55 protein-coding genes and 1 pseudogene (2 of these 56 cut by a window edge) are annotated in these 57,671 nt (G+C 50.6%); 27 read left to right on the top strand and 29 right to left on the bottom strand.

The genetic code is table 11. The features are described 5' to 3' along the window. On the top strand, window positions 1-2,692 hold the 3' portion of the coding sequence (uvrA, locus tag EYB30_RS07845; RefSeq protein ID WP_166838364.1) for an excinuclease ABC subunit UvrA. It extends 134 nt beyond the left edge of the window; the window shows 2,692 of its 2,826 coding nt (coding positions 135-2,826); the start codon falls outside the window, past its left edge; the stop codon is at window positions 2,690-2,692. Window positions 2,693-2,709: 17 nt separating this feature from the next. On the opposite strand, the gene EYB30_RS07840 is transcribed toward uvrA, so the two are convergent. Both EYB30_RS07840 and EYB30_RS07835 read right to left on the bottom strand, forming a co-directional pair. Beyond that, a complete protein-coding gene (locus EYB30_RS07840; protein WP_166838363.1) occupies window positions 2,710-3,171 on the bottom strand; it encodes a methyltransferase family protein in 462 nt (153 codons plus the stop codon). Between the two features lie 13 nt (window positions 3,172-3,184). After that, window positions 3,185-4,513: an ATP-binding protein gene (locus EYB30_RS07835; protein ID WP_166838362.1), complete on the bottom strand. Its 1,329-nt coding sequence runs from the start codon at window positions 4,511-4,513 to the stop codon at window positions 3,185-3,187. A gap of 398 nt (window positions 4,514-4,911) precedes the next feature. Here EYB30_RS07835 and EYB30_RS07830 point away from each other — a divergent pair, with 398 nt between their 5' ends. Then, entirely contained in the window at window positions 4,912-5,916 is a 1,005-nt protein-coding gene (locus tag EYB30_RS07830) for a hypothetical protein (protein WP_166838361.1), read from the top strand. Here EYB30_RS07830 and EYB30_RS07825 read toward each other — a convergent pair. The 12 genes from EYB30_RS07825 to ccoG all read right to left on the bottom strand — a co-directional run bounded on the left by EYB30_RS07825 (window position 5,903) and on the right by ccoG (window position 15,811). Then, window positions 5,903-7,135 carry a type II restriction endonuclease gene (locus EYB30_RS07825; protein ID WP_166838360.1) on the bottom strand — a complete coding sequence of 411 codons (1,233 nt, stop codon included), beginning with the start codon at window positions 7,133-7,135 and terminating at the stop codon, window positions 5,903-5,905. The two genes, EYB30_RS07830 and EYB30_RS07825, sit on opposite strands and share 14 nt — an antisense overlap. Further along, complete coding sequence (locus EYB30_RS07820; RefSeq protein WP_166838359.1) at window positions 7,074-7,595, bottom strand: very short patch repair endonuclease; 522 nt, start codon at window positions 7,593-7,595, stop codon at window positions 7,074-7,076. The genes EYB30_RS07825 and EYB30_RS07820 overlap by 62 nt, the downstream gene beginning before the upstream one ends. A 5-nt stretch (window positions 7,596-7,600) precedes the next feature. Next, window positions 7,601-8,983 (bottom strand): DNA (cytosine-5-)-methyltransferase, encoded by a 1,383-nt coding sequence (gene dcm / locus EYB30_RS07815; RefSeq protein WP_166838358.1) that lies wholly within the window; start codon window positions 8,981-8,983, stop codon window positions 7,601-7,603. A 143-nt stretch (window positions 8,984-9,126) separates the two neighbouring features. Beyond that, window positions 9,127-9,330 carry a hypothetical protein gene (locus EYB30_RS07810; RefSeq protein WP_166838357.1) on the bottom strand — a complete coding sequence of 68 codons (204 nt, stop codon included), beginning with the start codon at window positions 9,328-9,330 and terminating at the stop codon, window positions 9,127-9,129. 86 nt (window positions 9,331-9,416) lie between these two features. Beyond that, window positions 9,417-10,163, bottom strand: coding sequence for an RES family NAD+ phosphorylase (locus EYB30_RS07805; protein ID WP_166838356.1), 747 nt, complete (start codon window positions 10,161-10,163; stop codon window positions 9,417-9,419). Next, a complete protein-coding gene (locus tag EYB30_RS07800; RefSeq protein WP_166838355.1) occupies window positions 10,160-10,531 on the bottom strand; it encodes an MbcA/ParS/Xre antitoxin family protein in 372 nt (123 codons plus the stop codon). Before EYB30_RS07800 ends, EYB30_RS07805 begins: the two co-directional genes overlap by 4 nt. Window positions 10,532-10,661: 130 nt before the next feature. Next, window positions 10,662-11,456: a putative porin gene (locus tag EYB30_RS07795; RefSeq protein WP_166838354.1), complete on the bottom strand. Its 795-nt coding sequence runs from the start codon at window positions 11,454-11,456 to the stop codon at window positions 10,662-10,664. A 146-nt stretch (window positions 11,457-11,602) separates the two neighbouring features. Further along, the gene (locus tag EYB30_RS07790) at window positions 11,603-12,076 is read right to left on the bottom strand and encodes a hypothetical protein (protein ID WP_166838353.1); all 474 of its coding nucleotides are present in this window, start codon (window positions 12,074-12,076) and stop codon (window positions 11,603-11,605) included. Beyond that, entirely contained in the window at window positions 12,069-12,608 is a 540-nt protein-coding gene (locus EYB30_RS07785; RefSeq protein WP_166838352.1) for a DUF6942 family protein, read from the bottom strand. The genes EYB30_RS07790 and EYB30_RS07785 overlap by 8 nt, the downstream gene beginning before the upstream one ends. Before the next feature lie 61 nt (window positions 12,609-12,669). Beyond that, entirely contained in the window at window positions 12,670-13,317 is a 648-nt protein-coding gene (locus tag EYB30_RS07780; RefSeq protein ID WP_166838351.1) for a thiol:disulfide interchange protein DsbA/DsbL, read from the bottom strand. A gap of 50 nt (window positions 13,318-13,367) precedes the next feature. After that, entirely contained in the window at window positions 13,368-14,363 is a 996-nt protein-coding gene (locus EYB30_RS07775) for a serine/threonine protein kinase (RefSeq protein ID WP_166838350.1), read from the bottom strand. Window positions 14,364-14,386: 23 nt separating this feature from the next. Beyond that, window positions 14,387-15,811 (bottom strand): cytochrome c oxidase accessory protein CcoG, encoded by a 1,425-nt coding sequence (gene ccoG, locus EYB30_RS07770; RefSeq protein WP_166838349.1) that lies wholly within the window; start codon window positions 15,809-15,811, stop codon window positions 14,387-14,389. 266 nt (window positions 15,812-16,077) lie between these two features. Here ccoG and EYB30_RS07765 point away from each other — a divergent pair, with 266 nt between their 5' ends. Next, window positions 16,078-16,440, top strand: a complete 363-nt coding sequence (locus tag EYB30_RS07765) for a hypothetical protein (RefSeq protein ID WP_166838348.1) — start codon at window positions 16,078-16,080, stop codon at window positions 16,438-16,440. A 14-nt stretch (window positions 16,441-16,454) separates the two neighbouring features. After that, window positions 16,455-16,877: a DUF3010 family protein gene (locus tag EYB30_RS07760; protein ID WP_166838347.1), complete on the top strand. Its 423-nt coding sequence runs from the start codon at window positions 16,455-16,457 to the stop codon at window positions 16,875-16,877. A gap of 29 nt (window positions 16,878-16,906) precedes the next feature. Here EYB30_RS07760 and EYB30_RS07755 read toward each other — a convergent pair whose 3' ends face one another. From EYB30_RS07755 to EYB30_RS07740, 4 genes are all read right to left on the bottom strand, one after another. Beyond that, window positions 16,907-17,227: a ribbon-helix-helix protein, CopG family gene (locus EYB30_RS07755; protein ID WP_166838346.1), complete on the bottom strand. Its 321-nt coding sequence runs from the start codon at window positions 17,225-17,227 to the stop codon at window positions 16,907-16,909. Next, window positions 17,184-17,882, bottom strand: a complete 699-nt coding sequence (locus tag EYB30_RS07750; RefSeq protein WP_166838345.1) for a nucleotide-binding protein — start codon at window positions 17,880-17,882, stop codon at window positions 17,184-17,186. The genes EYB30_RS07755 and EYB30_RS07750 overlap by 44 nt, the downstream gene beginning before the upstream one ends. A 175-nt stretch (window positions 17,883-18,057) precedes the next feature. Continuing rightward, window positions 18,058-18,846: a peptidylprolyl isomerase gene (locus EYB30_RS07745; RefSeq protein ID WP_166838344.1), complete on the bottom strand. Its 789-nt coding sequence runs from the start codon at window positions 18,844-18,846 to the stop codon at window positions 18,058-18,060. A 70-nt stretch (window positions 18,847-18,916) separates the two neighbouring features. Beyond that, window positions 18,917-20,908, bottom strand: a complete 1,992-nt coding sequence (locus tag EYB30_RS07740; protein WP_166838343.1) for a DNA topoisomerase III — start codon at window positions 20,906-20,908, stop codon at window positions 18,917-18,919. A 164-nt stretch (window positions 20,909-21,072) separates the two neighbouring features. Here EYB30_RS07740 and EYB30_RS07735 point away from each other — a divergent pair, with 164 nt between their 5' ends. Both EYB30_RS07735 and EYB30_RS07730 read left to right on the top strand, forming a co-directional pair. Continuing rightward, a complete protein-coding gene (locus EYB30_RS07735; protein WP_166838342.1) occupies window positions 21,073-22,848 on the top strand; it encodes a coiled-coil domain-containing protein in 1,776 nt (591 codons plus the stop codon). Beyond that, the gene (locus EYB30_RS07730; RefSeq protein ID WP_241697997.1) at window positions 22,841-23,950 is read left to right on the top strand and encodes an MBL fold metallo-hydrolase; all 1,110 of its coding nucleotides are present in this window, start codon (window positions 22,841-22,843) and stop codon (window positions 23,948-23,950) included. The genes EYB30_RS07735 and EYB30_RS07730 overlap by 8 nt, the downstream gene beginning before the upstream one ends. A 14-nt stretch (window positions 23,951-23,964) precedes the next feature. On the opposite strand, the gene EYB30_RS07725 is transcribed toward EYB30_RS07730, so the two are convergent. Continuing rightward, window positions 23,965-24,243, bottom strand: a complete 279-nt coding sequence (locus EYB30_RS07725; RefSeq protein ID WP_166838341.1) for a superinfection immunity protein — start codon at window positions 24,241-24,243, stop codon at window positions 23,965-23,967. Between the two features lie 3 nt (window positions 24,244-24,246). Then, window positions 24,247-24,402 carry a hypothetical protein gene (locus EYB30_RS07720; RefSeq protein ID WP_166838340.1) on the bottom strand — a complete coding sequence of 52 codons (156 nt, stop codon included), beginning with the start codon at window positions 24,400-24,402 and terminating at the stop codon, window positions 24,247-24,249. A gap of 180 nt (window positions 24,403-24,582) precedes the next feature. Here EYB30_RS07720 and EYB30_RS07715 point away from each other — a divergent pair, with 180 nt between their 5' ends. Both EYB30_RS07715 and EYB30_RS07710 read left to right on the top strand, forming a co-directional pair. Next, window positions 24,583-25,107, top strand: a complete 525-nt coding sequence (locus EYB30_RS07715) for an RNA polymerase sigma factor (protein WP_166838339.1) — start codon at window positions 24,583-24,585, stop codon at window positions 25,105-25,107. Continuing rightward, a complete protein-coding gene (locus EYB30_RS07710) occupies window positions 25,097-25,690 on the top strand; it encodes a hypothetical protein (protein WP_166838338.1) in 594 nt (197 codons plus the stop codon). The genes EYB30_RS07715 and EYB30_RS07710 overlap by 11 nt, the downstream gene beginning before the upstream one ends. 117 nt (window positions 25,691-25,807) lie before the next feature. Here the strand turns inward: EYB30_RS07710 and EYB30_RS07705 are convergent, their stop codons facing one another. The 3 genes from EYB30_RS07705 to EYB30_RS07695 form a co-directional block, all read right to left on the bottom strand. Then, window positions 25,808-26,596 carry a putative porin gene (locus EYB30_RS07705; protein WP_166838337.1) on the bottom strand — a complete coding sequence of 263 codons (789 nt, stop codon included), beginning with the start codon at window positions 26,594-26,596 and terminating at the stop codon, window positions 25,808-25,810. A gap of 161 nt (window positions 26,597-26,757) precedes the next feature. Beyond that, window positions 26,758-27,876, bottom strand: a complete 1,119-nt coding sequence (locus EYB30_RS07700; protein ID WP_241697996.1) for an SLC13 family permease — start codon at window positions 27,874-27,876, stop codon at window positions 26,758-26,760. Window positions 27,877-27,898: 22 nt separating this feature from the next. Continuing rightward, window positions 27,899-28,693, bottom strand: a complete 795-nt coding sequence (locus EYB30_RS07695) for a kinase (protein ID WP_206674593.1) — start codon at window positions 28,691-28,693, stop codon at window positions 27,899-27,901. A 39-nt stretch (window positions 28,694-28,732) separates the two neighbouring features. On the opposite strand from EYB30_RS07695, the gene EYB30_RS07690 reads away from it, so the two are divergent. From EYB30_RS07690 to EYB30_RS07680, 3 genes are all read left to right on the top strand, one after another. Beyond that, window positions 28,733-30,040, top strand: coding sequence for a short-chain fatty acid transporter (locus tag EYB30_RS07690; RefSeq protein ID WP_166838336.1), 1,308 nt, complete (start codon window positions 28,733-28,735; stop codon window positions 30,038-30,040). A 160-nt stretch (window positions 30,041-30,200) separates the two neighbouring features. After that, window positions 30,201-32,333 (top strand): TonB-dependent siderophore receptor, encoded by a 2,133-nt coding sequence (locus EYB30_RS07685; RefSeq protein ID WP_166838335.1) that lies wholly within the window; start codon window positions 30,201-30,203, stop codon window positions 32,331-32,333. A 255-nt stretch (window positions 32,334-32,588) separates the two neighbouring features. Then, window positions 32,589-33,437: a pepsin/retropepsin-like aspartic protease family protein gene (locus EYB30_RS07680; protein ID WP_206674592.1), complete on the top strand. Its 849-nt coding sequence runs from the start codon at window positions 32,589-32,591 to the stop codon at window positions 33,435-33,437. A gap of 58 nt (window positions 33,438-33,495) precedes the next feature. Here EYB30_RS07680 and EYB30_RS07675 read toward each other — a convergent pair whose 3' ends face one another. Next, window positions 33,496-35,634, bottom strand: a complete 2,139-nt coding sequence (locus EYB30_RS07675) for a TonB-dependent siderophore receptor (protein WP_166838333.1) — start codon at window positions 35,632-35,634, stop codon at window positions 33,496-33,498. Between the two features lie 135 nt (window positions 35,635-35,769). Here EYB30_RS07675 and EYB30_RS07670 point away from each other — a divergent pair, with 135 nt between their 5' ends. From EYB30_RS07670 to EYB30_RS07630, 9 genes are all read left to right on the top strand, one after another. Next, window positions 35,770-36,921, top strand: a complete 1,152-nt coding sequence (locus EYB30_RS07670; RefSeq protein WP_166838332.1) for a PepSY-associated TM helix domain-containing protein — start codon at window positions 35,770-35,772, stop codon at window positions 36,919-36,921. Further along, a complete protein-coding gene (locus tag EYB30_RS07665) occupies window positions 36,908-37,378 on the top strand; it encodes a hypothetical protein (protein WP_166838331.1) in 471 nt (156 codons plus the stop codon). Before EYB30_RS07670 ends, EYB30_RS07665 begins: the two co-directional genes overlap by 14 nt. 69 nt (window positions 37,379-37,447) lie before the next feature. Beyond that, window positions 37,448-38,425: an NAD(P)/FAD-dependent oxidoreductase gene (locus tag EYB30_RS07660; RefSeq protein WP_166838330.1), complete on the top strand. Its 978-nt coding sequence runs from the start codon at window positions 37,448-37,450 to the stop codon at window positions 38,423-38,425. Further along, window positions 38,422-39,129, top strand: a complete 708-nt coding sequence (locus EYB30_RS07655; RefSeq protein ID WP_166838329.1) for an SDR family NAD(P)-dependent oxidoreductase — start codon at window positions 38,422-38,424, stop codon at window positions 39,127-39,129. Before EYB30_RS07660 ends, EYB30_RS07655 begins: the two co-directional genes overlap by 4 nt. Window positions 39,130-39,332: 203 nt before the next feature. Next, a complete protein-coding gene (locus EYB30_RS07650; protein WP_166838328.1) occupies window positions 39,333-41,717 on the top strand; it encodes a TonB-dependent receptor in 2,385 nt (794 codons plus the stop codon). A 45-nt stretch (window positions 41,718-41,762) separates the two neighbouring features. Next, on the top strand, window positions 41,763-42,467 hold the full coding sequence (locus EYB30_RS07645) for a response regulator transcription factor (RefSeq protein ID WP_166838327.1): 705 nt from the start codon (window positions 41,763-41,765) through the stop codon (window positions 42,465-42,467). A 3-nt stretch (window positions 42,468-42,470) separates the two neighbouring features. Continuing rightward, window positions 42,471-43,697, top strand: a complete 1,227-nt coding sequence (locus EYB30_RS07640) for a sensor histidine kinase (RefSeq protein WP_166838326.1) — start codon at window positions 42,471-42,473, stop codon at window positions 43,695-43,697. Between the two features lie 220 nt (window positions 43,698-43,917). Further along, window positions 43,918-44,385, top strand: coding sequence for a Tse2 family ADP-ribosyltransferase toxin (locus tag EYB30_RS07635; protein WP_166838325.1), 468 nt, complete (start codon window positions 43,918-43,920; stop codon window positions 44,383-44,385). Next, window positions 44,385-44,603, top strand: a complete 219-nt coding sequence (locus EYB30_RS07630) for a hypothetical protein (RefSeq protein WP_166838324.1) — start codon at window positions 44,385-44,387, stop codon at window positions 44,601-44,603. The genes EYB30_RS07635 and EYB30_RS07630 overlap by 1 nt, the downstream gene beginning before the upstream one ends. A gap of 306 nt (window positions 44,604-44,909) precedes the next feature. On the opposite strand, the gene EYB30_RS07625 is transcribed toward EYB30_RS07630, so the two are convergent. Further along, complete coding sequence (locus EYB30_RS07625) at window positions 44,910-46,574, bottom strand: isovaleryl-CoA dehydrogenase (protein WP_166838323.1); 1,665 nt, start codon at window positions 46,572-46,574, stop codon at window positions 44,910-44,912. Window positions 46,575-46,774: 200 nt separating this feature from the next. Here EYB30_RS07625 and EYB30_RS07620 point away from each other — a divergent pair, with 200 nt between their 5' ends. Then, window positions 46,775-48,031 (top strand): DUF2235 domain-containing protein, encoded by a 1,257-nt coding sequence (locus tag EYB30_RS07620; protein WP_166838322.1) that lies wholly within the window; start codon window positions 46,775-46,777, stop codon window positions 48,029-48,031. Between the two features lie 27 nt (window positions 48,032-48,058). Here EYB30_RS07620 and EYB30_RS07615 read toward each other — a convergent pair whose 3' ends face one another. Genes EYB30_RS07615 through EYB30_RS07605 form a run of 3 tightly spaced genes read right to left on the bottom strand, consistent with a single transcriptional unit; the run spans window position 48,059 to window position 50,642 of the window. Then, the gene (locus EYB30_RS07615; protein WP_166838321.1) at window positions 48,059-48,802 is read right to left on the bottom strand and encodes an ABC transporter permease; all 744 of its coding nucleotides are present in this window, start codon (window positions 48,800-48,802) and stop codon (window positions 48,059-48,061) included. Continuing rightward, a complete protein-coding gene (locus tag EYB30_RS07610) occupies window positions 48,799-49,719 on the bottom strand; it encodes an ABC transporter ATP-binding protein (protein WP_166838320.1) in 921 nt (306 codons plus the stop codon). Before EYB30_RS07610 ends, EYB30_RS07615 begins: the two co-directional genes overlap by 4 nt. Further along, complete coding sequence (locus EYB30_RS07605) at window positions 49,716-50,642, bottom strand: alpha/beta fold hydrolase (protein ID WP_166838319.1); 927 nt, start codon at window positions 50,640-50,642, stop codon at window positions 49,716-49,718. Before EYB30_RS07605 ends, EYB30_RS07610 begins: the two co-directional genes overlap by 4 nt. 188 nt (window positions 50,643-50,830) lie before the next feature. Between EYB30_RS07605 and EYB30_RS07600 the strand changes: the two genes are divergently transcribed. Together EYB30_RS07600 and EYB30_RS07595 are read left to right on the top strand one after the other, a co-directional pair. After that, a complete protein-coding gene (locus EYB30_RS07600; RefSeq protein WP_166838318.1) occupies window positions 50,831-51,907 on the top strand; it encodes a sensor histidine kinase in 1,077 nt (358 codons plus the stop codon). After that, on the top strand, window positions 51,904-52,500 hold the full coding sequence (locus tag EYB30_RS07595; RefSeq protein ID WP_166838317.1) for a response regulator transcription factor: 597 nt from the start codon (window positions 51,904-51,906) through the stop codon (window positions 52,498-52,500). The genes EYB30_RS07600 and EYB30_RS07595 overlap by 4 nt, the downstream gene beginning before the upstream one ends. 16 nt (window positions 52,501-52,516) lie before the next feature. On the opposite strand, the gene EYB30_RS07590 is transcribed toward EYB30_RS07595, so the two are convergent. Next, window positions 52,517-53,362 carry a CE1 family esterase gene (locus EYB30_RS07590; protein ID WP_166838316.1) on the bottom strand — a complete coding sequence of 282 codons (846 nt, stop codon included), beginning with the start codon at window positions 53,360-53,362 and terminating at the stop codon, window positions 52,517-52,519. A gap of 106 nt (window positions 53,363-53,468) precedes the next feature. Between EYB30_RS07590 and EYB30_RS18795 the strand changes: the two are divergent. From EYB30_RS18795 to dgt, 4 genes and pseudogenes are all read left to right on the top strand, one after another. Continuing rightward, window positions 53,469-53,789, top strand: a pseudogene (locus tag EYB30_RS18795) (winged helix-turn-helix domain-containing protein); the annotation flags it as partial. A 135-nt stretch (window positions 53,790-53,924) separates the two neighbouring features. Further along, window positions 53,925-55,526, top strand: coding sequence for a TolB-like translocation protein (locus tag EYB30_RS07585; protein ID WP_241697995.1), 1,602 nt, complete (start codon window positions 53,925-53,927; stop codon window positions 55,524-55,526). Window positions 55,527-55,618: 92 nt separating this feature from the next. Continuing rightward, entirely contained in the window at window positions 55,619-56,278 is a 660-nt protein-coding gene (gene hxpB / locus EYB30_RS07580) for a hexitol phosphatase HxpB (protein ID WP_166838314.1), read from the top strand. A gap of 2 nt (window positions 56,279-56,280) precedes the next feature. Continuing rightward, window positions 56,281-57,671: the 5' portion of a dGTPase gene (gene dgt, locus EYB30_RS07575; RefSeq protein WP_166838313.1), read on the top strand. It continues 67 nt past the right edge of the window; 1,391 of the gene's 1,458 nt are visible here — the first part of the coding sequence; its start codon is at window positions 56,281-56,283; its stop codon lies beyond the right edge, outside the window.

Here is a 57,671-nt window from a genome sequence, read left to right as displayed (position 1 = left end):
GTACGCCGAAGGCCAGCGCCGCTATGTCGAGTCGTTATCGGCCTATGCCCGGCAGTTTTTAAGTTTGATGGAAAAGCCCGATGTCGATCATATTGAAGGCTTGTCACCGGCGATTTCAATCGAACAAAAATCCACTTCGCATAACCCGCGCTCTACCGTCGGTACCATTACTGAAATTTATGACTACCTGCGTTTGTTATTTGCCCGCGTTGGTGAACCGCGCTGCCCAACGCATGATTTACCGCTGACGGCGCAAACCATCAGCGAAATGGTCGATAAGGTTACTGCCTTCCCCGAAGGCACCAAGTTAATGGTGTTAGCGCCGGTGGTGCAGGAGCGCAAAGGCGAACACGTTAAAACGCTGGAAACCTTAGCCGCGCAGGGCTATATCCGCGCCCGTATCGATGGCGAAGTCTGTGATTTATCCGACCCGCCAACGCTGGACTTACATAAAAAACATACCATTGAAGTGGTGATCGACCGCATTAAAGTGCGCGATGATGTGAAAACCCGGCTGGCTGAATCCTTTGAAACCGCGCTTAGTTTATCCGGCGGTGTGGCCAAGGTGGCACTGATGGACGAGCCGGACGCGGCTGAACTGGTGTTTTCGGCTAACTTTGCCTGCCCCAGCTGTGGTTATTCGATGGTCGAACTGGAGCCTCGCTTATTTTCGTTTAACAACCCGGCCGGTGCCTGCCCCAGTTGTGATGGCCTGGGGATGAAGCAGTATTTTGATCCGAATAAAGTCATTGTCAGTGACGAGCTCAGCCTGGCCGGCGGCGCGATACGCGGCTGGGATAAGCGTAATTTTTATTATTTTCAGATGTTAAAATCGTTAGCCGATCACTACGGCTTTGCCTTGGATGTACCCTTTAACAGCCTGAGCAAAAAGCAACAGGACGCCATTTTACGCGGCAGCGGCCATACGGTAATTGATTTTAAATACTTAAACGATCGCGGCGATATCGTGCAGCGCAGCCATCCGTTTGAAGGCATTTTGCCCAATATGGAGCGGCGCTACCGCGAAACCGAATCCAATGCCGTGCGCGAAGAGTTAAGCAAATATCTGGCGCATCAATCCTGCCCCAGCTGTCATGGCACCCGCCTGCGCGAAGAAGCCCGCCATGTGTTTATCGGCCAAACCAACCTGCCAGAAATTGTCGAATTATCGATTGGCGACTGCATGGCATTCTTCCAGCAGCTAACGTTAACCGGCCAGAAAGCACAAATTGCCGAAAAAGTGCTAAAAGAAATCCAGGACCGTTTAAGCTTTTTGGTGAACGTTGGCCTGAACTACCTGAACCTGTCGCGCAGCGCTGAAACCCTGTCCGGCGGCGAAGCACAACGTATCCGCCTGGCCAGCCAGATTGGTGCCGGTTTAGTCGGCGTAATGTACGTGCTGGACGAGCCGTCTATCGGCTTGCACCAGCGCGATAATGACCGCCTGCTGGGCACCCTTACCCACCTGCGTGATTTAGGTAATACCGTAATAGTAGTAGAGCACGATGAAGACGCAGTGCGGATGGCCGATCATATTATCGATATCGGCCCCGGTGCTGGCGTGCACGGCGGTAATATTGTCGCCCAGGGCACCTTGGAACAAGTGATGGCGGCACCAGAGTCACTCACCGGCCAGTATTTAGCTGGCACGCGTAAAATTGAAGTGCCGCAAAAACGGCATAAGCCGGGCAAAAAATGGCTGGAGGTATTAGGCGCGACCGGCAACAACTTAAAAGATGTTGATATTGCCATTCCGTTTGGCTTGATGACGTGCATCACCGGCGTGTCCGGCTCAGGTAAATCAACCTTAATTAATGACACCCTGTTTCGTGTTGCCCACCGGGTGCTGAATAAAGGCGAGGGCGACGACCCGGCACCACACCGCGAAATAAAAGGCCTGGATCACTTTGACAAAGTCATCGACATCGACCAGAGCCCAATCGGCCGCACGCCGCGCTCGAACGCCGCTACTTACACCGGCATTTTTACTGCGGTACGCGAGCTGTTTGCCGGTACTCAGGAAGCCCGTTCACGCGGTTATCAGGTTGGCCGTTTTAGCTTTAACGTTAAAGGCGGCCGCTGCGAAGCCTGTCAGGGCGATGGTGTTATTAAAGTAGAAATGCACTTTTTACCCGACGTCTACGTGCCGTGCGATGTCTGTAAAGGCAAGCGTTATAACCGCGAAACGCTGGAGATTAAATACAAAGGCAAAAATATCCACGAAGTGCTGGATATGACAGTCGAAGACGCCCTGGCCTACTTTGAAGCTATACCGGCGATTAACCGTAAGCTGCAAACGCTGCTGGATGTTGGCCTCAGCTACATTAAACTCGGCCAGTCGGCTACCACCTTATCCGGCGGTGAAGCACAACGGGTAAAACTGGCGCGCGAGCTGAGCAAACGCGATACCGGTAAAACGCTGTACATACTGGACGAACCCACCACCGGCCTGCACTTTTACGATATACAGCAACTGCTGAACGTACTGCACCGGCTGCGTGACCACGGCAACAGTATCGTGGTGATAGAGCATAACCTGGATGTGATTAAAACCGCCGACTGGATTATCGACTTAGGCCCGGAAGGAGGCAGCGGCGGCGGTGAAATCCTGATCGCCGGCACACCAGAGCAGGTGGCAGCCTGTGAAAAATCGTACACCGGGCATTATTTAAAGCCGTTGTTAACTAAGTAACTTGTCAGATGCGGCGTTTATAACCAGCGCCGCACTTTATCGCAGTAAGCCTGATAATCCGCGCCAAATTTCTGCAGTAAATGCCGCTCTTCCGGCGCTATCTGAAACCGGTTCATATACCACACAAACAGCGGCAGCAACGCCAAAGCCGCTGCGCTCATCAGATAACACGTCAGTGCTGTCAGCAGCAATAAAAAACCAACATACATAGGGTTGCGGCTATAACGGTAAATGCCGCGAACAACCAGGCTGGAGCTTTGCTGTGGCACCCGCGGGTCTACGGTGGTGTTAGCCTTGCGAAATGCCAGCACACCCGACAGCGCTATGGCGACACCGGCAACAACGAAAGCACCAGCCAATACCAGCCGCCAGCTCTGCGGCAGCGCCAACGGTGGAAAACACTGCGCCAGCAGCCACATGGCTAAGGCAAAGAGTACTACCAGCACCACAGGTGGGATTTTAAGTTCTAAGGCTTGCATCAGTCTTCCTGTTTTAAGCTAATGTCAGCAGGTGCTTACTCACAGCGTGTGCAGTGTAGTACAGCGGATACACCAGATGTTGCTGTTCCAGCGGCGACGAGCCCTGAGTGCCTGTTAGCTTAATGGTTTTAGCCGGGTTACATTTTTCAATATAAGACTGTAACGATCTGGCTTTGGTGCGCTTGCCGCTTTTTACTTCCAGCGGTATCACATTGCCGCTGCTATCAGCGAGAATAAACTCTATCTCCGCTCTGGCATCACTCCAGGAAAAGGTCGGGTCAATACCCAGCGCCGCCAGCTCCTGCTGGACAAAATTCTCGGCAATATAGCCCTTGTAATCATAATTTTGCTGTTTAATCTCAAGATAGCTGACACCCAGCATATGGTTAAGTAAGCCAACATCAAACAGAAACAGCTTAACCATATTATCTTTCTTATAAGCCGCCAGCGGGCTGCGTGGTGTGCCCTCGACAGGATAGTTTTTTAAAATCAGTCTGCACTTTTCCAGCCAGATAATGCCGCTTTCCAGCTCCTGATAACGCGATTTACGCTCGTATACCTGCTTGAATTTAAAACGTTTAACTGATTCGTCCAGTACCGCAGCAAGCTGAGCCGGCACCGCAGTAAACACCGCTTCAATTAAACCGGCATCTACCTTGCCGGAGTACTTGCCAAAATCCCGCACATAACCGGCCAGTAAATCAGCATGTATCTGCGACACCGCTTTTACCCGCTCCAGCGGGCTTTGCTCCGCCATTGCAAACCACAGGCTAACGGCCTCCGGCATACCGCCGGTAAAGTAGTAATCGGTCAGCTTATCAAACAGCTTAGTGTGGGCAGCGGCCGAGTTTTGCCCGGCATCATAGGCTTTTAACAGCATCGTTTCGCCTGAGGCCAATAAGAACTCGCGAAAGGTTAACGGCCGTAAGTTGTATTGCTCAACCTTGCCGACCGGGAAGGTATTCAGTAAGCCGATGTTAGAGCCACTGGCGGCGATAAACGCCTGTGGTGTTTGCTCGGCAAAGTACTTTAATGCGGTCACGGCACGCGGGCATTCGCCAATTTCATCGAGAATTAGCAGATCAGTGGCCATATTAAATGGCTGGCCGGTTAACAGCTCGATATTACCCAGCACATCGGCAGGGTTTAATGAGCCGGCAAAAGCATCCTGCATTTGCGGCGACTCCAGAAAGTCTATCCGCAGTACCTTTGCAAACTGGCGGCCAAACAACTCTTGCAACAAATAGGTTTTACCGGTTTGCCGCGCACCGTCAATCAGCAGGGGCTTGCGCTCAGGCTTTGCTTTCCAGCGCAGTAAAGCTGTTAGTAAATCGCGTTCCATAACACCACCTAAATGCCGTCATTTTGCGCCAACACTACACTTTTCTGCGCTTAAAAACAAACACAACCACACTTTTATGCGCATAAAAGTGTGGAATGTTACATTTTTATGTGCATAAAAGTGTAGGGCATCGCATTTTTGTGCGCATAAAAATATGGAAAGATCAGAGTAAAATGGAAAATAGTATTAAAAGTCATATAGATGCTAGCTAAGCGAACCTAGTGTGGCGTTGAAACCCTTATTGCATGCACACCAGAACCAGTGGCCGATTTCGACAAGCCTTATACTAGCAAGTACCTAAAACCGTTGTTAAACGTTAACAATGAAAATTGTTGATTGCACAGATTAATTTCAATAGAGTCAGAAACTTCAAATACATAAGCAGATATCTATAAGTAATGCCAAAAACTTTAACCCAAGCAGTAAATTTCTTAGAGACTCAGTGGTCATCAATTAACGACAATAAATTAAAAGGAATATTGTCTGAGATAAGATTCAAAAATTATTTACGTGAGCATAATGTACATTTTGTACCGGGTGGCTGGATTATTTCGCCAGGAAAAGTTCATGAAGATAATATACCGACAAAGGAAAAACTTTGTATATTGCCCAGACAGTGTGCCTTGTCATGGTGTAACAAAAACAGCCCCCCACATGAAGGGCTTACTCCAGCTGAAGTTGCTGCATACAATTATTTCAGACAAGTCGGGGTGAAATCATATTTTGCGCAACCTGATATTGTGAATGAAAACGAATTTGTTTTACCTACTCCTAGTTCAGGAAAAAGTCCTGCAAACTATCCTTTACCTTATAGTTATAAATTTATGGAGGTTTCCCCAGTTCAAGGACTTACGGAAGTCTCTATCTCCGATATGATGAAAAGTTTCCCGGCGCGCAAAAAAAATGCTGGATTAAGATGCTACCAGCTAGGAAGGATCGATACTTCTTCTCCTGAAATAACAGCATCAGAACTTATCAGTGATTTGTTTTGGTTCGAATATTCCCGATACTATCTGCAAAAGAACTATTTACTATCGAACAATGACTTGGATTTATTTTTGATTGGCACTTCTGGTAGCTGTTATCCTGTAGAGTTAAAAAGTAAGGTGCCAGCGGAAGACAGCACGCTAGGAGAGTGGTTTGGAATAGATATGGGTCCATTTGCAAAGCTCGCCTTTTTTACAGCAAATAGTATGAATACAGATGCTCTTTATGTCGTCGAGGAAGTCGATGCACAAAGAACCCACGTTCAGTGGTTAGGAATAAAATTTACTGAGCTCGTTAAAGCCTGCTCTTGGGTCGGTCAAGGTGGCGGTACTGGGATGACGGGTGGACGCTCTGCGACGTATAAAGTCCCAAAAGCTGCTTTTAGTCCCTTAAACCAACTTCTCAAAATTCTTTGATGTTATTGATGAATTCTAAAAGTGAAACCAAATCCGCTTTTTGCTGAGCTGTAAATGTTTCTTGTATAGGCTTGGGAACTACGAGTTGAACCATGTGCGCTCGCATTTGCTTTGTCTGATCTTCAGATATAGATGGCTCTAGTGTTATCAAATGTTTGACTCGAATTTTCTCTGCCTCTGCCAACACCTGCCGCCATCTCTCTTTGCATGTGGTTTTAGCAGCAAGCATAAATAATCTGTTTTGATTAAAACTGGAGTCTAGATAAGCATCCCTGCCAGGGAATAAAAAATCTGGCTTCTGTTTACCTTCGGTATATACGCCCTTCTCAAACTGGACTTTATTCTGTATCAGAATTTCCGTTATATGGTTTTCAAAAGCATGGCCGACTCTAGATTTACGTCTGTTCTGAACACTCAGAGAGAACTGTATAAACTCATCTACATCATGCCCAGTTTTCCCGAATCCTGTCTTTAATCGCTCAGAAACAATGTGACGCTCGAGTATTCTGAATAATCGCTCTTCATAATCCATCCACGCAAGGAGAGCATCATCCGGCTGTTCAATCGCTGAATATCTATCTTCTAAAATTGTTCTCGAAAAATCAGAGAACACCTTAGTTTTCGGAAATGTTGCGCCAAATTTGTTTAAAATTCGATCTAGTAGGTCACCATCTGAATCGCTTTTCGCGTAAAACTCAATTCCAAGCTCAGCCAGCATAAGTCTTACAGGAGCAATTAAACTTGATTCATCAATTGGAATTTTGCGTAATGTATTGTCCGAGTATACCGAAAGTGCTCCAAATATTACTCGTAATTGCTTTTCTGTATCTGAGCTTGGGGCGGTAATTACAACAAGAAGAGAATTGTCCTGAGTTAATGCTATAAGAAAAAAGTCACCCTCACGCATTCGCTCAGTCACTTCATTACTTCTGTAGTAAAGACGAAATTCTGGTGAGCGATGTGCTTGGTTAAAGCGAGTGTCATACCATGACATTTTATCTTCACAGATAATAGGCTCATGGCCATCACTATCTATGTAAACCATTGTTACGGGTATGTGATACTTGCCACCATTTTCAGGATAGCCAATCAAGTCGGCTATGCCAGCCTTTTTCAAGCCACCAATTTCATGTTGATTCGACTTGCCCGGGTTGGCGTCAACAGCTGTGAGGTATTTTTCCGCCGCAGCAATAAAAATATCGCTCAATTTCTCGAACATCAGTCAATCCTTTTCCATCAACACATCCCGAACAAGCAGAATGCTTAATCCATTCAGATACCGCTGCAATCAGTTGATCTGATTTTATTTTATGTCTTCCTTTGATCGCACACTCCCATACTATCAACACCCTGTACCCGTTTTCCAGTAACTTTTTGATAATACGCTCATCCCGTTTTACATTTTCTCCTAACTTTTTAGCCCAGAAATCCTCTCGAGTTGAAGGTAAACTGAAATAGTGGCAATTATGAGCGTGCCAAAAGCACCCGTTTACAAAAATAACAGCTTTAAATTTAGGAAATAAGAGATCAGGCTTACCTGGTAACTCTTTAGCAGAAACTCGATATCGGAAGCCTAAAGAATGAAGTGATTTTCTTAACCAGATTTCAGGCTTTGTGTCACGACCACGGATAGCGCGCATATTTCTGCTGCGCACTTCCGGAGTATGCACATCTGGCATGGTAATTAGGCAACCGCTTTTTTGGTTTGCTTTGAAATTGCCAGCATGACTCTGTCTTTCATCAGCTGAGCCACAGCCTGAAAAACTGGAACTACTACTGAGTTTCCAAATTGTTTGTAGGCTTGGGTGTCAGACACCGGAATAACAAAACCTCGCTCATCTGGGTGGCTAAAGCCCATTAGGCGCGAGCATTCAGTTGGAGTTAGTCGCCTTGGTCTGTTCTCAAGATTCTCTGGGTCATGAAAGTCTTTGCTGAAATTCCAACCACGATCTAGCAGTATTTCAGAACCATCTTTGTAGTATCTGGCAGATAACGTTCTGGTTGCCGTACTTTTTTCGTTCACCAAACCAAAACCAAAGCCATTACCAGCTGCTTTATGCTTTGCTGCATAATCATACAAATACTGCCAAAGTTTAGGGGTCAGTATGTAGTTATCTGGTACGTCTTTATCCAGTAAGTCACCGAGAACTGGTTTTGTTTCAGGCACCAGCTTGTGAATGTCTTTCAAAGTAAAACCTTCATGAACATTCAGATCTTTTCTGAATCCGACAAGCACAATTCGTTCACGGTGTTGTGGCAACCAATGTCTGCCATCGATTACTTTAGGATCGTTTGCTCCGGAAACTTCGCTATCAGCTATCCAGTAACCCAGCTCATCCAAAGTCTCCATAATAACTTTGAATGTTTTACCCTTATCATGGCTTTTAAGATTCTTTACGTTTTCCAATACAAAGGCAGCGGGTTGTTTAGCAGCAATAATACGAGCCACGTCAAAAAACAAAGTGCCCTGGGTTTTGCACTCAAAACCGTGAGCCCTTCCTAGTGCATTCTTTTTAGATACACCGGCAATTGAGAAAGGCTGACAAGGAAATCCAGCTAGTAGTACATCATGATCAGGAATAGTTTTATCGATATGCCGATAAGCCTCTTCCTCACTTACATCGTCTCTGTGGCTCAGAGTTACGTCACGGATATCTTCGTTGAACTTATGGTAGTGCTCGTTGCAAGCATAATTTGCTTTGTAAGTTCGAACAGCATACTTATTCCACTCACTGGTGAATACGCACAGGCCATTTTGCTCTTCGAACCCCTTGCGAATACCACCGATACCAGCAAATAGATCGATAAAGCGAAAGTCTGCTGTCTCTGGTTTTACTCTCTCTTTGGGTAAGAGTTTTTGCAAGTGCTCGAACTCCGCCATGCTTAAAACCGGAGCTGCCTTACCTTTTAGCCAACGATTAATCGTTTCACGACACCAATGGCCCGGAGAGAATTTATTCAGGTATTCACCAATAAATTTCTGGTCATAGATTTCGAGTAATTTTTCTATAAGATCTTTACCGCTGCGATCTTCAGTGGACTGCATATCCAAGGACAGTTGCTCCATGATTGCCTCCCTCGAAAGGGAAAAACGTGTGACGAATCATCACTTGTTCTTCCCTTTTTGTCAATTGATATATCTGATCTTTTATACAGTACTCAAACAGTATGATCATAAATACAGCAATCGCAAGGTCATAGAGCTTAGAACTAGACAGTGGTGCATGAGTATGCTCGTTCAAGTGCATCAATCACGTCAAATGCCAATCCCGAATCCAATTCAACTTCATCCTTACATACCGCCCAGCTATAACCACCGCGCCAGCGATCGGGGTTGTCTTCTATATAAACAGTAAAGCCGTTAATCTCTTCCTCATACGGCACGCTCAGGTCATCAGAATAGCTGTTTTGCATGGTTTTACTCCGGTTGGTCAGTTAACCAGAGTATTTATCAATACTAAGCTCAGCACCACGGACGATAAGTCACATTTGTTGTTTAATCACGCTGGCAGCGGCAATTTACCCTCTACCCAAAACTGCTCTGCACTAAAGCTATGCAACTGGGTTTCGCCGTGTTGTTTAAACACCACCTGCTGTGCGCTTAGCTCGCATAGCCATTGGCTGCTGTGCTCTGGCTGCTGGCTAACAAAGGCGTTAGGGTTAAATAAACCGATGCAGTGCTCGGTGCCGGCGGCACGGGCTGATTGGTATTCAAAGGCGTCAACGCCGGCGCTGCGCATAGCGCTGCCGAGCTGCTGGGTGTGTTGATAATCGGTTTTACTTGCTAGCAGCGCCTGGTGCTGGTTAAAGGGTGGCTGGTGCAGCGCTATGCCGTGTTCGGTATGGTAGCGCACGCTGAACAAGGTGTGGGCGGTGCGCAGTATCGGCTTTGGTGGCGGCGCGGGCATTGACTGCCAGAAAATCAGCCGGTAGTAAGCTGACTCGGCCAGTGTTGCTGCAACAGAACAGCCGGCGTAGAAAATGCCGGGCTCGTACACGCTGCCAAAACGCGAGCCCCACTTTAACGGCGGGTACCGAAACGGGGTTTTTAGCAGATAATGTAAGCCTTCAGCTGGCGGCGGTACTGGCGGTTTGGTTTGCTCTAATAATTGCTCTAACAGCGCCTGCTCTTGCAGGGTGTCGACCAGGCTAAGAGTAGCGGCTTGCTCCTGGCTTTCGACCAGACGGAACAGGGTACCGCTTAATGGGGTAATATATTGCTCGCCATTGCAGGCTTGCCAGATCATTGCTTGCCCCGCATGGCATCAACCACATGCAGCACCTGCATTAAACCATGCACGCTTTGTACTTGTTGTGCTGGTATGCCGCCGCTGAGTTGATTCGGTGTATGCATAAAATGTTGCGTCCAGCTTTTGTCACCACCGGTTAACGCATACAGGGCACGGGCAATACGAATGAGCAGTAGCGCCAGCTCGCCTTGTTTTGAGCCTGGATCTAACGACAGTTTCTGCTTTAACCGGCTTATTGCAGTGCGGTGCACCCCTAATACTGCTGCCAGTTCGGCTTGTTTTAGCCCCAGTTGGTCGGCTGCGTTTAACACCGCTTTGGCCAATACCAAATCGGCGCTGCTTACGGGTTTTAGTAATGCACCCATAACACTCTCCTGCGTCGTTAATGCACAAATTATAAGTTATATGTGCAAAAAAGACAAAATTGGCGCTGAGCAACAAAAAAAGGGCAACAATTGTTGCCCCAAAAAACGCTAGTGTAGCTACCAGAGGAAATTAGAACTGGCCAGTAACGCCTAAGCTATAAACCTTGAGCGCTGAGTTATCAGTATTGCTGTTAAAGCTGATAGAAAGTGCCCAGTTGGTGTTAAAGAAGTGCTTTGCACCCAGGCTGTAGTTGTCAGCTTTGTCATAAGATAGGCCAACTGAGGTCATTTTGCTAAAGTAGTAACCTGCATTTGCTGCCCAGCTTGAGCTGCCGTCGTTGTCGGTCAGGGCTACGCCTACTGTAATGTAACGGCCTTCGTTCAGGCTGGCGAAGTATTTGCTGCTTAAACTGAAGTAGTCAAATTCGTCGTCAACTTCAGCAGTAAAACCCACGTAGTCATTGCCTTGCAGTTGGTGGTTGTAGCTGGCAGAAAACCAGTAAGTGGTGCTAACGTCTTCTGGCTTAACCGCGCGGGCACGTACGATAAAGTTATCTGACACCAGGTAACCCAGACCAATTTGGTTGACATAGTCACCGCTGGCACGGCTGTGCGCTGCAGAAACCACCATACCGTTTTCAGCAAAATACTCACCGCCAACACCCCAGACGTTAGTGTCAAATGCACGGTTAAAAGATGCAGAAACGTTAGTTACTTTGTTAATGTATTCAAATTGATCTAACGGGCCTAAGGTGATCTTTTTATCGAAGAAATAAGTACCGTTTAAGCCCCAGTTGGTTTCGTTGTCACCGCTTACGCGAGTATGATTGGCATTCAGGCCAGTGAATAACTGATACTCTTCAGCTGATACAGTTGTTGCGCTTGCGGCCAGTGCGATAGCAGGTAATACATATTTTAACGTCATTGTTTCAGATCCCTAAGTTGGTGATAGCGGCGCGCATACTACAGACGGCAAAAGCTAATGTAAATTAAAAGTTCATTTTTATTTTACAAAATGAACCAATTGATTACTTTTCAACCTGAAATGGGGATTTTATGCTGATAGCGGCTTTAGCTGAGGCTATTCAGCCGCAACTGCACCAAATACCGCCGCAGCTGCATCACCCGCTGCGGCCGGTTAAACAGTTGATACAGTTGCAACCAATCGGCCGGCGGCATCCAGCAAACACCGTCTTGCCAGTGGCAGCGCTGCGGTTGAAACTGCCAGCGGCTTATTGCATCACCCTGTTTAACCGCTATACCTGCCATTAGCTCAATAAGAGGCCAGCCAGCAAGGTAAAAACAGACAAAGTGCGCCGATACATACTGCGGATGAGGTGCCGCGCTTTGCACGATAAAGCCGGCAGCCTGAAGCACCTCGCAGATAGCCGAAAAATCCTGTTCGCTACATACAATATCAATGTCGTTCGGCGCTGTTTCCAGCCCCAACTGCCACAGCAGGCAACTGCCGCCAATGCCAAACTGATACGGTTGCAATAAGCCACTAAGCTGCTGCAGCTGTGCCTGTAAATTATTATTACTCATCTAATGCCTTTATCAGCCCGGCCAGTCGGATCAGCTTTTCGTTATTAAGCTGACGGTAGTCAAAGTAAGGGCAAACGAATAGCCGGTGATGTTTGTCGACGGCAAATTCACTATTCAGCCAGTTAAGCTGAACCGGCAACCCCGCATCCAGCAGCGCTTTGGCATGAGTGCGGCCGGCAATAATGTGCACGGCATTGGCTGCGGGCGTCAGATCCGGCGCACTAAACAATAACGCCGTGTTGCTTCCGGCCTGCAGTAAATGCTGCTCACGGTACTGTTGCCAGCTTGCAGCCTGTTGTGCAAAGGTGAATTGGTTGGCATCCAGCGCAAATAACAACTTGGCATAGACATTAAACACCTTACGCCAGCCATTGCCGCAGGCTTGGTTTATCAGCGCTATTTCGCCACTGTGCAGTGGCTGTACCGTCTTTAGCTCAGCATACTCTGCCATTGCTGGCCGGTTAGCGATATAGACACGGAAAACGGCATCAACATCACCAAAGCCTGAAAACGCAGAGACTGGCGACAACATTATGGCTGTTTAGCGGTTAAAAAAGGCAGCCAAAGCTGCCTTAGTCGTGAACGCGGGGGCATTAAGCGTCTTTTTTCAGCAAATAGTCAATAAGCTGTTGCAGCTCCGCTTCCATCTCACGCGGATTTAATGCCGCGTTATTAATTTTGTATTTACCGTTGACGATAAGCAGCGGCACGCCGGTTAGTACACGACGGTTGGACAGTTCGTCCTGCTCTTTTTTCATTTGATTAGCGGCGCCACGGATGGAGAAGCTTTTCATCGCTTTGTCGTAGGTTTCGCCATCAATATCGTGCACTAATACCAGATTACGAATATCCTTTTCATTGGCGAACGGGGCGCGGGCACGGTGAATTTGATTAAAGATAGCGCTGGCAACCTGATCACCTTTACCAAGGTTTTTCGCTACCAGATACGCCCGGGCCAGCGCATTTTGCAGCTCTGGTGATGCAGCGCGAATGAAATCAACATGCACTTTTTTAAACTCTACACCGTCAGGCAGCTTTTTCGCCACACTCTGGGCTATTGGTTCAAACGCATTACAGCCGCCACAATAGAACGAGAAATACTCTTTTACTTCCGGTTTAACTGAGGGCTGCTCAGAAATAACCTCATAATGCTTACCGGCTTCAAACTTTGAGGCCGTGTCAGCACAGGCAGCCAGAGGTAACATTAATGCCAGTGCAAAAACAGATAACAGCTTTTTCATTATTTTCGGTGTCCTATATTCGACCAGATGGGCCACAGCTTAACAAAAACTCAGTAGTCTGGCACTAGCGAAAGTGGCGGCTGTTGCAGTAAAAACAGCTGTTCTTTCAAGGCCAGGCATTGTTGTTCCCAGTATTTGTCTGTGGCAAACCAGGGAAAGTTCATTGGAAAAGCCGGATCCTGCCAACGCCGCGCCAGCCAGGCCATATAATGCACCATTCGCATAGCGCGTAGCGGTTCTATCAGTTTCAGCTCTGTCGGGTCAAAATCACAGTACTGTTCATACTCCTCCAGCATCAATTCCAGTGTATCGCGTTGCTGGTGCCGGTCACCGGACAACATCATCCACAGATCCTGTATCGCCGGGCCACTGCGGCAATCATCTAAATCAACAAAAAACGGTCCCTCGCGGGTGTAAAACAGGTTACCGGCGTGGCAATCACCATGCAGCCGGATGAGCTGCTTTGGCTGATACTGTCGGGCACATTCTGCAATAACCTGGTCCAGCGCAGTGTCAAAAGCCGGCCGTAAATAGCCGGGGATTAATGCCAGCGCCTGCAGTACTTCGCGGCTTTGCTGCAGATGACTTTCAACACTGAAAGCCGGCCGATGCGCAAACGCGCGCGCTTTACCCACCTGATGCAGCCGGCCGAGGAATCGCCCCAACATGGCCAGTTGCTCGTCGTTGTCAATCTCCAGCGTGCGGCCACCACGGCTGGGGAACAGCGCCAGATAATAACCACCATATTGCAGCAACGATTGGCCATCCAATAGCAATGGTGCCACCACCGGAATGTCCGCAGCAGCCAGCTCAAAGGCAAAATCATGTTCTTCCTGCAGCTGGGCTGCGGTCCAGCGCTGTGGCCGGTAGAACTTCACCACGTATTTTTGCGGCTGAACTGCGTCACCCTGCCAGGCGCTGAATTGATACACCCGGTTTTCATAGCTGTTCAGCGCGGTCAGGCCCGAGCTGATATCCAGCCCTAACTGCTGCAGCGCATCGATAATAAAATCAGGCTGCAGGCCGGAAAAATCAAATGCCGTCATAATACTCCCGGCCTGCTATTACACTAACGGCCAACAAAAAATTTCGTCTCTTGTTGTAACTGCACGTCAGGGCTGTCTGCTTGTTGCACAGTGAAACGAATATCCAGGCTGCGTTTTTCAGTTACATAAGGGTCCAGCGCTAAACTGATAGGCACATTTAACGTTTCACCGCCGCTGAGGCTAACCTGTTGCGGCCCTATCCAGTTAAACGTCTGGTTGCCATCAACACTCAGGCTGAAAACAACCTGCTGTTGCGACTTATTGGAAATACTTAAGGTATAAGTATTTTCAACCAACCCTTCATTGGTTTCGCGGTACAGTGCGCCACGGTCGCGGATAATATTCATTTCAAACGGCACCCGGCTGTACAGCGTCCAGACAAAGGCGCCACAAACAACAATCAACACCAGCAGGTAACCGAGCAACTTAGGCCGCAATACCTTAGTGGGCTTGCCGTTTAAGCTGTGCTCGGTGGTGTAGCTGATCAGACCCGTCGGATAGCCCATCTTGGTCATGGTATCATCGCAGGCATCAATACAAGCACCACAGTTAATGCATTCATACTGCAGGCCGTTACGGATATCGATACCGGTGGGGCATACCTGCACACAAAGGTTGCAGTCGATACAATCGCCTAAGCCTTTGTCTTTATAGTCTTTATCTTTACGGCTACGCGGGCCGCGGTTTTCACCGCGTTTTTCATCATAGGTAACGGTAAAAGTGTCTTTATCAAACATCGCTGACTGAAAACGCGCGTACGGACAGATGTGGGTGCACATAATTTCCCGCATCCAGCCGGCATTACCATAGGTGCAAAGGGTGAAAAACAGCACCGACAAAACAGCCCAGAAACCGGCCTGTAGCGTAAAAAACTCAACAAACAAAGGCCCGACCGGCGTAAAATAGCCGACGAAAATCAGCGAGGTCAGTAGCGAAAATGCCAGCCAGCAAAAATGGGTAGCGGCTTTTTTAAAAAATTTGCTGGCCGACCAGGGATCCGCATCCAATTTCATCCGCTGATTGCGCGTACCCTGAATTTTTTCTTCAAACCAGATAAAAATAAAGGTCCAGACCGATTGCGGACATAAATAACCACACCAGACCCGGCCATAAAACGCGGTGATAAAAAACAGTGCATAAGCCGCAATAATAAAGATCCACGCCAGTATGGTGAAATCCTGCGGCCACAGTGTCAGCGCAAAAATATTAAATTTCTGTTCAGTAATATCCAGCAGGATGGCCTGATGGCCGTCATAGCGCAACCAGGGCAGCAGCATAAACAGCCCCATAAAGACAAACCCCATATAGCGCCGTATCGCCTGATGCAAGCCCTTAACCGCCCTGACATAGATGCGATCGCGCGGGTGATACTGGCCGCTACTGGCGGCAGCTTTATGCACTTCAACATGCACAGGAATATTTTTGATATCTATTTTTTGTTGATCCACGCCTTACCCCGATACTGCCCTGTTGCCGTTGCCGCAGAGTATAACAGCTTACAGACAGAATTTTTTTGACCTGTAACAAAGCAAATTCTGTGCCCGGCCAGCAGTCCCTGTTTGAGCATCAGTCAACAGAAAACTGCCAACCAAGGTGACAACACTATCTAAAAAGCGTTAACTTACTTTACAGTAATAGCTGGTGCAAAACCCACGATGCGCTGCGCAGTGCAATCCGTTACAATAGCGCCTTGTCTTACCGGAGTATCGACGCGATGAAAAAGTTTTTCTGGTTAGTGGTGGTAGTGTTACTACTGATTACCTTTTCTGATCACGACCTGATCCGCCCCTATAAAGAACAGTTGTTTGAACTCATACTGGATAAAGCGGCTATTGCCAGTGACGATAAAGAAGCCACGCTGCGCAAAACACGTAAGCAATTGCTGGCCCTATCGGAGCAATGGGGCGAAGGCCAGCGCGCCCAGCTGGACAAAGCCAGCAGCAGTGTAGAGAATTTAATGCGGTTTCGCCGTGACTACTGCGTCAACAAGGATTTCAACCCTATATTGTTTGGCGAGCCGTTGCAGCAAAGCTGCCGTATTATCGAAAGTCATTACCAGAATTTAAGTAAACCCTAAGCAGAGGACGGCCCATGCGCACATGCGGTATTGAGATAAAAGGCAGTGAAGCGATCATCTGTCTGATGACATTGAACAATGGTCTGTTCGAACTGCCAGACTGCCGGCAAAATCGTTTTGCCCTAAGCAAAGACGCAGATCAACAGCAAATGCGGCATTTTCAGTTCACCGTTGCCAAATTTCTTGAAGACTATCAGGTGAAGCAGCTTGTAATAAAAGAGCGGCCACAAAAAGGCAAATTCGCCGGCGGCGCTGTAGGGTTTAAAATTGAGGCGGCCTTACAACTGATCGCCGGCTGCGATTGCACCTTAATTAGCGCAACCGAAATAAAAGAAAAGCTAAAGCGCTACCCACTGCCGGTTGACTTTAAAGACACCGGCTTAAAAGTATTTCAGGAAACCGCTTTTCTGGCGGGTTATGCCTTTTTAGCCAAATAACACTATTCAGACTAACCGGCCACCGCCGGTTATTTTTTTTGTTTTGCCAGGCTACGTTTTACCGGTTTACTGGCTTGCAATATCAGCTTGCGAATTAATTTGGATTTCGGCTCGCCCGTGGCTTTGCTCAGCTCTGTCAGCGCATCAATTGCTTCCTGGCTCAGCGTAAAGGTGGCATGCCGCATTGGCAAACGCGTGGTATCGTCGTCTTCATCAGGCAGCAGTTGACGCAAACTAACAATGCGCGGCATACCCATTGCGTAGTTGTTGGCATCATCGATAAATTCGTCGGCCGTAAAACCGGCTTTACCGTGCGGCTGAGACTTTTTCTTCAGATCGGTCAGCGCCATCTTCTTGTATCGCCTTCATTGCCAATAACTCGGTTACTATATCACGGATTTCCTGCGCCGCTTTGCCGTCCGGTTCAACATCCATTACCGACAGGCCTTTTTCTTCGCTGTCATCATAGGTGTTACGGTTATAGGTAATGGCATCCAACACCCTGATATTAAAAGACTTACAGACATCTTTTGCATCCAGGATACGGCCAACCTGATTCGGCAACGATGGGCATTGAGTAATAACGCAGCCAACAATCATGTCAGGGTTTACCACATTACAGGCGCTGACTAAGTCTTCCAGATGCTCCAGTGTTTTTAAATCGCGTCGCTTGGGTCGCAGCGGAAAGAGGACATGCGACGCCACCACCATTGCCGAGCGCAGTGCCACACTGTCCTGGCCGCCACAATCGACAATTACCACGTCATAGTGCATCTCGAGGCTTTTCAATTCATAACGGATCTTGCCGTACATCTGCACACAATTGATCCATGGCAGAGACGGGTCTGTATGACGTTCCTGCACCCAGTCCGACGAAGTACGCTGCGGGTCGCAGTCTACCAGCATGACGTTTGCATTTTTTTCGCGGGAAAAATAGACCGCTATATTCTGTGCCAGGCAGCTTTTACCGCTGCCTCCTTTTTCGCCACCTACTAACAAGATCATCAGGCTATCCTCATTTCCACTTAATGGCTGCCAGGCTGTTGGCAGAGCCTTACACCTAAGTGTAGATGACAACGCTGACTTCACCAGTAAACGCAATAGAAAGATAGCGCTAACTGAATGCTTTACAACAGCTTACCAGCCACAACACGGGGCCGGGGCCCCGTCCGGGCAATAATCAGCGGCGGCGACGTCTGAACGCCAGCAAGCCAAGTGGTAACAATGCTAACCAACCGACGCTGCCGGCAGAACTACCCGTAGTCGGTGGCGGTGGCGGTGGCGATGCATTAGGCACCAGTGTCAGCCCGGCGACAGTATTCGGTCTGGCATCTACCACCACCACAGATTCAATGGTAATCAGGTTATCCGCTTGCAGCGGCTTATTATCATCGCGGTCAGTGTTACTGTAATTACGCAGCGGCAGATCCTGAATACCCGGAAAGTTAAAACGCGGCAAGGCAGCAATGGCATCTACCACTGCCATATCTGCGCTGCTAATCTGACCAAATACGGTAAAGCCCTCGTTTTGGATATCCAAACTTGGGGCGCCACCGCTGTTATTCGCCAAATTAACAAACCACTGGCTGGTGGCACTATTAGGGTTACTGGCTAACTTGGCCATGGCTACGGTACCGCGCACATTAGACCATTTTGGTTCATTAACGATAGGTGCATTGGTATTGATGGCTTTTAACGGTAGCTGCTGTTCAAACACAAAGCCGCCGCCCTGAATCACAAAACCCGGCGCAGAACGGTGTATAACAGTGCCATCGTAACGGCCGGCGCTGACATAATTGAGAAAGTTTTTCACGGTCACCGGTGTACTTTCGTCGTACAGGTTAATTTCAAACTTACCCAAATTGGTTGTCACTTCTACTATGGTGGCCTGTGCCTGGCTGCCACAGGTAAGTGACAGCGTAACCAACACAGTATGTAAAACGTTTTTACCGCGTATTGAACTAAACATAAAAGTGCTCTCCAGTGTATTGCGCTGCAGCTTAAAGCAGTCCACAAAACAAAATCCAGCGGGATAACAATTAATTACGCTTAGTTACAGCCCTTGTGGTTGTTGGCTTACGCCGATAGCTACGATTAACCGCTTTATTGCCTGTCATAGGCCTTTTCGCCCGCCATGGCCGTTTTTGCTGCGATGACGCCAGACCGTCGGGAAATACTGCCGTAGCGCCGGTTATCAGTTGCTGTAGCTGGGCGATCAGCGGCTGCATAAACGCCTGATAACTTTGCTGCCGCTGGCAAATCGCGTTCAGCGCGGCCTCCCAGCGGGCTGTCATATCGGGCAAGACGGCTTGCTCTGGCAGGGCAGCAATAAGCGCCCTACCTGTTGCCGTAGCGTGAATTTGCTTAGCGTCGCGCTGTAAAAAGCCGCGGTTAAACAGCAGTTCAATAATACCGGCGCGGGTCGCTTCGGTCCCCAAGCCATCAGTGTCACGCAGAATTTTCCGCACCGCATCATCCTGAACGTAACGACTAATGCCCGTCATGGCTGCCAGCAAGCTGGCGTCTGTAAATGCGGGCGGGGCTTTGGTTTGTTTCTCCAACACAGTGCCCGCTGTACAAATTAACGACTGGCCCTGCACCAAAGGCGGTAAAACGCTATTATGCGCGCCAGCATCGTCCTGCGTCGGCTTATCGCTTTCAGCCTGGTCAGCCCGGAACAACAGCTTCCAGCCAGGCTTGCGCTCTGTGCGGGCTTTGGCAATAAAACAGCCACCGGCTATGTTCAGTTCTACTTCGGTATCGCTATAACAAAAAGCCGGATAGAACTGTGCCAGATACTGCCGCGCAATAAGCTGATACAACTGCTGCTGTGGCAGGCTGAGCTTTTGTAACGGCATACGCTTTTCTGTCGGAATAATGGCATGATGCGCGGCGACTTTGGCATCGTTCCAGGCTTTGCTAATCAGACGGGTATCAGCTTGTTGTACTGCTGTGGTCAATGCCGGGGTATTGGCGGCTACCGCCTGGCATACTGCGGCCGCTTGTTGCCACTGCTCTTTCGGTAAATGCCGGCTGTCAGAGCGCGGGTAGGTAATTAACTTATGCCGCTCGTACAACTGCTGACAGTGATCCAATACCTGCTGCGCAGTCATGCCGTAACGTTTGGCAGCGTCTATCTGCAACGCTGACAAATTGTAAGGTAACGGTGGTGCTTGCTGGCCGTCTTTATGCTGTACTCTGGTTACTGCTGCATTTTGACCGCTGATTTTTTGTTGCACCTTTTCAGCCAGGGCCCGCAGCAATACCCGGCCGTCCTCATCCTGCCACGGCGCACAAGCTGCGCTGGGCTGCCATAACGCGGTAAAAGTGTGTTTGTCGTCAGTTTCAACTGTCACCACTACCTGGTAAAACGGCTTGCTAACAAAATCAGCGATTTCCTGGTCGCGCCGCACAACCAGACCGAGCAAGGGTGTTTGCACTCTTCCTACTGACAATACGCCCTGATAACCGGCTTTTTGCCCCTGCAGGGTATAAGCCCGGGTCATATTAAGCCCATACAGCCAGTCGGCGCGGCTGCGCGCCAGCGCCGACGTGGAGAGCGGCACAAAATCTTTGTTCCACTGCAGCTGTTCAAGCGCCCGCTTTACCGCCGGCGGATTTAAATCACTGATTAACAACCGCCTGGTCGTTGCCAGCTTTGCACCGCTGACACCACAATAGGCCAACACTTCGTCAACCAGTAGCTGGCCTTCTCGATCAGGATCACCGGCATGCACGATCTGATCGGCCTGACGCAACAATTTCTTCAACACGTTAAGCTGCTGTTCAGCTGACTTGCGTACTTTTAACAGCCATTTATCCGGAACTATCGGCAGTTGTGCTGCCTGCCAGCGTTTATAATCGGGGTTATAGTCTTGCGGTTCAGCCTGTTGCAGTAAGTGGCCAACGCACCAGCTAACCACATCACCGTTGGCCAGGCGAATAAAACCGTTTTCTTTTTGCTGAGGCTTTGGCAATACAGCAGCAATGGCCCGGCCTAAACTGGGCTTTTCTGCAATATACAGGATCATAGCAGCACCTTAACTGTATCTATATACAGTAATTTAGCCGACCAACACGATGTATGCAAAGAAAATGTAATTAAAATTTGGTTTTAAGCAAAAAGTGCTTAAAATGTGAAGTCGGTTCCGGTTGTTATTTTTAGTACTTCCACCCAGTCAGTTGGATATAAACAATGCAATATAGTGAAGTTAAGAAAATCTGTGATGAATTGCACAAAACAGGCAAACCCGTTTCATTAGATTATTTAATTTCTAAAGTGCCCGGCGCTCAAGCCAGTCTGGTTGTACACTATCAGAAGTGGCGTAACGAGCAAGCCAACCGCGCACCTGCGCCAGCTGAAACTTCGGAGGACAGTATGTTTAGTGCCGACTTTATCAGTGCCTTTAAGCGCGAGTCTGAACAATACGCTAAGAAACTGACCGATCAGCTAAATCAGCAATTGCAGCAGGCGATGCAGGCAGAAGTACTGGCCGCCGAGCACAACCGTGAACTGCAGCGCGAAGTTGAGCAACTGCAACAACGGAAAACCGAACTGGAAAACAGCCTGCAACAACAGCAGCAACAGCTGTCAACGCAGGCAGAAAAATATGCCAGCCTCAGCGACGAGCGCGACCAGGCAGTGAAGCTAAACCAGAGCCAGCAACAGGAACTGGATGACGCCAAACAACAATTGACCGCACAGCAACAGGCCCTGGCGAAAGTTGAGCAGGAATTAAAAGCCAGCCAAAGCACGCTGGAACAACTGCAACAACAACTCAAAGCGGCTCAGCAAGATGCCGAGCAAGCGAAGCAAGAAGCAGAGCAAATCCAGTTAAAGCTGATCAGCGCCCAGCAAACCCAAGACGAGCTGGAAGAGCAACTACAGAAAGAACAACAAGTTAATCAGCAAAAGTTGCAGCAACTGCAAAGCGAACTTGCCGCAGCAGAACAAGAGCTTGAGCCGCTGCAGGCAAAAGCTAAAGCCGCCGAACAGGCAGAGCAACAGCTTAAAACCTTGCAGCAGTCTGAAGCAGCGGTTAAGGCCGAGCTGGCCAGCGCACAACAAGCCAGTAAAAAAGCCCTGCAAGATCTGCAAACCCGTGAGCACGATGTTACCGAACTGCAGGCGATGCTAAATGAGTTTGAAAACAAACTGCAGCAAGCTACTAAAACAGAAACCCAGGCCGTTGCACTAAATAAAAGGTTGCAGGCGCAACTGGAACAGTTGCAAAACGCTGTCAATGAACAAGGCGGCGCAACGGCCGATCAAGCTGAACTGGTTGCTGCACAGGCAGCACTCACCGCCGAGCGGGATAGTGCACTGCAACAACTGGCTGAAGCCCAAAAACTGGCGGAAAAACTCGCCGCAGAGCGTGATCAGGCGCAAACCCAGCTGGAACAGGCGCAACTACCAGAGGCGGCACTGGAGCCCGGTGTAGCCGACGCGGAAAATAAAGCCGCACAAGAAACCATAGCCCGGCTGGAAAAAGAAGTAGACAGCCTGAGCAAGCAACTGAGTGAGCTGAATAAACAACTGGATCACAGCAAGCGCGATGCTGACGTGCAACGCGATAATGCCCTGAAGGCAGAACAGCAACTGGATGCGATGCAAAAAGCCCAGTCAACAGAAATTGATGACTCGCAAGATATTCAGGCCACGCTGGAGCAACTACGCGCCAATAATGCCATGCTAAAAGAGCAAAGTGCTATTACCGCCGGTCACCAGGCAGAGCAGCGCGAAGTTATCCGCCAGTTACGCGAAGAGTTACAGCAACAACGTGACATGGTTGCTGATATGCAGCTGGAGCATGACAAGCTGAAGAAACAAAAATCGCAACTTGAGCAACAAGTCAGCTTTGTTAAAGATAACGCTGCCGCCACTATTGAGCGCTTAACCCGTTATCGCGAGCAGGCGCAGGAAAAAATTGAAAAGCTGGAGAAAAAGCTTAGTAAAGCCTCTGATGCTTGATAAAGCGCCAGCTGTTATTCCTAACACCACGATGCTGCTTTGCAGCATCGTTTTTCTTGCTTCCTGTCATAGCCCTAACCATATTAAACAACACGTTGGCGAAAATGCGGTTATTGAGCAATTTACGGACGGCGAAAACGTCGGCCGCTTTCGTAACCTGTTCCGCCCAAAACAAGGCTGGCCAGAATATCCGGTGACCTGTGAGAGCAACTGTTACCCGGCACATACTGCGGTGGCTTGTAAAACACCAGGTCAGGACTGTCAGTATATCGGGCCGCAACAGGCCCCCAGGCTTAACAGCGGCTTTAGCCTGCAGTGGCTGGGCCATGCCAGCTTTTTAGTGCACACGCCAGATGGCCAGCAACTGTTATTTGATCCGGTATTCGGCCAGTTTGACTGGCCGCTAAACTGGGCGCAGCATTTGGTCGGTATTATTAAACGGCCCTATACGCCCAACCTTAGCCCGGAGCAACTAGCCCAAACTGACGCCGTGCTGTATTCGCACCTGCATTATGACCACTTTAGCCATGCCAGCATCGCGCAAATAGGTAACAACGCAACCTATTATCTGCCGCTGGGTATGGCAGACTATATGCCAACAGGCGGCTACCAGATCATCGAAAAAGCCTGGTACAGCCACAGCCAGCGCGGAGAATTAAACATTCACTTGTTACCGGCTCACCACTTTAACAGCCGCAAGCTGTTTAATGATGACAACAAAGCGCTGTGGGGTGGCTGGTTGCTGGAACATAACGGTAACACGTTATTTTTTGCCGGTGATACCGGCTATTCAGCGCACTTTAGCGATATTCAGCAGCGCTACGGCGATATCGATATCTGCCTGCTGCCGATCGCATCCTATCATCATGAAGAAAACGCCGACTGGTACCGCTATGTGCATACTACGCCGGAAGATGCGTTAGTGGCCGCAGCAGAGCTGGGTTGCAAGCTGATGATCCCTTGGGGTTATGGTAATGCCAGCTGGCAGATGGGGGATATTAGTTCACACTCGCCGCTGCTGCGCTTGTTGCATATGCAGCAGCAACTGGATAGCCAGGTGCCGCTGCTGATTTTAAACGAAGGCGACAATGTCGTGTTATAGCTTAGCCACAGCCGTTATTGCACTGGTGTTAGCCGGGCTTTAGCGGCCAGCTTATTGCTCAGTTTACCGGTAACCGCCCATACCAGTAGTGCAAGCCAGGCGATCCAGGAAAAACCAGCCGGAATATTCAGCAAGGCAATTTTACCCAAATGCTGGCGGTTAAACGCCAGTGCCAGCAGGCTGGGTAAAAACCACACCGTTAAAAAGAACAATCCAAAGCCGAACAGAAACAGCAGATCAGCCTGTTGCCAGGCGCTGCTAAAGGTAGCGGTAAACTGGTTTAGGGTTTCCATCTGTTAGTCCTCCTTGGTGACTTTTTTAACGGTAGCTTCCACCACTACCGCAATCAGCCACAATGCCGCAAAAAAGATGCCAAACGATATCAGCTGGTGGCTGTCAGCCTGATACCAAGCTGTCGTAAATGGCGTTAATAAGTCTTGTAGGGTTTCCATTGCTATATCCTCGTTGTAATAAAGTCGTCATCAGTTAAGTCATTGATTGCTTGTCAGCTGTTACAGATTATTTTTTTATTTTTTTGTGTAACACTTGGCAGCGACAAACAGACTTAATAGGCAGGCGCAGTAAAAAGCGGTGTCACACGGACCAAAAACTCAACAGCAAGGCAGCCTAGTTTGACAACAGCACCCAACAGCGCGCAAAGCGCGATCGATTTTGTATTGCAGCTGTGGCAGCAGCACCAGGGCGCCATTAGCCGCGCATTGCTGGCCAACGAAGCCGACCCGGCAGCACGGCAGGATTTAAAGCAGGATATTTTCCTCGCCCTGCACCAGGCGGCTGAACGCTTACAGGCAGCTGAGCTGCCAAGGGCGTATTTATTTCGCATAGTGCATAACGTTACGGTTGATCATATTGCCCGCGCGCAGCGGCATAAATGGCAGCCGCTAGATGACGATATCCAGCAGCAGCTGCTGGATGACTGCCCGTCCGAGCAGTTGGGCGAAGCGCAGCAAAGCCAGCAACTCATGCAGGCGGTGCGGCGCTTATCGGCCGCCAACCGCCAGGTGATATTGCTGGCGATGGAAGATTTAGATGCACCAGAGATCGCAGACATTCTGCAGATCAGCCATGGTGCCGTTAGGGTGCGGCTTAACCGTGCCAAAACAGAGTTGATGGAGTTAATGCAAGATGGCCGATAATTTTGATTTTGCCGCGCTGGCCAAAAGCTGGCAACAACAGCCGATGAGCGAAGAAACACCACCCAGTGCCGCTGATTTAGCCGAGGCCAGTCAGCGTCAGCGCGAACAAAAGCTGCTGATGTACGGCGAATGGCTGGGTGCGGTTATTATGGCGGGCACGGCGGTGTGGTTGTTATTTAACCTGCCTGGCTGGCTGGGGGGGATCTCAGCGTTGTTTCTGGGACTGGGTGCACTGAGTGCTGCCTATGCCAGCTGGCATATCCACCGGCCGATACTGGCGTATGATAACTGGAGCAGCGCCGGCTTACTGCAATTTCGCCGCCGTGCCTGTCAGCTCAGTTTGCAGTACTATCGTTACACGCAGCTTGGCTGTGCCGCGCTAATACTGTTTACGTTAATCCTGTGGCTATTGCATCTATGGCAACTGGACGATACTCCTATGACAATGCTGTTGTTTTATAGCCTTATTGTATCGCCAGCCTGCTTATTTGGTATTTACCGGCTGCAGCAAAAAGTGCAGCAAAAAGCCACCGAGCTGATGCACTTAAACAGATTGGCAGACGACTTTCAATACAGGGAATAATGTTGCTGCTAGATGCCGCTGTATTGCCTGTCATCTTTAAATATCAGTTGCACTAAAACCTTATGCCGCAATGAACAATATCAACCACAGCGCGTCAACCGGCTGTGGTTGCTTAGGTTAAAAGCGCCAGTTTATTCCCAGATCCCAGGCGTACTCTGAGTCTGCAGCATCTTCCAGTCCTATACCGGCTTTCAATTGCAATTGTGGCGTAACAAACCAACTGCTGCGGATGCCGGCACGATCGCTACTGACTAAATAATCTTCTGACATATTGTCGTTAATAAAAACGCCCATAGATAGCGCAGGATTAAAATAGTAGTCCAAAGCCAAAGCCAGGCTGTCGCTACGAGGCCCTTCGTTATTAAAATAGCTTGCACTAAAGTTTAAAAAGCTCCCTGAGTCAAACGCCCAGATCTTCTCCGAACTGACACCGTAGTGCCAATAACTGTCGCGGCTTTCTACTTTTTCATTTTGCAGATGCAGTTTTACCAGCCAACCGGGCTGAATAAAATAACCTGCGCTGCTGCTGGTTTTATGGCTTGAGAATTTACTTAACCGCAAATGTTCTAATGAAAAATACCAATCATGCTCGGTAGACTGATAGATGCCGCCAATATTCCAGGCGCTGAACGACTGAGGCGCATACCACAAGGTACTATCTAAATCCGAATGCAGATAATTAATTGCCACTGAACTGCGTCGGCCAAATTGCTGCAAAGCAGCATAAGGCAGGTTTTGCTCAGTGCTATTTCCGCTCAGATAATAACGGTAACCCAGATTATTACTGCTAAAACCATAATTCTGATAGTTGTTATTAAAGTGGCTAAAGGTGAGCTCTGAAGAAAATGGTTCTGCAGCAACGGCATTTACACAGACTATCAGCGAAAAAGGTAAAGCTAATTTCATTTAAAATCCTTATTAAACAATACAATAACTATCCAGCATCCTTTAGTGTGTGATGCAACAGCAGAACATGATGGAAGTTGTAAGCCCGGCTTGTGCCAAAAAGCTGATGTGCTAAAAGCTGGCGTATTTGACTGCAAAATATCCTAAGGTTCAATTAAAGTTTACAAAATTAACAGCCCAAGGCCCAGGCTAAGAAAAAATACCGGCAGCGACCAGGTGTGAAACTCACGCCACAGTCCTGGCTGCCGGCTTAACCTAAGCGCAATTAAGTTAGCCAGTGAGCCGATAGCCAGGCCAAAGCCGCCCACACTCACGCCCCAGCTTAATGCGCGCCAATCGTCGGTAAAGTGCTGCAGAAAAATCGCTGCCGGCACATTGGAAATTAGCTGCGATAGCAGCGCCGACCCGGTATAACTACCATTAGGCAGCGCCATTAAGTGCGTTGCCAGCTGTTGCATCAGCGGCAATTGTGCCAGCAAGCCTAAATCAATAAACATCAGCATAAATACCAACAGCAACAGCCAGTCGATACCCGTTATCACACTGCGTTTGAACACCGCATAAGCGGCCAACACAGCAAGGGCAGCGATGGGAGCTAACTGAAACTCCATTGCCAGAATAAACAGCGGATAACCGGCCAGCGACCAGACAAATAAACGCCGGTTATCAGCGCTGTTATTATGTGGCACGGCAATACTGAGCTTATGCGAGCCAAACGCCAGACTGCTTAATAGCAAAATCAGCAGCAATAAGCTCAGCGCTAACGGTGCCATCATCAGCGTAAATTGCCAGAAGCTATAACCGGATGCTTGCCACAACAGCAGATTTTGCGGGTTACCAATAGGCGTTAAGGCCGAGCCGGCATTCACCGCCAGCGCCAGAAAGATAATCAGCCGACCTACCGGCAAACCGGTCAGGCGGCCAATGTTCAGACTGATTGGCACCAGGATAAACAGCGCTACATCGTTAGTCACAATAGCCGATAACAGTGCCGCGAACAGCAATAGCAGCAGCGCTAACAGGCGCTCTGTGTGGCAACGCGGCAATAGCCAGGCGGCAAACCGGGCCAGATAACCGCTATCTTCCAGCGCCCGGCTTAACAGCATTAAACCAGCCAGCGCCGTTACGGTATGCCAGTCGATCAATGCCGCTATGGCAGCTGGTGTTACAGGTTGCTGCCACAACAACAGTGGCAACAGCGCTAGCAACGTCATTAGCAAATAGTCTTCCCGCAGGCGGGACAGTAAAGTGCGCATCAGCTTTTGATCAGTCGTCATCATTTCCGCCGCCATTATAGCGGCTTTAACAAAATTCAGGCTGCTGCTGGGGGTTCAGGTTGATAACAATATCGGCCACGTTGGGCAGCTGCTGCCAGCTGGCCAGGGTTAAGCGCTGAAACGGCAACATAAAGCGCTTAAGTTCGGTGTCTGTCATGCCGCAGCCGCGCGTACGCCAAAGCTGCTGCTCCTGCTTCGCCCGCCAGTGGCACACGCTTTGCCAGTCGGGTGCCTTAAGCCAGATCAGCGGCTTAACCAGCTGCCAGTAGTCAGCATAGGGCCCGGCCAATTGGCTGTTAACATAATGCCGCCAGCGGCCATCGCTATCCTCATGCTGCTCCAGTGCGTTAACCGGCACTGCCAGCTCGGCTGCTGTTTGTGGCGCTATACCCAAACACCAGCCTTCGACGATCAACACATCCAGTTGCTGTACTGCTAATGCTGCGGTAGGCTCGTCCATTGCTTTATCAAACTGCGACAAGGCTACGGGCCAGCCGGCCAGCACAGCGCGCGCATCACTAAGCGCCTGCTGAATATTATGCGTACCCGGCACGCCGCGCTGGCTCAACAAAGGGTGAGCTTGGTTTGCCAGTTGCTGCCGCTGCGCTTTGCTTAAGTAATAATCGTCCAGCGATACCGCAGCCGCCTGAATACCATGTAGTTTCAGCTGTGCAACTAATTCGGCGGCTAAAGTGCTTTTACCACTGCCCTGAGCGCCGCTGATACCGACAACGGCCGGTAAGCTAAGGTCGGATTGCAGTCTCGCCATTAACTGGGCTAAGGTTGTCTGATACGGCATACTGTTACGAAAGTCGCTCATGCTAAACGCCCGGATAAATAACTTACCAATGAGTCTACTATGCTAAACGCTGCTGCCAAACCCTTTGTAAAACTGGTCGAACGTTATCTGCCAGATCCTTATATTTTTGTGCTGTTGTTAAGCATAGTGGTGTTCGCTGCCGCAGTATTATTTCAGCAGCAAAGTGCGCTGCAGGTGCTGCAATACTGGGGCGACGGCTTTTGGGGCCTGCTAAGTTTTTCTATGCAAATGCTGCTGGTGCTGGTAACCGGTTTTATGCTGGCCAGTACGCCGCTGGTGACCGGCTTGCTAAACCGTTTGGCGGCGCTGGCGAAAAGCGCCGGTCAGGCCATTGTTCTGGTTACAGTTATTTCATTAATTGCCAGTTGGCTGAATTGGGGTTTTGGCTTAGTGGTCGGCGCCTTATTTGCCAAAGCCTTAGCACGGCGGGTTAAGGTGGATTACCGCCTGCTGGTCGCCAGCGCCTATTCTGGTTTTATTGTCTGGCACGGCGGCCTGGCTGGCTCTATTCCGCTGACTATCGCCACGACGGGCCATTTTAGCGCAGCGCAAATTGGCATTATCCCAACCAGTGACACCATTTTTGCCGGTTTTAACCTGTTGTTAGTGGCGCTATTGTTTATTGCCGTGCCGCTGCTGAACTACTTAATGCGGCCCAGCGCTGCTGATAGCGTTTATATTGATCCGGCCAAACTGCAACCTAATGCTGTACCGGTAGCCGGCAACGAGCGCCCGGCCGATAAACTGGAAAACAGCCTGCTGCTGGCGTTACTGGTTGGTTTTGCCGGTGTTGCCTATTTAGTGCAGTACTTTGCCAAAGGCGGCGGCCTGAATCTGAATATCGTTAACTTCCTGTTTTTGTTTCTCGCCATAGTGCTGCACGGTACACCACGGCGCTTATTGCACAGCCTGCAACAGGCGATACAGGGCGGCGCTGGTATTGTTATCCAGTTTCCGTTTTACGCGGGCATTATGGCGATCATGCTGCAGTCTGGTTTAGCGCAGAGTATGTCACAGTGGTTTGTCAGCTTCGCCAGCGCGGAAACGCTGGCGTTCTGGAGCTTTATCAGCGCCGGTATTGTCAATATCTTCGTACCGTCCGGCGGCGGCCAGTGGGCAGTGCAGGCACCGGTTATGCTGCCGGCAGCGCTGGAGCTGGGTGCTGATGTCAGCCGCATTGCTATGGCGGTGGCCTGGGGCGATGCCTGGACTAACCTCATTCAGCCGTTTTGGGCCTTGCCTGTACTGGCAATAGCCGGGCTAAAAGCCAAAGACATTATGGGCTATTGCCTGCTGCAGCTGGTAGTAACCGGCGTTATTATCAGCCTGGTGCTGAGTTTTGGCTGAATTTTAGCAAAAAGCTACGCAGGAAACCTAATTGTCAGCACTATGTTTAATTTGTTGCAACGCTATGCAGCTGTACTGATTTTGTGCAACTGAAACCACTAAATAGTATTGATAATGGTTATCGTTACTGTATGATCTTCGGAAAATTCCGGAGGTGATAATGCGTAGCATGAACAAATTAAAACTGGCGCTGGCGGTGCAGCTGGCATGTTTGCCTGCTGCTGTTGTAGCGGCAGAGACGGCAGCCCAAGATGACAAAGCGGTTGAAACCATTACCGTGCGCGGTCAGTACACGGTGAATGAAACTATCGATACCGCTACCGGTCTTGGCTTAACGCTGCTGGAAACGCCGCAGTCGGTCAGCGTGATGACAGCGCAGCGCATTCAGGATTTAGACATCAGTTCTATCGCCGATGCGGTAATGCAAACGCCGGGCCTTACATCAAAGTCCTTTGACAGTACCCGCAATACGTTCAGTGCCCGCGGCTTTGATATCGACAAATTTCAGCTCGATGGTGTGCCGGTGGCCTGGAGTTTAGCCGGTGACTCCGGCGAAACCATCACCGACGTGGCCATTTACGAGCGCATTGAAGTAGTGCGTGGCGCTACCGGTTTACTGACTGGTGTTGGCGAGCCTTCAGCCTCTGTTAACCTGGTGCGCAAACACGCGAATGCCCGTGAACTGACCGGTTATATCAATGGCGGTATTGGTAGTTGGAATAAGCGCTATATGACAGCTGATGCCACTACGCCGCTCACGGCAGATGGCAATGTGCGTGCCCGTTTCGTGGCGAAAAAAGAGCTCAGTGAAAGCTTCCGCAATCTGGCAGAGGAAGACAAAACCGTATTGTACGGCGTACTGGATGCCGATCTAAGTGATGGCATGACACTAAGCCTGGGCAGCAGCTATCAAGATAATAACCCTACTGCTTCTACTTGGGGCGCTTTGCCGCCGCTGTTTACTGACGATATGCCAACCGATTGGGACAGAGGTACTACCACGGCAGCAGACTGGACGCGCTGGGAATCAACCAGTAAAAACCATTTTGCCAGCTTAACCCAGCAGTTTAATAACGGCTGGCAGCTGAAAGTAAACCTGAACCATAACGATAACAGCGCGCAAACCCGTTTGTTATACATTTACGGTGCCGCAGATAAAGACAGCGGAGAGGGCTTATTCGCCTGGCCGTATAACAGCGATGGTTTTAGCAAACAAACCAGTGTCGATGTTCAACTGCAGGGTAGCTACCGCCTGCTTGGTCGCGAGCATGAATTCGTGGTCGGCGCCTTAAACAGCAAACAACAGTCAGAAGTACAAACCTATGCCGCTCTGGTGTGGCCGGGCACAGGTAACTTCTATCAGTGGGATGGCAGTGTCGCTGAGCCGGCCTGGGACAGTACAGCAGTGCAGGCGGTTGACCTGGATACCGATCAGACAGGCTTTTACGCAGCTACCCGTTTTGCCATTACTGAGCAGTTAAAACTGATTGCCGGTGGCCGCTATACCGAGTGGCAGCGCAGCGGCCTTAACTATGGTGCTGAGCTTAATTTTGGTGACGACAAATTTGTGCCCTATGTCGGCCTGACATATCAGGTGGCTGATAACCACATGCTGTACGCCAGCCATACCGAAATTTTCACGCCGCAGGATGCCTATGACCGGAATCGCCAATTCCTTGATGCGATAGTCGGCACGAATCAGGAAATCGGCGTAAAGAGCAGTTATCTTGACGGCGCACTGCAAACTGCATTTGCCGTATTTCGTATCGAGCAAGACAATCTGGCGCAGGCAGACAGTGATTACAACGACCCGGCCAATAATTTCTTCCCGTCTTTCGCTGCCAAGGGCGCTGAAAGCAAAGGCTTTGAGCTGGAAGTGATAGGCCGCATTAATCAGCAGTGGAACCTGAGCGCCGGCTACTCTCAATTTAATGCTGAAGATCGTAACGGCGTCGATATTAACGCTAACCACCCACGCAAAAAACTGAACCTGTTCTCTACCTATGAGTTTACTAAGTTGCTGGCCGGCCTGACGCTTGGCGGCGGTTTTAGCTGGGAGAGTGAGTCGTACAGCGATATGCTGACGCTACCGACGGCAGGCACACCTTACCGGATCAAGCAGGACAGTTATGTACTGGCCAACCTGATGGCGCGTTATGAAGTGAACAAGCAATTATCGCTGCAGCTGAACGTGCACAACCTGTTTGATGAAACCTATTACAACGGCTTAACCCAGCAATATAACTATGGTGCACCGCGTAACTTCAGTTTAGGCGCCACCTGGTCGTTCTAAACTGACAGAAACAAAGAAGAATGGCCGCAATCGCGGCCATTTTTTATGCTGTTACCGCCTTCAGACGCTGCAAAACCACCTGACGGCAAGCTACCTATTTTAGGCAAAACCAATCTAAAAAATTTACATTAAAGTTGCTTTGTCGGCCCTTATTTAATAACCTGGTTGCATTTAACCACTTTAGGGAATCTCATGCTCAGGCTATGCATTATTGCGCTTGTATTAATCGCTTTTACCACCAACACACAAGCAGACATGACGCCGTGGACGGACATGAAGGTGCAAAATGGCCATATCTTAATTCCAGTGAAAGTAGCCGGTATTGATACCTACGCGATGCTTGATACCGGCTCTCAGCTCAACGCTATTAACCGGGCATTTCGTCATAAGCACAACCTTAGTTTTAGCAACGGCAAAAAGGTTAACATCCGTGGTATTTATGGCACTGAAAAAATGCAAACCTTTAATAAAGTGCCGGTTTCGTTCTTCGGTGTGGAAACCACGCTTAACAAAGTGGCCGATATTGCTATCGGCCACCATAGTAACGGTATATTACTTGGCGCCACCTTTCTTGATCAATTTGTTATACAAATGGATTACCCAAATCAACGGATCCGTTTTATCACACATAACTCCATTGATATGGCAAAACTGGAAAATATTGAATTTCAGCTGCATAAAAGCCAGGCTATGCCCTTAGTTAAGCTCGGTTTAGGGCCGGATAAAGACGTCTGGGTACTGTTTGATACTGGTAATAATGGCGGCGTCTTGTTCGACAAAGCGCTGGCTGAGGCAATGGGCTGGTCCAATAACCTGACTGAAACTCAAAGCATTGCAGTTGGAGCCACAAGTCACATCTCAGTAATGAATAATTATCGCATTCCAGAGCTGCAGTTTGGCCCCTATACGCTGGAAAATGTGCTGGTCAGTGTGCCAGATGACAGCAAACTGAATCTGCTGGAACGGCATAGAGAACTTGGCAGCCGCATTCGGGGTAAACGTGTACAAGGGATTCTGGGGTACGATGTGTTACAACACTTCGTAGTCACCGTCGACTATAAAAATGGCCATGCCCATATTGGTTTGCCGGACGATGCCCGTTAAACAAATAGTGTGTTGAATGTATAGTGGCCGCGAAGCGGCCACTTTTTATGGCTACAATTTAAAACTGATACCGCAGGTTGGCACTAATGGCACGGCGCTGGCCGTAGAAGCAATCACCACGGGCTAAGCAGGAGGTGATCACGGTTTTATCAGTGATATTCTGTGCCTGCAGGCTGATTTGGTAAGTGCCAAAGTTATAACCGACCATCGCATCAAACAGCGTATAGCTGTCGGTCATCAGTGGGTTATTCAGCACCACGCCGTTTTGTTCAACATAGGCAGTACCGTCTGAGGTTTCACCAACATAACGCACACCGGCACCAAACTGCCAGTTTTGCAGCGTGGCCGGGCGCCAGGTCGCCCACACCGAGGCTAAATGCTCCGGCTGCGCTGATAAGGTCGCGCCCAGCTCACCCGGCGTATTGCTTTGGCTGACATAAGCATCGATATAGGCATAACTGGCGTAAATATCCAGCTCTTGCCAGGCCAATTGCGCTTCCAGCTCGATACCCTTAGAGGTTACTTCGCCATCCTGTACCTGACCGTTGGGGTTAATTACCGCCGGATCGCTGGCCTGCACTGCCGATAAAGTGGTGGTGCGGTTTTGCTCGGTAATATCAAACACCGCCGCTGTTAATAAGTGTTCAGTGCCTTTTGGCTGATATTTTAAACCGGCTTCTACCTGCTGGCCTTTTTTCGGTTCAAATGGCTTGCCGTAGGCATCAGTGCCAAGCAGCGGCTCGAACGATTCACTAAAACTGATATAGGGCGAAATGCCACTGTCAAACAGATACATTAAGCCTAAACGGCCGGTAGTGGCGTTTTGCGTGCTGCTGGCAGCGTTTTGTGGGTTAGTGGTGGCGCGGTCACGCCGTAGCGCAGCAGAAACCAACCACTTATCGGCAATTTTCATATTGTCCTGCAGGTAAATGCCGGCCTGATAGACAGTGCTGGACGGATTATCGGCAATATTGGCTTCGGTGGGCAGGTTCGTTATCTGGCCATATACCGGGTTATACAAGTCCAGCAAACCACCGGTTGCGGCATAAAAGCTATCGTTGTCAGTGTACGCGTTTTGATAATCAAAACCAGCGACCAGCCTATGCTGTACCGCACCGGTTTGCAGTGTGCCGTGCAGCTGTAAATCACTGGTGAAGGCGCGGGAGTCAGCGTCACTTAAATACACCACCCGGTTTACGCTGCGGTTATCATCCTGCAGCTTTGGCGGCCAGCCGTACATGGTATGGTAATCAGCATGGCTGTCACTGTAGCGGCTGGCGAGACGCAGCTGCCAGTCGGCGGATAAGTCATGTTCTACAATCGCCGTTAACGCTGTTTGCTCGGTATCGTATTTATCAAAGCCCGGCTCTGATACAAAGCGGTTGCTTGGGATCTGGCCAAATTCATTCGGCACAATAGTGCCCTGATGCGGGAAAAACTGCGTGCTGGAGCCGGATTCATTCTGCTGAAAATTGGCCAATACGGTAATTTTAGTGGCGTCGCTGGCCTGCCAGCTAAACGATGGTGCCAGCACCACACTGTTATCCGGCACATAGTCGGTTTGCGTATCGCTGTCACGCCACAATGCGACCAGGCGGCCCTGCAGTGAGGCATCGTCATTTAACGCACCGGTAATATCACCCGCCAGTTGTTTGCGCGAATAGTTACCCAGTTGCGCCCATAACTGGCCGCTGGTTACTGGCTCCGGCTTTTTGCTGACCAGATTAACAATACCGCCAATAGAGCCCTGGCCATACAGCACTGAGCTTGGGCCTTTTAATATTTCAATTTGCTGCAGCGCATAGGGCGCGATGCGCACATTGTTGTAATAGCCAAACAGTGATTTTAAACCATCCAGATACTGCACCGGCGATACACCGCGAATTTGCGCCCAGTCACCGCGGGTATCCAGGCCATAAGGGCCATTATATAACCCCGACACATAACCCAGTGCGTCCTGTACCGTTAAGGCACCTAAATCGGCAATGCGCTCTTCAGTCAGTACTGACACCGACAGCGGCGTTTCAATAATAGGCGTGTCGGTTTTTGCGCCAGAGGCACTGACATAAGAGATTAAGCCGCGTGAGCTTTTTACCGTGATCACTTCAACGGCCTGCTCGTCACTATTTACTTGTTGAGCTGCCAGCGGATGCGCGATAGCAGCGATAATGCCTAGCGTTAATATCGAGTACTTCATGGTGAACCTTAGCCTTAACCCAGTTAAACTGCCGATATGTTAATGATAATAGATCTCAATTACAATAGCAGTTGATAATCATTGCCATTACCATTAAACTGCGGCACAAGAGATAAAGCAGTTCAGGCATACAAGATGGCAAAACTTAGTAATCGCTTTTGGTTTCAGCTGCATGGCTGGTTTTCACTGCCGATCTGGCTGATTTTCTGCTTTGTCTGCATTACTGGTACCATCGCCGTATTCAGCCATGAACTGACCTGGTTAACCAACCCGGCCTCGCGCGCCACTAACCCGGACAATTTACCGGCCAAACCAATCGCCGAGCTGGTGGCGGCGGTGCAGCAGGCTTATCCTACCGCCGATGTTGGCACTGTGATGGTGCTTGAGCCTTATCTGGTTAATGCCATTATCTTTACCGATCACGATAAGCCACAGGCTATCGCCTATGTAAACCAATACAGCGGCGAAATTCAGCAAATAAATCATGGCATTACATTTATTGGCTTTATGCGCAGCCTGCACGGTTGGCTGCTGTTTCCGTGGCCGGGCAGTTACAGTGTTGGCTATTACCTGGTATCGGCGATGGCGCTGGTAATGCTGGGCGCCTTAGTTACCGGCCTGATTATTTATAAAAACTTCTGGCGCAGCTTTACCCAACCAAAAATCCGTTTTAATCAGGGCAAAAAAACCGTGCTTACCGATTTACACCGCTTAGCCGGCGTCTGGTCGATCTGGTTTTTAATCGTAATGAGCGCCACTGGCTTGTGGTATCTGGTGCAGGCCGTCATGTGGCATGCCGATATCGACATAGAACCGCATGCGCCGCTGGTAGCCGCTGAGCAGCTGCCGGCAACACAAACCCAGCCAGCGGTCAGCTTTGCCGATGCAATGCAAATTGCGAAGCAGCGCTTCCCGGATTTTCAGCCCAGCTATTTGATGCTGCCCGAGCATAACCGCGGCATGTATAACCTGATGGGTGGTGGTGAGCACATTTTTTATGATCAGTATTCGTACAGCCTGAGCATTAACCCCTGGACCGGCGACATAGCTCAGGAAAAATCACCGCAATCGATGAGCGCGCTGCAAACAGTCATGCATATTGCCGATCCACTGCATTACGGCACTCTGGGCGGCATCTGGACTAAGGCCATCTGGTTTTTGTTTGGCCTGCTGTTATCCGGCATGTCGATTACCGGCTTTATGATCTGGGGTAGCCGCACAGTAAAAGCGGTACGCGAAAGCCGCCGCAGCAAGGCTTTGCAGGAGGTTAACCATGGCGCGTCGTAACAGTATCTGGCAACGGCATAAATACAAGCTTAATGGCCTGGTGCTGCTGTTGCCGTTCTGGTTCTTGTACCAGTCACTGACACCGGAGTTTCCGCCGATGTGGCCAGCGCAGCAAATTGGTGATTTTGAAATAGCGCCTATGCCGCTGAACCTGGAGCCGCCTTATGCTCATCACGACGAGTACGTAAAAGACTTTATGCTGATCTTCAACAAAGGTGATATCTCGGCTATTCGCCAGGGCTATTTAAACATTGGCCCACAAGCGTTGCCATTGGCACAGCTGCAACAAGGTGAAGAAGGCATACTGCACGGCAGCCGCCACGGCCAGCATGTGCATGCGATAGCGCCAAAAACACTGAGTGCGGATGATAAAGTCTGGTTAACGCTGCAAACCTGGCAGGGTGAAACCCTGATTACCAGTTGGCCATTGCCCGCCGGGCTGATAGCGCCGCGCTGAGTTTGGGCTGATCGCAAGAAGCATGCGACACGTATCCTGTCTGGCTATAGATGCTTAACAGGAGAGAAAGTGAGCATTGCTATTATTGGTGCCGGCATGGCCGGTGCTGCCTGTGCCAGCAGACTAGTGCGTCAGGGGCAACAGGTAACGGTTTTTGATAAAGGCCGCAGTGCCGGTGGCCGCATGAGCAGCAAACGTACTGTGCAAGGCTACCTCGACCTGGGGGCGCAGTATTTTACCGCCCGTGACGCTGCTTTTATGGCCCAATGCCAGCATTGGTTACGAGCCGGCAATATAGCGCAATGGCAAGGCCGTTTAGCCCGGCTTGATAATGGCATTGTTGTCGCATCACCAGATGAAAGTGTGCGTTTTGTCGGTGCACCATCTATGCAAGCGCCGGTCGCAGCACTTTTGCATGCCGTCTCTTTGCATACCGGTTGTCAGGTTGATCAGCTGGCGTTCGACGGCAAGCGTTGGCAGCTATTCAGTGCCGGTGTCAGCCTGGGGCAGTTTAATCATCTGGTGCTGGCCATTCCGCAACAACAGGCGGAACAACTGCTGCAGTATGCTATTTCCCTCAATCCTGAGCTAAATCAACTATTTGCTACGCCTGCGTTGCTGCCCTGCTGGGCGGTAAATGTCACGCTGGCGCACAGTCCCTGGCCTTATGACGGTATTTTTGGCGAAACGGGCCACCCGCTAAGCTGGCTGGCGCGGCAAGGTTCTAAGCCCGGCCGTTGCCAGGGCGAACATTGGCTGCTGCATTTTAGTGCGGCGTTTTCACAGCAATATCTTGAAGCAGATAGCAGTGAGATAGCTAAGCTGGCCCTTCAGGCCTTGCAGCAGCTGACGGGCGAACCGCTATCTGCCAAAGTTAGCCATTGCCATCGCTGGCGTTATGCTCAGCAAAACCCGGCCTTCCCGCATTACGGTATGGTTTACCGGCCCGAGTTGGCATTGGGGCTGGCCGGAGACTGGCTCAACGGGGGGCGGGTAGAAAACGCCTGGTTAAGCGGCGTGCAACTGGCGCGGGAGTTACAGCGATGACGCAATCGGTATTAATCATTGGTGGTGGTAGCGGTATCGGCTGGGCGCTGGCGCAGCATTATGCCGGCTGTGACGCTAAAGTTACCGTGATTAGCCGCCAGCCGGCACGCCAACACCGGGCGATAAACTGGCTACAGGATAGCTTAAGCACAGAAGCGGCCAGCGCAAATCTTGTCGCTGAAGCATTACGCCAGCAACCGGATACTATTTTTATCTGCAACGGCGTACTGCATGACGATAGCGCCATGCCGGAAAAAACCATCCGCCAGCTCGATACCGACATATTGGCCGCCCGCCTCGCCAGCAATGTGCAGGTGCCAGCGCGCTATATGAAATTGCTGTTTAGCTATTTGTGCAAACAACCTCAGGTAAAACTGCTGGCGCTCAGTGCCAAAGTTGGCAGTATCGGCGATAACGCTTTAGGTGGCTGGTACAGCTACCGCATCAGCAAGGCTGCGCTGAATATGCTGATTAAAAACCTTAGTATTGAAGTGGGCCGGCTAAATAAAACTGCGGCTATTGTCAGTATTCATCCTGGCACAACGGATACGGAATTATCAGCGCCGTTCCAGCAAAACCTGCCAGCCGGGCAACTACAAAGCCCCGACGCCACCGCAAAACGCTTAGCCAGCGTGGCGGCTCAGTTAACCGCTGAGCAAACCGGTTTTCTGCTGAACTGGGACGGCAGCACCTTACCCTGGTAAAGCGCCGTGAGGGCACGCAGCGCTGACTACCGGCTTTAGCATCCTGGCTCTGACGGGCTTTCCACCTCCTGGCGACATTTTAGTCACAATAGCTTTGCTAACCTTGCGCTGTTTCAGCAAAAAATACAGCGGATAGTTGGAGGAAAGCAGATGAACAGGCTATTAAGACAGGAAACGTGGTTAATTGTTGGAGGGATAGCACAATGAGCCGCTATTTAACACAACTGGCGTGGCTGACGCTGTCGGCGCTAATCTGTGGTTGGCCAGCGCTTGGTCAGGCAGCCGAAGCGCCCGGTGCGTTGACCATTATCGTCAAAGATCAAAATATCGACCGGCCACTGTCAGAGGTACAAATCACGCTAACCGAGCGCGAAACCTCTGCCACGCAAACCTTCAGCAGCGATGCCCAGGGCCGTATTGTGGCAGAGCAGCTTGACCCCGGGCTGTACTCGGTAAGCCTGAGCAAAAGCGGCTTTACCTCCGTATATGAGCCCAGCGTACGGGTGGTAACGCGCAAAAACATCAGGCTGGCATTCGAGCTAAAGCCGCAGGCGATAGAAGTGGTAGAAGTCAGGGCGCAGCAAGCGGCCACCTTTGCCGCGGGTTCCAGCACCTATCTGGATCGGGAAGCACTGCGCAGTGCCGTCGGTGGTGGCGCCGATCCACTGCTGTCGCTGGACGGCCTGCCCGGCCTGGCCTCGGCCAGTGAATTTGCCAGCTTTAGTGTGCGCGGCCGTGGCCCACGGGATAACCTGGTCTTCGTCGATGGCTTGCCGTTTGATAAAGCGGTGCACTTTGACGCCAGCCTGGGTGAAGAAGAAGATGTCGGCGGCGGTGGCCGCTTCTCGATTTTTGCACCCAATGTGATAAGTGGTGCCGAATTCTCGCCCGGTGGCTGGGGCGCGGCCTATGGCGGCCGGGCGGCATCGCTACTCAAATTAGACGTTGCCGATGGCAACCCCAGCCCGTCGGCCAGTTTACGGCTGGATCTGGCCGGTTATGAAGTGGGCTACGACGGCCCGGCCGGTATTACGGATGACGCCACTATGCTGGTATCAGCCCGCCGGCTGGACTTTGGCGCCCTGTTTGAAACCATTGAAGAGCTGGACATTGGCGATCCGGTGTTAAGGGATGTCATTGTAAAGTCGGTGATCCCGCTAAACCAAAACCACACTGTGGAAATTCTGCTGGTCGATACGCATGAAGATTATATCCGCGACGTTACCCATGTGTTTGCCTCGCCCAACTTTGAAGATGCTGCCTTGCTGGACTTTGAACAGGACAGTGATCTGTACGGTATGACGTTGCGCTCGTTAATCGGTGATACAGCGGTGCTGACCAATAAGCTGTACTACCGCAAAAGCGACAAAATAAGCTCAGAAGGCGAAGCCTTTCCTGATCAGGCACCTGAAGGCTCGCCAGCAGCTGATTTCCCCGTGCGGGAAAACATTATCACCATAGCGGAAGCAGAAACCGAGCTGGGCTGGCGCAGCGATTATGACACCGTGAATCAGTGGGGCCTGTTTAGTGCCGGTGTGCGGCTAACGCAAATAGAGCTGGACTACAGCACGGTGTTAGATGGCGACTGGATCCGTTTTGTGTACGACAGCGATGATTTCAGGCCAGATCCACAGCAGCGTTATATTGTGCTTACGCCCGACAGCATCAACTCGGCGTTAAAGCAAAAAGAAACCAGTTATGCCGGTTATGTTGAACAGGTGTTTCAGCAGGGTGATTGGGATTTTGGCACCGGCTTACGCTTTGAGCGTGATGGCTTTGCCGATGAAGGCGTTATTGCGCCGCGCTTTAGTGTGAACTGGCAGCCCGGGGGGAAAATCCGCTATTTTGCCAGCGCCGGCCTGTATCATCAGTCGCCACGTTATTTAGAGCTTGCCGCCAACGCGTCTAACAGGCTTAAGATGGAAAAAACCACCCATAGCAGTATCGGTTTTAAATATTTCCCCAGTAGCGATTGGTCGCTGTTAACTGAGGCCTATTATCAACGGCTGGACGATCTGGTGGTCGACCTTGACCGCACCAACGGCACCTTTGCCAATATTGGTGATGGCCGCTCCTATGGTGTTGATATCGTTGTCAACGGTACGATTATCCAGGGCCTGTACGCCAGCGCGACCTATTCGTACAACGATGCTGTAGTCGACCGCAAAGACGGCCGCGGCGATGTTGACGCAGAATTTAACCGCAAACATGTCGCAACGCTGGGGCTTACCTGGGAAATCAACGACCGCTGGAAAGTTGCTGCACGCTATAAATACCTTTCCGGAGCGCCGGATGATAACTTTATTATTCATGCCGACGTGTTGGGGCCTGGGCAAATGCTACGCTACTCAAAAGAAATTACAGAGCGTAATGTTGGCCGCAAAGACGGCGCCGGTTTATTAAACATGCGGGTTGACTACCGCCGTGCTTTTGGCCCTATTGATGTCACTGCCTTTTTGGATGTGATTAATGTTACGGCAGCGTCGGCCAGTGATGAAACCGAGTTTGACTACCGCCGCGGTGTGCAGGTGCAGGATAGCAGCGAAGCCGAACCGTTAATTGGTCTGCGCTTTGATTATGCCTGGTAAGGCACAGAGTAAGTGGCCTGAAAAGGCCCGCTAAGAGGAGGCACTATGGTACAGGCGCTTGAGGTCGTGCCGGTCAGGTTGCTGGTTGTCGAAGACAACCGCGACATCTGCGATAACATTGCCGGCTATCTGGAAAAGCATAGCTATGTGATGGATTTCGCCTATGACGGCATCAGCGCTATGTACCTGGCGTTAACCCAGCCGTTCGACGTGATAGTGCTGGATCTGATGTTACCGGGTATGGACGGCCTGAGTTTCTGTCACAAGCTGCGCCTTGAGGCCAAACTGCAAACCCCGGTGCTGATGCTGACCGCGCGCGACACGCTGGGCGATAAACTAAAAGGCTTCGCCGCCGGCGCCGATGACTATCTGGTTAAGCCATTCGCCCTGCAGGAATTGCATGCACGGTTGCAGGCGCTGTACAAACGCAGTCACGGTAAAACCGACAACCTGCTCACGGTGGCCGATCTGACGCTTAACAAGTCGACGCTGCAGGTACACCGCGCCGGCCAGCGGCTTGAGGTTAATCCGGCCTGTCTGAAACTGCTGCAGCGCCTGATGGAGCAGGCGCCAGCTGTAGTAATGCGCGATGAGCTGGAAACCTTATTGTGGGCAGACGAGCGCCCCGATGGTGACGCTCTGCGCTCGCACATGTATAAGCTGCGCCAGGCCATCGATCGGCCCTTTGCCTGCCCGCTTATTCATACCGTGCATCGCATTGGTTATCGCCTTGCAGAGGATGCAGAGTAAAACATGTACCGCCACAGTTTACGTAGTCGTGTTGCTATTGCTTTCGCCATCTGCGTGGCACTGCTCAGCATTGTCTGGGGCTTCGCCTTTTTGGCTGCCGTGCGGCTAAGTGAAGATCGGGTGCTGATACAACAGTTGCAAGTTGCTGCGCAAAGCTATCCTGTGATGCCGGCGAACCTGCGCGGTTACGATACCGCTGCCAGCCTGCCGGCAGCGCTGCAGGCCTGGGCACAGACCGACCCCGCTGCGGGCATTTACGAGTTTGAAGCACAAGAGCTGCATGTGGCGGTTATCAAAACAGACTCCCAACAACCGGCTTTTGTGGTGTTTGACGTATCCGGTATAGAGGCCGCCTCGTCGGAAGACTGGTGGCTGCTGCTGGTGATCAGCGCTGTGGTCGGCACCCTGGGGGTACTGGGTTTTGGTCTTGGCCTGCTGGTGATGCGCCGGGCCGTCGCCCCTGTGGTGCAGCTGGCCAACGCCGTGGCCGATATCGATGTAGAGCAGCTGTCTATTGATGACTATAAACGTATCGGCTCTGACCGCTTTGGCGATGATGAAGTGGGCGTACTGGCCGGCACCATTGAAAAAACGCTGCAGCGCATCAGCGCCTTTGTCGCCAGAGAGCGCGATTTTACCAGCTCTGCCAGCCATGAGCTGCGCACGCCCATCACCGTGATTACCGGCGCGCTGGAACTGCTGGAGCAAAGTGAGCTGGCAGAAAGCGATAGAAAAACGCTGGATCGACTGCGCCGTGCCACGCTGGAGATGAAAACCACCATCGAAATGTTCTTATGTCTGGCCCGCGAAACCGACGACGGCTTATATAACGAACAGTTTTTCGTGATGCCGCTGGTCACAAACGCCATAGAATTACAGCGCCACCTGCTAAGGGGCAAGTCGGTTGCCGTCGACATAGACCAGCACGCCAACCCCGCAGTTTGCGGCCATCCGCAGGCGTTTGCGATAGCGGTAAATAATCTGGTGCGCAATGCCTTCGAGCACACCCTCACTGGTCAGGGACCCATCACCATCCGCATTGCCGAGCGCGAACTGCTAGTCAGCAATCAGCTAAGCCCAGAGCCCGCTGCGCCGCAGCCGGCCAGCGACGGCGCAGCGCACGGCTATGGTTTAGGGCTTGGCATAGTGCAACGCCTGTGTGAACGCAACAGCTGGGCCTTTTCACTGCAAGCCGATAAACAACACGTTATCGCCCGCCTGTCGTGGTGATAAGACATTTATTTAACAACTTATTCAAACCTTTAGGTTTGGCGTGACGGCTAATCCATTTTTTACTACGGATAACAGTCATGAAAATGCAACCAATGACAAACCCAATCAGTCCCGAAGGGAGTAGCCGTGCTTAGAGCGAGAAAATTTATGCTGTCCTAGTGGCACTATTGCTCTAAATTCTCTTGGTAAATTTAATGTAAATTTATTGAGGTTTTTTATGGATAAAGAGACTCTGTTAAAAGATGTACTGTTGGATAAAGGCCAAATTCACCGATATTACGAAGGATTCGTACCGGTAAATTTGTGGCGAGGTCTGAATGTTAGAAAAAACATGGCGTTGTTTGAACTAATTGAGGATACGGAATTACTTTCTAACGGACGCCCAAGACCTGCTGATATCTCAATAACAGGTTCTGGTGCAGACGCCAGAGTTAACGTTAAAGAGCAACCAAGGGGAATTAGTACATTCGATAAACCCGGCATACCACAAGGCCCGCATTGGGAACATTACCGCATTCCTGCTAACACTGTCCTGCCGGACGGCTTGGCTATTGTTAAAGATCAATATAATCCCAAATATGAAGCCTATCATTATACGATTGCACCGGCGTATGATATGCCATTAGCCAAGTTTAAATTGCTGCTTAATCGATTGGCACAATCTGTTGTTAAGGAAGCTGTCTGATGAAAATTCCAAAACCTTATGTTCCCCTTATGCTGTCTGCCGTGCGTGATGCCGTGCTTTACAATGAACAGCTTTTAACTAGTGAAACATTGCGTGACCGTGACGACTACGAAGAGCATCTGATGCATTTAAGTCAGTTTTTTGAGTTCCTTAAAGAGGAATACAAAGCTAACGAGAATGAGTACGGATTAAAGCTGGAGCAGTTGATGAAAGATTAAGCTAATCCAAGTCACCGTTTTGCAAATCAGCGAACCGGTTTTACTGAATTGCCTACGTACACAGCGATCAGCTGTACCTATCAGTTATTGTAAATTTAAATCAAGCAAAGTAGTGTTCTTCACATAAAGTGTGTTGTGGTATGTTAGCCCGTGTTTAAGCGCAGGGCGACCCGCTAAATAAGCGTTATGTTTCCGAGTTACCCATGATCAGTAGACACCTTCTATAGTTAGGTATCGTACCTGACATTGAGGTGCAAGATGGCCAGAAGGTTAAATATTACCCTCCCAACCTCATCAGATTGGATTTCACACCTTCGGCTGTGCTCTGGCCATTAACGCCATGCAGCCTATATCTACCGGCAGGGTGCCGTAGTTGCTGCAAATGCCGGGTATTAGCCGGGCGCGGATAAAGGCGTCAGCGACTATTGCCTCGCCATATTGCAGCAACACACTGGCCTGTAACAGCAGCGCTAACTGATCGACGATGCTGCGGGCGCGGTATTCCAGCGTGGCGCTATGCTGCAATGCTTGCTGTAGCCGGGAAAAAGCGGCGTCGTAATCTTGATTGCGGCCCGTTACGCTTTGCAGTTCACTCAGGCAGGCGGCTAGGGCTTCAGGTTCTTTTTGCATGGCGCGCAGCACGTCCAGACACTGAATATTGCCCGAGCCTTCCCAGATGGCATTGACCGGTGCTTCGCGGTATAGCCTGGGCAGGATATTTTCTTCGACATAGCCGACGCCGCCCAGGCACTCCATCGCTTCATAGCAAAACTGCGGTGCGCGTTTGCAAATCCAGTATTTGCCGATGGCGGTAGCCAGGCGGACAAACTGCTGCTCGCTCACCACAGCCTGATTATCCAGCGCATAGGCGACGCGTAAACTCAGTGCCAGCGCTGCTTCGCTGTCGAGCGTAAGGTCGGCCAGTACATTTTGCATCAGTGCATGCTGCTGCAGGTTTTTGCCAAAGGCGCTACGCCCGGCAGTATGGTGCAGCGCCTGGGCTAAAGCGGCGCGCATTAAACCGGCCGAGCCTAGCATGCAGTCAAACCGGGTCAGTGCCACCATATCGATAATGGTGCGCACGCCGCGGCCTTCATCACCAATGCGCCAGGCAAAGGCACCGCGAAACTCCACTTCAGATGATGCATTAGAGCAGTTGCCCAGCTTGTGTTTAAGGCGCTGAATATAAAACTGGTTTTTACTGCCATCCGGCCGCCAGCGCGGTAATAAAAAGCAGCTTAAGCCGGTATCGGTTTGCGCCAGCGTTAAAAAGCCGTCGCACATTGGTGCCGAGCAAAACCATTTGTGCCCCACCAGCTCGTATTCATCTTCGCTTAACCGCATGGCCCGGGTGGTATTAGCGCGTACATCTGAGCCGCCTTGTTTTTCTGTCATCGCCATGCCGACAGTTAAGCCGGCTTTGGCAAAGTAGGGTTTGTTGTCAGGGTCATACTGTGCCGTGAGTACTTTACCCAGCCAGTCGGCAGCGGCTTTCGGCGCTTGCTTTAGCACAGGTACAGCGGCATAGGTCATGGTTAGCGGGCAGCCGGAGCCGGCATCGGCCTGCATATGCTGATACACCATGGCGGCGCGGGCTACCTGAGCGCCTTTGCCCGGCTTAACCCAGGGTGCTGAGGGCAGGCCAAAGGTTATCGCCGCCTGCATCAGCTGATGGTAGGCCGGATGAAAGCGCACCTCGTCAATGCGGTTTCCAAAGCGGTCATGACTGTGAAATTCGGGCGGATATTGATTAGCCAAAAAGCCCGCCTCCGCCAGCGCGCCGCCACATAAATTGCCATAGCTGGCCAGATCGGCGCTGTGCGCGGCGCCAAAGCGGCTTACCCAGTATTGCAAGGCGCTGTCACTGAGCCAGCTGTTAAACGGCGTGAGTGATGATGGCTGGTTCAGTACCTGATGGGTTTCAGCTTCGGCGCTGTAAGGCCGTGTTGCTGACTGGGTTTGCTCTGACATATGCGCCTCCGGTTACGTTAGTTACAGTGAACCATTTAACAGCTCAGGTCTCAAGTTTAGCGCCCGGTTGCAGCAGTGGTAGCAGCCAGGCTCTGAGCGCCTTGATGGTTATTTTTTATACAACTTCAACTATACTTAGCCTTGTTCTGGCGCTAGTGCCGACAATTGGCCGGGCGCCTATTCCTGATGGGGGCTCGGTTATGGCAGCGGCAAAGCGTATTATTATTTGTTGTGATGGTACCTGGAACGAACCGGATCAAAATCCGACTAATGTCACCAAGTTGGTGCGCAGCATTAAACCCACCGCCAGCGATGGCACACATCAGGTGGTGTTTTACGATCAGGGAGTTGGCACCGGCGGCAGCATAGACAAATTTGTCGGCGGTGCCTTTGGTAGCGGGCTGGAAAAAAACGTGCTGGATTGCTACCGCTTTTTGGTACACAACTATCAGCTGGGCGATGAAATATACGCCTTTGGCTTTAGCCGTGGTGCCTACACGGCACGGGCTTTTGTCGGCTTTATTCATGCGGTAGGTCTGCTGGAAAAACCTAAGCTGGATCAGTTAAAGGCCGCTTACAAGTACTACCGCACAGAGCCGGATAAAAGAACTACCGGCAGTTACGACGACAACTACCGGCCCGATATTCGGATGGTGGGCGTGTTTGATACTGTTGGCGCGCTGGGCGCACCCACCCCGTTGCTGGGCAAACTCACCCGCGGCTGGGTCGGCTTTTTCAATACCCACCTGAGCAAGCAGGTAAAACATGCCTACCATGCCCTGGCATTGGATGAGCGGCGCGCGCCGTTTCAGCCCGACTTATGGACCGGCAACCTGAATGACGATCAGTATGTCGAGCAATGTTGGTTTTCCGGTGCCCACTCTGATATCGGTGGCGGCTACGAAAAATGCGGCTTATCCGACATTGCTCTGCAATGGATGCTGATTAAAGCCAGTGCGCTGGGGCTGGAATTTAACGACAACTACCTGCTGGAACTATGCAAGCCCGATTTAACCATGCAGCCGCACAATTCTTATTCAGCCGGCTATAAATTGCTGGAAAAACTCGGTGCCGGCGAATCGGTGCGCCGCCTCTTTGGCGATCCGAACAATCCGCCAATTAATATTAGTATTCACGACAGCGTGTATCAGCGTATTGCCGCCGGTCATTATCAGCCGCAAAATCCGGATTTTCCTGCTACTGATAAACTTTCAGACCGGCGCAGCAAACCGCGCTTTGTCATTACCGACACGCCGGCCGCGCAGCTGACGTTAAAAGAATTTGCCGAACAGTGCCAGTTGCTGGACTACAGCCAGGGTGGCGGCGCGCGTATTCAATACAACGGCGCGCTGAAAAAAGGCGACAACCTGAGTATCAGCAGCAGTCATTTTGGCAACAGTAGCGCCCTGTGCGTGTGGAAAAAAGGTAACCAGTACGGCCTGCAGTTTGCTGCCTGAGTATTCAGGCAGCGTTATCTGCCGCAGTCAGGATTTGGCGGTGGTCATTCGTTTGAACGACCACACCGCCAGTATGGCTAACAACAGGCTGGTGCCCAGCAGAATTAACAGGTTCAACCACAGCGCATAGCCCTGATCCATGCCAATGACTTTCAGGCCAAGCTGCGATAAGTGATAGCTAGGCCAGATCCAGCTGGCGTACTGCATGACCTGCGGAAACAGATGAATAGGCAACCAGAGGCCGGATAGCAGCGCCATCGGCAGGTAAATAAGGTTTACCACACCGGGCGCAGCTTTATCGCTTAGCGTTAAGCCTAATATCAGCCCAATCAGAGCAAAGGGCACTGTCCCCAGCAGCAACACCAGTGCCAGCAGCAGCCATTGTGTAGCCTGTAGCTGCACGCCGGCAAACAGCACAGCGATACTAAACAGCAGCAGGATGATGATTAGCGAAAATACCAGAGCAGTGCAAAACTTTGCCAGCAGATACGCCGCTACCGGCATCGGTGATAACCGTTTTAATGTTAGCCAGCCGTGGCCGCGATCGCTGGCAATATTGATAGCAAAATTAAACATCGCCGGGCCCATAATGCCAAAGCAGCCATAGGTGACCAGCATATAAGCACTGGCAGCGCCGCTGTTAAACAACACGCCAAAAAACAGATAGAATACGGTGGGAAACGCTAATGCCGGTAACACAAAGCCCGGCGTACGCCAGACACTGACTAAGTCGTACCAGGCTTCGTTGCGGTAAATATGTACTGTGCTCATGCGGCGCGCTCCTGTGGTGTGCTGTGAGTTTGGGTAAGTTGTAAAAACGCCTGCTCCAGTGCCACAGGTTGCACTTCTAACTGACTGACATTGTGGTCTGCCAACAACAGTGCCTTAACGCTTTGCTCAGCCTGGCTGCTTTGCAGGCGAACCATATCTTTGTCCCGTTGCAGCTGCAATACACCCGGCAGCGCGAGTAGAGCCTCATCCGTTAATGTGCTGCGACAACTGATAACCTTGTACTGGGTTAAGGCTTTTAGCTCAGCGGGGCTGCCATTAGCAACAATGCTGCCTAGGTGTAATACCGCAATACGATCGGCCAGTTGTTCGGCCTCTTCCAGATAATGGGTGGTCAGCACTATAGCAACACCTTGCTGCTGCAGCTGCTTAACCTGCTGCCATAAAATACGCCGAGCCTCGACATCCATGCCCAGTGTTGGCTCATCCAAAAACAGCAGTTTAGGCTTACCAGCCAGTGCTAAGGCAAACAATAACCGTTGTTTCTGGCCACCCGATAAGCGACCAAAGCGCTGTTGGCTGTGTTGCGAAAGCCCGGCCAGTTGCACCAACTCGGCAGCGCTATAACCTTGCTGGTAGTAGCTGCTAAACAAATTGCACTGTTCAAATACGGTTAAATTGGCGCTTAAGCTGCCGATTTGCAGCATTACGCCCAGCTGCTGACGCAGCGCAACACTACGCTGACTGCCCGATAGCAGCTGATCAAACAGGCGTATTTCGCCGCCATCGGCGTTTACTAAGCCTAAGATGGCTGAGATCAGCGTGGTTTTGCCGGCACCATTCGGACCGAGAATACACAGCACCTCACCGGCTGCGACGCTAATATCAACGCCGGCCAGCACAGTGTTAGCACCATAACGTTTTATCAGGCCTGTTACTTGTAGCGGTTGCTGTATCATTTTGCACCTCCGCCAATCTGCTGTTGTAAAAACTGCACTATCTGCTGATTCAACCAGTCCGGAGCGTCGGCCATAATAAAGTGCTTAGCATCAGGCGCAAAAGCGAAGCGATGATATTGCGCCGGAGCATTGGCAAGCTGCTGTTCGTAATTTGCCTGCACTTGCTCAGGTGTGCTGTACGGTGCGCCATGCTGCAGCGCCCCCAGGGTTAATACAGGCACACTAATATTCGCCAGCTGTGGCCGTAAATCTGCCCGCATCAGCTCACCCATTACCCGGCCAGAGGTCATGCCGTCCGAGCGATACATATCAGCCACGATGCGCTGCTGCCATTGCTCGTTGTTGGCCATACTTTTCGCCATGGCCATCGGGTCAAAGCTACCTTGAGGCTGCTGAGTATCGCCGCTGTTATTGGCCTGGTTGGCGGCAAAGAGTGCGCCCAGGGCCGGTAAACCATCGACATTTATCGCTGCGCCTATCTGCTCTGGCGCGGTTGCGGCCAGTGCCAGCGCCAAATACCCGCCCAGCGAGTGGCCAATTACCACTGGCTTATCCAACTGCTGCTCGCGGATATAGCGCAAAATGGCGTGCTGTTGTAAAGGCAGATAACCCTCGCCCCAATTTTGCATCGGAATAGGCGCCACACCGGCAAACCCAGCCAGGGTAAAAATATGCAGCTGATAATCGGCTTTTAATGCATCTACCGTGCTTTGCCACACTGTGCCGGATGACGCCAGCCCGGGTATAAGAATGACCGCCGGGCCCTGGCCAACCACCTCAACGTTAAAGCAGTTGCAGGCATGCTGTGCTTGTTGTGCACTGGCAACAGGTTGCACTTGTGCTGTGGCCGGCTGGCTGACCAAACCGCTGCCTAAACCCAGTGCCAATACTAACGTGCGGATACTGATGTTGAATGTTTTCATAATGATGACCCCTTGTGTGGTTGAGTGCGTTTTGTTGTGGCCAGTGTAGGTGTTGGGGCGCAGCGACACAGCTGGCAGTTGTCAACAATTGCGCCTGACAACTGTCATGCTGGAATATGACCTTTGTCACTGGCGCACTAAGGGGCAAGCTGATTACACTGGTGGGCAGGCAATAGCAGGAGAAACGGATGCAACCGTACGACAAGCTGGAGAGCAAACTGAGCTGGGTTTATCTGATAAACCTGATTTTTTATTTTATTCCGCTGGTAAGTATGCGTTTTGCCGTATGGCAGTACCTGAGTATGGCTGCGGCCTTGTTACTGTTTTTAGTCTGCTATTTCTGGGCCTATCGCAGCCGACGTAGCGAGATGCATTGGCCCATTGCCGGTATCGTGCTGGTGGCGGCGTTAATTACCCCGGTAAATTCCGGCTCAATTTCCATGTTTGCCTATGCCAGCTTTTTTATCGGTTTTGCTTACCCGCTGCGGCGTTATTTGTTGTTAATGGCACTGATGATAGCGTTACTCGTCTTATTAAAGCTCACTCTGACCATTCACTGGAATATGTTTCTTGTTATGGGCATCCCTGTCGTATTGGCGGTAAGCTTTTTAGGCCGGGCAGAACAAGCAAAACAACGGCACCGACTGGCCGAGCACAAAAGCGAAGATGAAATTAAGCAGTTGGCCACCATGGTTGAACGTGAACGCATTGGCCGCGATTTGCACGATATACTCGGCCACACCTTATCCAGTATTATTTTGAAAGCCGATTTGGCAGAAAAGCTGCTAGCGCGCCAGCAAGCCGAGGCGGCACAACAGCAGCTGAGTGAATTGAGCCAGATTGCCCGTGAAGCGTTAGGTCAGGTGCGCCAGAGTGTGTCGGGCTATAAACATCAGGGCCTGGCAGCCGAAGTGCATAAGCTGCTAAGCCGGCTGCGTGATGCGGGTTTTCAGGCTGAATTGCAAGGCGAACTGCCCACACTCGATAGCCGGCGTGAAACCGCCTTAATACTGGCGCTAACAGAACTGGTGACTAATGTGATTCGCCACAGCAAAGGTGACAGTTGCAGCCTGCATTTTATGCAGCAAGGCACCAGCTTTAGCGTTTGCCTTAGCGACAACGGTCAAACTGAAGAGATTAAAGAAGGTAACGGCATTACCGGGCTGCGCGAAAGGTTAGCGGCGATAGGAGCTACCCTGACATTACAACAACAGGACGGCTTAACAGCCTGTATTGGGCTGCCATTGCAGGAGAGCGCACAATGAAGATTTTACTGGCTGAAGATCAGGCCATGGTGCGTACCGCACTGGCCAGTTTGCTACGCCTTGAAGCTGATTTTCAGGTTACTGAAGCCGCAGACGGCACGGCAGCCTTGCAACAGTTAAAGCAGCAGCCATTTGACTTGCTGCTTAGCGATATAGAAATGCCGGGCAAAACAGGCATTGAGCTGGCGCAATATATACAACAACAGAAACAGCCAACAAAAGTGGTGATTATCACCACCTTTGGCCGGGCTGGTTATGTGAAACGGGCCATTGATGCCGGCGTCGGCGGTTTTTTATTAAAAGATGCGCCAGTGGATCAATTGGTTAGCGCGATTAACCAGGTGATGACCGGTAAGCGGGTAATAGATAGCGAGCTGCTGTTAAATTCGCTGGGTGAGCAAGACCCGCTAACGGAGAAAGAGCGTCAGGCGCTTCGCCTGGCCGCCGATGGCCACAGCACCAGCGACATTGCTGCCGCGCTGTATATTGCCGAGGGTACTGCGCGCAATTATCTATCCGAAGCCATCAGCAAACTTAATGCCGCCAACCGCATTGATGCTGCCCGCATTGCCCGGCAAAAAGGCTGGTTGTAACGGCGTTGTGCTGCATCTAATGACCGGCGAAGAACGCCAGCACTTCTTCCGAACTGTCCAGACCGGCAAAGCCCCAACTGTGACCGCCGGTTGCCGGGCTATACAGAGTTACTTTGTAATCAGTGCCATCCGATGAGCGCAACCTGATATCATCAGCTAAATGCTGCCATTCTGAGTCCAGTTGCAGTTGATTATGCGCTGCCCACAGCTGAGCGGCTTCAACAGAGCCAATGAGGCCAAAGTTACTATGGGCCAGACCGTTAAATGGCAGCACCTCGTCATTAGCGGCATGGATCATAAGCACAGAAATCGGGTTAGTTGGCGCACAATTGCTCGCCAGCTGCATTGACATGGGCGCTGACACTACTGCAACTGCTCTAAATACATCACTGCGCTTGCAGGCTAAATTTTGCACAAAAAGCCCGCCTTGCGAATAGCCGGTGGCAAAAACCCTATCAGGGTCAACCTTATATCGTGCAGCCATGTCAGCCAGTATCGCATCAACAAAACCAACATCATCAATTTTCAGTCGGGCAGGCTTATTACAATCACAACCTTCATTCCATTCTTCTACCTGGGCTTGTGGGTACACCACTATGTAATCGTCGCTCAGTTTATGTAGCCGTGTTAGCTGCGCCATTGCTGTTGCACTGCCGCCAGAAAAATGAAACGCCATTATTAGCGGATAAATTTTATTTTCGTCAAACGACTGTGGCAGTGCTAACAAATATTGACGCTCGCCCAGTTCTACCCACCTATCATCAGCCGCAACGGCAGTATCAGAGTTGTCAGATGAATTACAGCCTGTTAATGTCAGCATTGCCAAGCAAAGTATTGCAACAAAATTGTAAGCCGGTTTCATGTTCCTATGTTCCTACCATGTTAATTATGTCAAGCCAGCGCATACTTAAACACAATTTACTTCAAATCTATGCCATAAATGCTGATGATTTCCTGAGGATTCACTGATGCCGTCCGCCAGCGCTGAACAATATACCCCGGACACTATGCCCCGCTACTGGCAGCTTGCCGGACTGACGTTTGATAGCCAGCTACGCCAACTCAGCGATCAGCAAAACACACTGACACTTGAGCCCAAAGTCTGCGCCCTGCTGTGTTATTTGCTAGTATCACCGGACCACTTTGCCAGCCACCAACAGTTGCTTAACCACGTTTGGCAAGGACGGATTGTTAGCGACAGTGCAGTGCAAAGGGCAATATCTCAATTACGAAAAGCTTTTGCGCAGTTGCTGCCAGGCCAGATGGTGGTACACACCCTAAATAAAAGTGGCTATAGACTCGAGATTAACGGCTGTCCTCTACCTGAAACAGCTGAAACAGCAACTATATTGACCAGGCCGCTTAGGCCACTGCGGCGCTACCTGCTTTTGCCTGGGTTTATATTATTAACATGTATAATCACGTTGTTTTGGCTCTATTCGCCAACGACAAAGCCACCGCCGCTGACTGCGGTACCGGTTAGCAGCCTGCCAGGCTTAGAATACAATTTAACCGGCAGCAACGATACAAAGCTGCTCTATTTTCATTACCATCAACAGCGTTCTGAACTGACACTGCAACACGGCGACTTGATCAAACAGATAGAAATACCGACACAGCTTAACTTTGCTGCAATCAGTCCTGACGGAGAGCACATAGCGGCGCGCCTGCAGGATGCATCTTGCCAGATCGCACTGACTAAGCTTAACGACAGTATCAGCCTGCAGCAGCTAAGCCCACTGTTCAACTGTACGGCAGACAGTCAGCTCAAATTATTCTGGAGCCCCGATCAAAGCGGCCTTTACTACCGCCAGCGCCAAGACAAAAGTAAGCCCTATCAATGGTATTTCTATAATTTTGCCAATAAGCAGCATACACAGCTCAGTCTGAACCCAGATATCATAGCCAGCAACGGCGACATCGCAATGGCATTGTCGGCTGACCTTAAGCAGTTCGCTATCGCTCGCTATAAGTCCGCCCAACAGACCACATTGATGCTATTTGAGCGCGACACCTTGCAACAGTTAAACAGCATTATTTTACCTATCGCAGTTCAGGCGATGGTCTGGCAGTCAGAGCAACATTTGATCCTGGCCAGTTCGGAACAGCTATATCGCTTCGATTTATCCAGCAAACAGCTTAGTTTACTGCATCATGCCGGAGACTATATTAACTCGGTATTGTTGCAAAACGGCCAACTATACTACGCCGTCAGCCGGCAATATGGCGACATCTGGCAATACCACCTGACAAGCGACAGTGCCACTGCTATGCACAATAGCAGCCGGCATGATGCAATGCCGCGTTTAGCACCAGACCAGAAAAAGCTGGCATTTTTGAGTACCCGGTTGGGCCCATACCAACTTTGGCTAAGTCGTGATAACCAGCCCCCTCGCTTACTGGCTGATATTCAGCCAACACCCGGTTTTGTGCGTCTCAGCTGGTCTGCAGACAGCCGTTACCTGTTTTACAGCCAACAATTTGCCGCCTACCGGGTTGACAGTGAAACCGGAGATACAGAACAAATTCTGCCGCCGGAGCGAAAAGTGTTCAACGTCTATCCCGATGATAACGGCGGCATTCTGTATAGCAGTTCAATGTCCGGTGACTGGCAACTATGGTATTTCAACCCGCTGACGCAACATCACCGTCAACTAACAACGACCGGCGGTTACAGCGGTGTGATGAGGGGAAATCAGCTGTTTTACAGCAAGTATCATCAGGATGGTCTGTGGTTACGCAATCTTGATACCGCCGAAGAACGATTATTGATTAACGACTTTGACAAAGTAAACTGGTTAAATTGGCAGCTTAACGCCGACAACATTGTGTATTACCGACCAGCACTGAGCGTGGGCAAAGACATGGCCGGTATCTGGCGTTACCGCCTGTCAGATAACACCCAGCAGTTAATTTGGCCAGCACGCGACGACTTTGTGCACCAGTTCCAATTAGTTGGTCAGTCGCTATTGCTAGTACAACGTCAGGCTGCAGATGGCGATATTTATCGTCTGAACCTTAAATAAGCCGCTTCACGCAAAGCCTGTATGCCAACAGGCTGAATCGCTGTCAACAGCGTGTTATGCTGCTGTTTTGCCGTAGAAAATGCGGAGGCTATGTGTTTCAGGCAGTTATTTTTGATATGGACGGCGTGCTGATTGACTCAGAGCCGTTATGGAACCAGGCCGAGCAGGTTATTTTAGGCGGCCTTGGGGTTGATTTTAACCGACCGCCTCTATTACAAAGCACAGGCCTGACTACCGCCAGCGTTATTGCGCACTGGTATCAGCACCAGCCCTGGCCCGGCCCGGATGAGCAACAGGTGCATCAGCATATCATCGACTTTGTGGCCAGCGGCATCGCTGCAAATGGCGAAGCCAAAACCGGCTTGCCAGCCTTACTTGATAGCATTGCCTCACAGCAGCTTAAAATGGCGGTTGCCACTAATTCACCAAAGCAACTGCTTGATACCACTTTGCAGCGACTGCAAATCTGTCATTACTTTAATGCGCATTGCCATCTGGAGCTGGTAAAACAAGGCAAACCGGCACCGGATATCTACCTGTTAGCAGCCGAAAAGCTGAACGTTTCACCACAAGATTGCCTGGTATTTGAAGACTCATTCGCTGGCGTAACCGCTGCCAAAGCCGCCGGCATGACCGTTATTGCTATACCGGCTGCGCATGAATGGCAGCATAGTAAATTTGACATAGCCGATCATAAAATCCGCTGTTTCAGCGAGTTTGATTTGCCGCAGTTTATTAACAGCAGGGACTAAGCATGGATTTTCGCCTGAAAATTAAAGCCGACCGGCCACTACAAAGCCGCACCTCTGAGTTGCAGCTGGCACTGGAAAGTGACCGCGGCCGCATTATCCAATCAGCTGCCGTGCGCCGTTTACAGCAAAAAACCCAGGTGTTTCCACTGGAGCGTAATGCGGCTGTGCGCAGCCGTTTAACCCACTCGCTGGAAGTGCAACAAAGCGGCCGTTTTATCGTGCAAACCATCTTTCGCTTATTATCCGCTGAGCAGCAGGCAGAATGCGGTTTAACCGAGCTGGAGCGGCCGATAGAGTCGCTGGTAGAAATGGCCTGTCTGCTGCACGATATTGGTAACCCGCCGTTTGGCCACAGTGGCGAAACGGCCATCAACACCTGGTTTGCTGCGGCGTTGCCAGCACTGACGCAGCAGCATGGCCTGACACAGGATCCACAGTGGCCAGGCCTGAGCACAGAACTTAAGCAGTTTGAAGGCAATGCCCAGGCGATAAGGCTGGTACATAGCCTGCAACGGATGAACCTGACGTACTCGCAACTGGCCTGCATTTTAAAATACACCCGGCTGGCGACTGACGCTAAGCCGGATAAACAACAGCCACTGAGCTATTTGCAGAAAAAGCCGGGCTACTATTTTGCCGAGCGCCAGCTGGTAACGCAGTTATGGCAGCAGCTGGATATTGCACCCGGTTGCCGCCATCCGCTGACCTATATTATGGAAGCGGCTGATGATATCTCCTATTGTCTGGCGGATATTGAAGATGCGGTAGAAAAAGGTCTGCTTAGCCTTGAGCAACTGGCAACCGAGCTGAACCGGGCATTTAGCCAGCTGGAGCCGCAAGGCCGGCTAATTGCCACCCACAGCGGCGGCAGTGAAAGTTTTGCGGCTTTGTTACACAGCGCTATGCAAAGCGCCTGCGATGAGCCGATTAATAAAACCTCAGCGTTTTTTATCAGCCTGCGCGTTAAGCTAATCCACCCGCTGGTGCGCCACGCTGCCACCCAGTTTATCGATAATATCGCCGCTGTGTATCACGGCACGCTAAACCGTGCCCTGCTGGAAGATGACAGTCAGTACCATGCCATTACCAGCAGCTTTAAACAGGTCGCGCGCCAGTTTGTGTTTAACCAGCCCGAGGTAGAAACACCGGAGCTGCAGGGCTTTCGTATTATCAGCGGCGTGCTCGACAGCTACCTGCCGTTACTGCAGCTGTCCGGCGCCAATTTTAATGCGGTGCTGCAAAACCAGGGTTACCAGTTGGCGCAGCCGCAACGGCTGGCGCACCGTTTACCGAAAAAACATCTGGCGGCTTATCAACTGGCCGTCGCAGCGCTAAAGCCGCAGGACAGCGCCTTAGAGCTGTACTACCGCTGCCGGCTATTGCAGGATTTTAT

This window comes from Rheinheimera pleomorphica (assembly GCF_011634895.1).
GTDB classification, from domain to species: domain Bacteria; phylum Pseudomonadota; class Gammaproteobacteria; order Enterobacterales; family Alteromonadaceae; genus Alishewanella; species Alishewanella pleomorphica.
This window is presented reverse-complemented; position numbering and strand designations above follow the sequence as displayed.

Coding starts and splice junctions, on each gene's coding strand:
- EYB30_RS07670 (WP_166838332.1), top strand. CDS start 35,770: ATGGCAAAACTTAGTAATCGCTTTTGGTTTCAGCTGCATGGCTGGTTT.
- EYB30_RS07630 (WP_166838324.1), top strand. CDS start 44,385: ATGAAAATTCCAAAACCTTATGTTCCCCTTATGCTGTCTGCCGTGCGT.
- EYB30_RS07600 (WP_166838318.1), top strand. CDS start 50,831: ATGCAACCGTACGACAAGCTGGAGAGCAAACTGAGCTGGGTTTATCTG.
- dcm (WP_166838358.1), bottom strand. CDS start 8,983: ATGGAGCAACTGTCCTTGGATATGCAGTCCACTGAAGATCGCAGCGGT.
- EYB30_RS07730 (WP_241697997.1), top strand. CDS start 22,841: ATGCTTGATAAAGCGCCAGCTGTTATTCCTAACACCACGATGCTGCTT.
- EYB30_RS07760 (WP_166838347.1), top strand. CDS start 16,455: ATGCGCACATGCGGTATTGAGATAAAAGGCAGTGAAGCGATCATCTGT.
- EYB30_RS07640 (WP_166838326.1), top strand. CDS start 42,471: ATGTACCGCCACAGTTTACGTAGTCGTGTTGCTATTGCTTTCGCCATC.
- EYB30_RS07620 (WP_166838322.1), top strand. CDS start 46,775: ATGGCAGCGGCAAAGCGTATTATTATTTGTTGTGATGGTACCTGGAAC.
- EYB30_RS07675 (WP_166838333.1), bottom strand. CDS start 35,634: ATGAAGTACTCGATATTAACGCTAGGCATTATCGCTGCTATCGCGCAT.
- EYB30_RS07610 (WP_166838320.1), bottom strand. CDS start 49,719: ATGATACAGCAACCGCTACAAGTAACAGGCCTGATAAAACGTTATGGT.
- EYB30_RS07635 (WP_166838325.1), top strand. CDS start 43,918: ATGGATAAAGAGACTCTGTTAAAAGATGTACTGTTGGATAAAGGCCAA.
- EYB30_RS07830 (WP_166838361.1), top strand. CDS start 4,912: ATGCCAAAAACTTTAACCCAAGCAGTAAATTTCTTAGAGACTCAGTGG.
- EYB30_RS07750 (WP_166838345.1), bottom strand. CDS start 17,882: ATGATCTTGTTAGTAGGTGGCGAAAAAGGAGGCAGCGGTAAAAGCTGC.
- EYB30_RS07735 (WP_166838342.1), top strand. CDS start 21,073: ATGCAATATAGTGAAGTTAAGAAAATCTGTGATGAATTGCACAAAACA.
- EYB30_RS07595 (WP_166838317.1), top strand. CDS start 51,904: ATGAAGATTTTACTGGCTGAAGATCAGGCCATGGTGCGTACCGCACTG.
- EYB30_RS07725 (WP_166838341.1), bottom strand. CDS start 24,243: ATGGAAACCCTAAACCAGTTTACCGCTACCTTTAGCAGCGCCTGGCAA.
- EYB30_RS07810 (WP_166838357.1), bottom strand. CDS start 9,330: ATGCAAAACAGCTATTCTGATGACCTGAGCGTGCCGTATGAGGAAGAG.
- EYB30_RS07775 (WP_166838350.1), bottom strand. CDS start 14,363: ATGACGGCATTTGATTTTTCCGGCCTGCAGCCTGATTTTATTATCGAT.
- EYB30_RS07705 (WP_166838337.1), bottom strand. CDS start 26,596: ATGAAATTAGCTTTACCTTTTTCGCTGATAGTCTGTGTAAATGCCGTT.
- EYB30_RS07625 (WP_166838323.1), bottom strand. CDS start 46,574: ATGTCAGAGCAAACCCAGTCAGCAACACGGCCTTACAGCGCCGAAGCT.
- EYB30_RS07615 (WP_166838321.1), bottom strand. CDS start 48,802: ATGAGCACAGTACATATTTACCGCAACGAAGCCTGGTACGACTTAGTC.
- EYB30_RS07820 (WP_166838359.1), bottom strand. CDS start 7,595: ATGCCAGATGTGCATACTCCGGAAGTGCGCAGCAGAAATATGCGCGCT.
- EYB30_RS07755 (WP_166838346.1), bottom strand. CDS start 17,227: ATGGCGCTGACCGATCTGAAGAAAAAGTCTCAGCCGCACGGTAAAGCC.
- EYB30_RS07805 (WP_166838356.1), bottom strand. CDS start 10,163: ATGATCTGGCAAGCCTGCAATGGCGAGCAATATATTACCCCATTAAGC.
- EYB30_RS07605 (WP_166838319.1), bottom strand. CDS start 50,642: ATGAAAACATTCAACATCAGTATCCGCACGTTAGTATTGGCACTGGGT.
- EYB30_RS07785 (WP_166838352.1), bottom strand. CDS start 12,608: ATGTTGTCGCCAGTCTCTGCGTTTTCAGGCTTTGGTGATGTTGATGCC.
- EYB30_RS07690 (WP_166838336.1), top strand. CDS start 28,733: ATGCTAAACGCTGCTGCCAAACCCTTTGTAAAACTGGTCGAACGTTAT.
- EYB30_RS07685 (WP_166838335.1), top strand. CDS start 30,201: ATGCGTAGCATGAACAAATTAAAACTGGCGCTGGCGGTGCAGCTGGCA.
- EYB30_RS07665 (WP_166838331.1), top strand. CDS start 36,908: ATGGCGCGTCGTAACAGTATCTGGCAACGGCATAAATACAAGCTTAAT.
- EYB30_RS07720 (WP_166838340.1), bottom strand. CDS start 24,402: ATGGAAACCCTACAAGACTTATTAACGCCATTTACGACAGCTTGGTAT.
- EYB30_RS07745 (WP_166838344.1), bottom strand. CDS start 18,846: ATGTTTAGTTCAATACGCGGTAAAAACGTTTTACATACTGTGTTGGTT.
- EYB30_RS07740 (WP_166838343.1), bottom strand. CDS start 20,908: ATGATCCTGTATATTGCAGAAAAGCCCAGTTTAGGCCGGGCCATTGCT.
- EYB30_RS07680 (WP_206674592.1), top strand. CDS start 32,589: ATGACGCCGTGGACGGACATGAAGGTGCAAAATGGCCATATCTTAATT.
- EYB30_RS07780 (WP_166838351.1), bottom strand. CDS start 13,317: ATGAAAAAGCTGTTATCTGTTTTTGCACTGGCATTAATGTTACCTCTG.
- EYB30_RS07790 (WP_166838353.1), bottom strand. CDS start 12,076: ATGAGTAATAATAATTTACAGGCACAGCTGCAGCAGCTTAGTGGCTTA.
- EYB30_RS07645 (WP_166838327.1), top strand. CDS start 41,763: ATGGTACAGGCGCTTGAGGTCGTGCCGGTCAGGTTGCTGGTTGTCGAA.
- EYB30_RS07800 (WP_166838355.1), bottom strand. CDS start 10,531: ATGGGTGCATTACTAAAACCCGTAAGCAGCGCCGATTTGGTATTGGCC.
- EYB30_RS07765 (WP_166838348.1), top strand. CDS start 16,078: ATGAAAAAGTTTTTCTGGTTAGTGGTGGTAGTGTTACTACTGATTACC.
- EYB30_RS07650 (WP_166838328.1), top strand. CDS start 39,333: ATGAGCCGCTATTTAACACAACTGGCGTGGCTGACGCTGTCGGCGCTA.
- EYB30_RS07655 (WP_166838329.1), top strand. CDS start 38,422: ATGACGCAATCGGTATTAATCATTGGTGGTGGTAGCGGTATCGGCTGG.
- EYB30_RS07710 (WP_166838338.1), top strand. CDS start 25,097: ATGGCCGATAATTTTGATTTTGCCGCGCTGGCCAAAAGCTGGCAACAA.
- EYB30_RS07840 (WP_166838363.1), bottom strand. CDS start 3,171: ATGCAAGCCTTAGAACTTAAAATCCCACCTGTGGTGCTGGTAGTACTC.
- EYB30_RS07795 (WP_166838354.1), bottom strand. CDS start 11,456: ATGACGTTAAAATATGTATTACCTGCTATCGCACTGGCCGCAAGCGCA.
- EYB30_RS07700 (WP_241697996.1), bottom strand. CDS start 27,876: ATGATGACGACTGATCAAAAGCTGATGCGCACTTTACTGTCCCGCCTG.
- EYB30_RS07835 (WP_166838362.1), bottom strand. CDS start 4,513: ATGGAACGCGATTTACTAACAGCTTTACTGCGCTGGAAAGCAAAGCCT.
- EYB30_RS07825 (WP_166838360.1), bottom strand. CDS start 7,135: ATGTTCGAGAAATTGAGCGATATTTTTATTGCTGCGGCGGAAAAATAC.
- EYB30_RS07590 (WP_166838316.1), bottom strand. CDS start 53,362: ATGAAACCGGCTTACAATTTTGTTGCAATACTTTGCTTGGCAATGCTG.
- EYB30_RS07695 (WP_206674593.1), bottom strand. CDS start 28,693: ATGAGCGACTTTCGTAACAGTATGCCGTATCAGACAACCTTAGCCCAG.